Below are 56,389 nucleotides of genomic sequence, written 5' to 3'. Positions count from 1 at the left end.
CCGCCGCCGCGGTGCGGGCCGACATCGTCGAACGGCACGTCCAGCCGGCGCTCGACGCCGGTTCGGTGGTCGTGATGGAACGCTTCGTCGACTCGCCGCTGGCGCACCTGTCCGCCGTCGCGGGCCTCGACAGCAGCGAGCTCGAAGGCCTCGCCGACTGGGCGACCGGACGGCTGCGCCCGGACCTGACCGTCCTGCTCGACGCCGCTCCGCCCGGGGCGCCGCGCGACAAGGCGGCCACGATGAACGACCAGTGGCGGGTGCAGCACCTGCTCGTCGAAATGGCCGCGGCGGACCCGGATCGCTACGTCGTGATCGACGCCGACGGCACCGACACCGAGGTCGCCGAGCGGATCCGCACCGCACTGCGCGCCGTCTTCGTCGGCCGCCTGTCCGCACTGGCCCCGACGACCGAGAAGCCGGTCACGCTGCCGCTCGACGTCGAAGACCCCCTGACCGTCGAAACCCTCGAGACGTCGGAAGAGTCTCGCGTGGAGGCGAAGTGACGACGACCGAACGCATCGGCGTCTGGAACCACGTGGTCGGCCAGGAGGCCGCGGTCGAAACCCTGATGGCGGCCGCGTCCGCCGCGGCGAAGATCGTCGCCGGGGAACCGGCGCCGCCCGGCGCGATGACCCACGCCTGGCTGATCACCGGCCCGGCCGGGTCCGGCCGCTCGGTGGCCGCGCGGACGTTCGCCGCGGGCCTGCAGTGCAGCACCGGCACGGGTTGTGACGCCTGCGCCGGCTGCCACACGACGATGGCGGGCACCCACGCCGACGTCCGGCTCGTGGTGCCGGAAGGCCTGTCGATCTCGGTCGCCGAGATGCGCGCGCTGGTGCAGGCCGCGGCGCGCCGTCCGACCACCGGCAGCTGGCAGGTCGTGATCATCGAGGACGCGGACAGGCTCACCGAAGGCGCGTCGAACGCGCTGCTGAAGGCCGTCGAGGAACCGCCGGACCGCACGGTGTTCCTGCTCTGCGCGCCTTCGGACCACCCCGACGACGTCTCCGTGACGATCCGCTCGCGCTGCCGCCTGGTGACGCTGCGGACGCCGCCGGCGGAGGCGATCGCCGACGTGCTCGTGCGCCGTGACCACGTCGACCCGGAGCGGGCGCAGTGGGCCGCGTCGGTGTGCGGCGGCCACGTCGGCCGCGCGCGCCGGCTCGCCACCGACGAGGCCGCGCGCCAGCGGCGGGCCACGGTCCTGCGGATCCCACTCGGCCTGCGCCGGCCCAGCGACGTCTTCACGTGCGCCGACCAGCTGATCAGCGCGGCCGAGGCCGACGCGGGCGAGGCGAGCAAGGGCCGCGACGAGGACGAGCGCAACGAGCTGCGCACCGCGATGGGCGGCGACGGCATCGGCAAGGGCGTCGCCGGCGCCAAGCGGGCCGCCGAAGCCGCGGTGAAGCAGCTGGAGAAGAAGCAGAAGTCCCGCGCCACCCGCACCCAGCGCGACACGCTCGACCTCGCGCTGATCGACCTCCTGGGCTTCTACCGCGACGTCCTGGTGACGACCACCCGCTCCGGCGCGACGCTCAACCACCCCGACCAGGCCGACCAGATCGCCGAAGCGGCCTCGTCGTGGACCCCGGAGTCGACGTTGCGCCGCCTGGAAGCGGTGCTCGAATGCCGCGAGGCGATCGACCTGAACGTGAAGCCCCGCATCGCCGTCGAAGCGATGGTCACAACCCTGCGCCAGGGCTGAGGTCCGCCCGAAAGGACATTGTTCCGGCCAGGCGATCCGGTGACGCTGGATCCGTTGCGGTTTCCGCGCGGAAGGACCGGAAAATGCCTCACCGGAATGGTGATATCGAGGTCAAGGTCAGCCAGCAGATCCTTTGGGTGGGCGGTGAGGCGTACCCGCTGCGCAACATCGCGCGGGCGCGGGTGGTGCGGCTGACGATCCGGCGCGGGGCCGCGTTCGGCCGGTTCCTGGGTTTCGCGCTGCTGTGGCTGGTCCTCGGGTTGGGTGCCACCGTCGCGTTGCGTGCGGCGCGGAGCCAGGGAGTGCACCTGGACAAGAGCCTGGGCGACGTCGTGCTCGTCGTGATGGCGGTGCTGATCGCGATCGGCGCGCTCCGGCTGCTCTACCTCCTGCTGCGCCCGGCGCTTTTCGCGTTGGTGATCGAAACGGCGGGCAATCCGCACACCGCGTTGATCACCACCGACGAAGCCATCGTCGACCGGATCGTCCGGGAAATCATGGCGGCGATCAACAATCCGGCCGCGCGGTTCAGGTACACGGTCAACAACATCCACAACGGCGACAAGTACGGCGGCGATCGGGTCCAGGTGAGCGGGTCCGGCATCGGCAAGATCGTGCATTGACGGAGAGGGGACCGGGCGATGAGCGGTACCTACCACTACGGCGATTCCTACGGCGGTGACCGGGTCGAGGTCAGCGGGTCCGGCATCGGCAAGATCGTGCAGCACGGGCCAGTCGACCAGCAGGCGGCGTTCCGGGACCTGCTCGAAGCCGTCCAGGCGTTGCGCGCGCAGGTGTCCGATCCCGACCGCCAGGTGATCGACGAGTCGCTGGCCACCCTCCAGGCGCCGCGGCCGGAGCCGGCCAAGCTGCGTCGTGCCCTCGGCGCCGTCTCGGGTGTCGCGCTGATGGTCGGCCAGGTGGGCGCGCCGGTCGCCGAAGCGGTGCGCAAGGTCATGACCGCCCTCGGCGTGTGACGCACGAAAAACCCGCCAGGAGCCGGAGCTCCTGGCGGGTTCTCTCACCGCCCCGGGGCGGTCTCGGTCACTCGCGCGGGCGAGGTGACGGCTTGAACGGCTTCTGCTCGACCGCCACGGCCAGCGGACGACGGCGCGTGCCCGGCATCGCGGCCACCATGACCACGCCCAGCAGCAACATCGCGGTGCCCGACCAGAACAGCGGCACCGTGTCGTACGCGCCGCCGGTGTAGGCGAGGTTCTTCACCGGGCCCTTGGGCGCTTCGCCGCCCGCAGGAGGCGGCGTCGCCGTCGTTCCGCACACGACGCCGTCGGTCGGCGCGTAGGCCCGCGCGATCTGCTCGCCGAGCGACAGCTGGGCCAGCGAGGACGGCAGGTTCTTCTGCTGGTCGGCCGGAAGCAGGCTCTTGAGCTTGGTCGTCGGCAGCAGCTGCAGGTCGAACATCCGCGCCGACGCGCCGAGCTGGAAGCCCTTGAACGGCGTGGTCATCGCGGCGCTCTTCTGGTCGAGCCCGGCGATGCTCAGCCGCAGCACGCCCAGGTCGAGCACGGTGCCCGCGGTGTTGCCGACCTGCTGGACGCCCTTGGTGAGCGTCGAAACCAGGCCGCCGACCACCGGGATGTCGTTGAGCTGCCCGAACTGGTCGCTCAGCCCGGCCAGCGGCAGCCCGATCGGGATGTCCTTGGTCGGGTGCGCGGCGTCGAGCGTGTACAGCACCTTGCCGCCGGCCTCGATGGTCAGCACTGGCGCGGTGTACTCCACTTTGGACGTCTTCGCGTCGCCGGTGGAGGTCACCTTCAGCGTCGGCTGGCTGGCCACCTTGAGGCTCAGCGCCAGCGGGGTGCCCTTGAGGATCTCGATGTCCGCGCCCTGCACCGTCGACGTCGACTGCACGGCCTTGTTCTTCGAGCCGGGGATGTCGACGAGCTTCACCTGCGACCGCGACGAGAGCGTGTTCGGCAGGCTCAGCAGCGCGCCGGTGCCGTTCGCCGCGGTCTGGCCGCCGCCCTGCAGCAGGCCGCCGAGGCTCTGCAGGCCCTTGGTCAGGTCGAAGCCCTTCGCCAGCGTCGACGGGTCGAGCGCCAGCTTGTCGAGGCCGAGGTTCGGCAGCGACGGCACGACGTTCAACAGCGACAGGCTGGCAACGGACGTGCTGGCGTCGGCGATGGTGTCGACGCACGGGCCGAGCGTCGGGCTCCAGCGCGCGTGCGCGGTCCCGTTCAGCAGCCCGACGTTCAGCAGCGGGTTGGACGGCGCGTTCAGGCCACCGCTGATCTGCTGCGGGTTGTCCGGCAGCGCGGTCTGCACAACGCTGCCCGGCGTCTGCGGCGCGTTCCCGCCGACCGACAGCCCGAACGGCGACGCCTGCGCGACCGCCTTCTCGTAGCTGAGGTAGGCGTCGGAGTTCGCGGACGCGCTGGACAGGCCCATCCCGGCCTCGAGCGCCGACTGCTTCGGCAGGGTGTCCCCGAACCCGGGCAGGATCGTGCTCGTCGGCACGGAGTTGGGCAGCAGGCGCACGATCCCGAGCGCGGTGCCGGCGTCCCCGACGGCCTGCCCCAGCGGCTGCGGCCCGATCGGCGCCGAGATGGGCGCCTGCCCGGAACTCGCCGGCTGCGGAATCGGCGTCGTCGGATAGGTCGGGTCGGCCATCGCCGGCGCCGCGCTGAGCAGGAGCAACGCCGCGGCCGCCGGCAGGGCCGCCGAACGGGGCAGTCTTCGCCGCATGTGCCAGTGCCTCCAGGTAGGTCGACCGTGGTGTGAGATCGACGTCATAGGGCCCTAACGACGGTGCCCCGGGAAAGTAACGCTGACAGCCTCCGCTACACTGGTCCCCGTCGCCAGCGCGAGCCGGAGACATGCCGCCTTAGCTCAGTCGGCCAGAGCGATTCACTCGTAATGAATAGGTCAGGGGTTCGATTCCCCTAGGCGGCTCGACAAGGTTTGGAAGGCTCATGCCCACAAGGGTGTGGGCCTTTTTCCTTGTCTCGCCCATCTTGTGGGGCTTCGCCCCACACCCCGCCCGGAGGGCTTCGCCCCCGGCCCCCTTGCCGTGGTCGCCTTCGTGGGTGGGTTCGGCTTGGCGAGATTTTTCTGGGGAACCACCCGGGTGGGTCAAGTTTTGGGGTGGGTGGGTGGCGAAGGCCCCCGCTTTGTGGGCGGGGGCCTTCGGGTGAGCAGGGGGTTACTTCGGCGGGGTGACCTTGACGACGGTGGCCTTGGCTTCGCCTCGGGGGGTGCGGTAGGTGATCGCGTCGCCGGCCTTGGCGCCTACCAGGGCCAGGCCCAGGGGGCTGTCCGACGTGATCGCGTCCGAGTCTTCGCCCGGGACGGTCACCACCTGGAACGTCTCTTCGTCGCCGTCCGAGAAGCGGAGGGTGACCGTTGTGCCGTCCGGGAGCTGGGCGTTGCCGTAGCCGCCGTGTTCCATCTTCGCGGCCAGGTCGGCGATCTGGCGGTCGAGCCGCGCCGCGGCCTCCGCGCGGTCGATCACGTCCGCCTGGTCCGCCGCGTCGCCCGTGCGCTCCTGCTCGCCGGGTTGCGGCGCGAGAGCTTCCCGTTGAGCGCGCAAGTTCGCGATTTCCTTCTCCAGCTGGCTGCGCGCAGCCGGGCTGAGCCCCTTGTCCCCTGAGATCACCATGCCGCGCATTGTCCGCTGCGCGGACCGGGGTGGCCAATCCGGTTTTTCACCCGAAGGCCCCTCACAGGACGTCTGCCCTAGGATTCGGGGCTGACGTCCGGAAAGAAGGTAACGAGAATCACCGTGAGCGCAGTCCCCGGTCGCAGTGACCGGCTCTCTCCCAACCAGCTGGCCAAGCAGGAGCAGATCGTCGAGGCGGCCCGCGTCGTCCTGGCGCGCGACGGGCTCGCGGGGTGCACCGTCCGGGCCATCGCGGACGCCGGTCCGCTCACCAAGAGCGCGATCCACTACTACTTCGCCGACATCGACGTCCTCATCGACCGCGCGATGGCCGCGCACATCACCGCGTTCGCCTCCGGCCTGCGCGACGTCGCCGCGGCCTACGACGACCCTCGCGAACGGCTGTTCGCCGTCGTCGAGGAGTACCTGAGCGTGTTCGCCGCGAACCCGAACGCCGCGTTCCTGTGGTTCGAGTACTGGATCGCGGCCGGCCGGGCGCAGCACCCGCAGGCCATCGACGTGATGCTCACGTCGCTCACCGAGCTGCTCGCCGAGCTGCTGGCGCCGCTGGACGTCGACGACCCCCGGGCGCGCGCCCGGGCGCTGCTGTCGTACCTGCTCGGCACGGTCGTCCAGCAGCGGGTGCGGCCGCGCCCGTTCGCCACCCTGCGCGGCGACATCGAGGCGCTCTGCTTCGCCAACTACGGCTAGGCACGCCGCTGGTCTTAGGGTGCGGACATGCCTCTGTTCTCGTTCGAAGGGCTCAGCCCGCAGGTCCACCCGGACGCCTGGATCGCGCCCACCGCCACGCTCATCGGCGACGTCGTCGTCGAGAAGGACGCCTCCGTCTGGTTCGGCGCGGTGATCCGGGCCGACTTCGGCCGGATCATCATCCGGGAGGGCGCCAACATCCAGGACAACTCGGTGATCCACGTCAACGACGGCGTCTGCGAAGTCGGCAAGAACGTCACTGTGGGCCACCAGTGCCTGGTGCACGACTGCACCATCGGGGAGCAGGCGCTGATCGGCAACGGCTCGACCGTGCTCGACAAGGCGAAGATCGGCGCGCGGGCGCTGGTCGCGGCCGGCGCGACGGTCACGCCCGCCACCGAGGTGCCCGAGGAGGTCATCGCGATGGGCAGCCCGGCGAAGAAGTTCGTGCCGCTGACCGACTCGGCGCGGATGTGGGTCGAGCACAATGCCGCGATCTACCAGGAGCTGGCCCGCCGTCACCGTGCCGGGACCAAGCCGATCGATGGAGTTTGACTCTCCAGTAACTGGAGACTCTAGCTTCGGGCCATGGCTCCGAAGAAACGCACTCACCAGGCGACCCTCGAACTCGCGGCGGGCAACGCCCCGGTCGTCGACCTCGGCAAGATGCTGGGGCAGACCGGGGTCAACCTCGTCGAGATCAAGAAGGCCTACGACGCGGCGACCGCGAGCCAGCGCGGCGACATCGTCCCGGTCGTGGTCTCGGTGTTCGAGGACCGCTCCTTCACGCTCCGGCTCAAGACGCCGCCGACGGCCTTCCTGATCAAGAAGGCGCTGGGGGACAAGGGATCTTCGCGGCCGGGGCACGAGGTCGCCGGCAAGATCACGACGCAGCAGCTGCGGGAGATCGCCGAACGCAAGCTGCCGGACCTGAACACCTCGGACGTCGAGATGGCGATGCGCACGATCGCCGGCACCGCCCGGTCGATGGGTGTCGTGGTCGTCGACTGACATGCGCAAGCACGCGATCATGCCGCCGTTCCGGGCGCTGGACCCCGAGCTCGGGGTGGCGGAACGGTTGCTGCGCCAGGGAAACCCCGAGCTGAGCGGCATCGTCGCGCTGCTCCCGGACGAGCGTGCCGCCGCACGCCGCCTCAACGCCGTGCTGGCCGGGGCGGGTGCGCGGCCGCGGCTCGTCGGCGCCGGTTCGGCGTGGCGCATCGTGTACGTGACGTCCAGTCCGGAGACGGGCGAGCTGGCGACGGCCGCGGCGGGCCTGGCCGAGCTGGTCACCGTCGGCGGCTGGCGCCGGGTCAAACGGTGCTCGACCTGCGCCCGGCCGTTCTGCGACCGCACCTCCGGCTGCACGCGCCGGTGGTGCTCCGAACACCGCCGGGCCTCGAGCGGGGTGCACTAGTCTGGTCCGCGCAGCAGCGACTGGCGCCATCGAGGTGGAGCACCACCGGGAAGCGACGACGAGGCCGGCACCGCGCGCCTGGGTGAAGGCCACTCCAGAGCCGGAGTACGCCCATGACTCACCAGCCGGAACTGAACGCGCTCGCCACCGCCGATCCCGCGATCGCCGGGCTCGTCGAGGACGAAGCGAAGCGCCAGCACGACAAGATCCGCTTGATCGCGTCGGAGAACTACGTCTCGCAGGCCGTGCTCGAAGCCACCGGGACCGTGCTCACCAACAAGTACTCCGAGGGGTACGCGGGCAAGCGGTACTACGAGGGCCAGCAGTTCATCGACCAGATCGAGCAGCTCGCCATCGACCGTGCGAAGGCCGTCTTCGGCGCGGACCACGCGAACGTCCAGCCGTACTCCGGGTCCCCGGCGAACCTGGCCGTGTACCTTGCTTTCGCGAAGCCCGGTGACACCGTGCTCGGCATGGCGCTGCCGGACGGCGGCCACCTGACGCACGGCTGGAGCGTCTCCGCGACCGGCAAGTGGTTCACGCCGGTGCGCTACGGCGTGCGCAAGGAGACCGGCCGCGTCGACCTCGACCAGGTCCGCGACCTGGCCCGCGAGCACCGGCCGAAGCTGATCTTCGCCGGGGGCACGGCGATCCCGCGCACCATCGACTTCCCGGCGTTCGCCGAGATCGCCGCCGAGGTGGATGCGGTGCTCGTCGCCGACATCGCGCACATCGCCGGGCTCGTCGCCGGTGGCGCGCACCCGTCGCCGGTCGGGCACGCGCAGGTCATCACCACGACGACGCACAAGACGTTGCGCGGCCCGCGTGGCGCGATGATCCTTTCCGACGCCGAGCACGCGAAAGCCGTCGACAAGGCGGTGTTCCCCGGCCTGCAGGGCGGTCCGCACAACCACACGACGGCGGCCATCGCGGTCGCCCTCGGCGAGGCGCAGCAGCCGTCGTTCAGCGACTACGCGCACACCATCGTCGCCAACGCTCGCGCGCTGGCCGACGCGTTGCTGGCTCGCGGTTACGACCTCGTGTCCGGTGGCACGGACAACCACCTGCTGCTGATCGACCTGACGAACAAGGCCGTCGCGGGCAAGCCGGCCGCGCAGGCGCTGGACCGCGCGGGCATCGAGCTGAACTACAACACGGTGCCGTTCGACCCGCGCAAGCCGTTCGACCCGTCGGGCATCCGGCTCGGCACGTCCGCGATCACCACGCGCGGCCTCCGGCCGGAGCACCAGGTGCAGGTCGCGGACTGGATCGACCGCACGGTCACCGCGGCCGCCGCGGAGAACGAGTCCTCCCTGGACACGATCGCCGCGGAGATCCGCGAGTTCCTGGCGCCGTTCCCGATCCCGGGTTACTCCGCCTGACGCTCAAGTCCGTGAAGGCCTCCGTACCTGCTCTTATGGCCGGTAAGGAGGCCTTCACGGCTTTTGGGCCAGGGTGGTCAGGGCGAGCGGGTGCAGGGTGGGGGTGGCGGCCAGGAAGCTGGGGGAGGTCGGGGTCCACGGGGTGCCGTCGGTGGTGGTGACCACCGCGCCGGCCTCGCGGGCGATCAGGGCCGCGCCGACGAGGTTCGTCGCGTCGCGGCCGTACTGCCAGAAGAAGTCGAGCCGGCCGGCGGCGACGTCGGCGACCTGCCACGACGTCGGGCCGAGGTTCCGGACCGCGGCGACCTCGTCGAGGACCGCCGTGAGCGACCGGCCCGCGGCCGCCGAGACGCCGGGCTGGCGCGTGACGAACGGTGGCTGGCTGGTCGCCGCGACCGCCGCGTCGAGGGAAGTCTTGCGCGACGGCGAAATCGGCGTCCCGTTGCGCCACGCGCCCCCGCCGCGCGTCGCCGAGTAGGTCTCGCCGAGCCACGGCGAGTGCAGCACCGCCAGCTCCGCCTCGCCGTCGCGCAGCAGCGTCACGGTGACGCAGTACTGCGGCAGGCCCTGGACGAGCTGGACGGCGCCGTCGAGCGCGTCGACGACCCAGACCTCGCCGCCGGGGACGTCCTCGAACTCGTCCACCCAGCCCGCGTCCGGCCGGATTTCGGCGAGCGCCGCGCGCAGGCTGGCGGCCAGCGGGTCGTCGATCGCCGAGAACGTCGTGGCGAGTTCGCCGAGCGACGCGGGCGGCCGCTCCGGCGCGCGAACGCCGGTGGCCAGGGTTTCCACGATGTCGATCACTGATTTCAGCATGCTTCCAGGGTTACGCTCGGTCGGCGAAGAGCGCTCGTGCCCAGCGGATCGGACTGCGATCGCTAACGTCTGGATGACGGTCCCGCCTGGGCGGCTCGACGACGTCGGGCGCGTGCTGGCGCGGCACCCGATGGTCCACGGGACCCTCGCCGCGACCGGCGTGACCAACCTGATGACCGCCGTCTGGTGGTTGCGCAGGCCGTCAGCGGGTGGGAGACCAGGGTCACAGGATATTTGATTGCACCATACAAGCTTCCGGGGAATAGTTGGCCAAGGCAAGTAGTTGACAGCTACAAGCAACTACGACGAAGGCTCAGTCCGAGGGAGACCACCATGAGCGACACCACCACGGCGGAAGGAGCAGCCGCTACGAAAGGCCGGCTATCGCACCGTCAGATCCTGACCATCCTGTCCGGGCTGATGCTCGGCATGTTCCTCGCCGCGCTCGACCAGACGATCGTTTCGTCGTCGATGCGCACCATCGCCGACGAGCTCCACGGCCTGTCGCTGCAGGCCTGGGCCACCACGGCGTACCTCATCACCGCGACGCTTTCCACGCCGCTCTACGGCAAGCTGTCCGACCTCTACGGCCGCAAGCCCATGTACCTGACGGCGATCTCGCTGTTCCTGGTCGGCTCGCTGGCCAGCGGCATGGCGACGTCGATGTACGAGCTGGCCGCGTTCCGCGCGTTCCAGGGCCTCGGTGCCGGTGGCCTGATGTCCCTGGCGCTGGCGATCATCACCGACATCACCGCGCCGCGTGAGCGCAGCAAGTACCAGGGTTACTTCATGGCGGTGTTCGGCATCTCGAGCGTCGCGGGCCCCGTCGTCGGCGGCTTCTTCGCCGGTATCGACTCCTTCGCCGGCATCACCGGCTGGCGCTGGGTGTTCCTGGTCAACGTCCCGATCGCGCTCGCCGCGCTGGTCGTCGTCAGCAAGGTCCTCAATCTCCCGCACACCCGCGTCGAGCAGAAGGTCGACTACTGGGGCGCCGTGACGCTGGCCGTCGGGCTGGTGCCGCTGCTGATCGTCGCCGAGCAGGGCCGCGAGTGGGGCTGGGGTTCGGCCGGCTCGATCGCGATGTACGCGATCGGCGCGCTGGGTGTCGCCGCCTTCGTCTGGCAGGAACGCCGCATGGGTGACGCCGCGCTGCTGCCGCTGCGGCTGTTCAAGCGCCCGGTGTTCCGGATGGCCACGCTGGTCACCGTCGTGCAGGGCGCCGGGATGTTCGGCGCGATGATGTCGCTGCCGCTGTACCTGCAGATCGTCAAGGGCGCGACGCCGACCCAGGCCGGCCTGCAGATGCTCCCGCTGACGCTCGGCATCATGATCGCCAGCCTGACCAGTGGCCGCCTGATCTCGAAGACCGGGCGCTACAAGATGTTCGCGGTGGCCGGGATCGGCCTGATGGCGGCGGCGCTGTTCGCGCTGTCGACGATCACCGCCGACACCTCGCTGTCCTTCGTCATGGTGATCGCCTTCGTGATCGGCCTCGGCCTCGGCGCCTCGATGCAGACGCTGGTGCTGGCCGCGACCAACGACGTCCGCCCGCAGGACATCGGCGTCGCCACCTCGGCGGCGACGTTCTTCCGGCAGATCGGCGGCACGGCGGGCACCGCGGTGTTCCTGTCGATCCTGTTCGGCACGGTCGGTGACAAGATCGCGAACGCCGTCCGCTCGGCGATCGCCACCCCGGCCTACACGGCGGCGCTGGCCCAGCACCCGGAGTTCGCGCAGCAGCTGAAGAGCGGCCTGGACGTCAACGACACGTCGTTCCTGTCCTCGCTCGACCCGGTGCTGGCCCGCCCGATCCTGCAGGGCTTCGCCGAGTCGATGAGCACGGTGTTCCTGGTCGGCGGGATCGTGCTGACCGTCGGGTTCGCCCTGGTCTGGTTCCTCAAGGAGAAGCCGCTGTCGGACAAGTCCGCGATGGAGCAGCGCGCGGAGGCCGAGGACGCTCCCGCCCTCGCCCTGGCGCACTGACCCGCTGAAACACGAAGAGGCCCCTCGGGTTCCGAGGGGCCTCTTTCGCGGGTGCCGTCAGTGGTCGGCGCCGCCGTTGGCCTTCTCCTTGGCCAGGCGGTCGGTCTCCCGCTCGTACGAACGGCCGATCTCGGCCTCGGCCTCGGTGCGGCCGACCCAGGACGAGCCTTCGACGCTCTTGCCGGGCTCGAGGTCCTTGTACACCTCGAAGAAGTGCTGGATCTCGAGGCGGTGGAACTCGTTCATGTGGTGGATGTCGCGCAGGTGCTCCAGGCGCGGGTCGTTCGACGGAACGGCGATGACCTTGTCGTCCGGGCCCTTCTCGTCGGTCATCCGGAACATGCCGATCGCGCGGCAGCGGATCAGGCAACCCGGGAAGGTGGGCTCCTGCACGAGCACCATCACGTCCAGGGGGTCGCCGTCCTGGCCGAGGGTGTCGTCGATGAAGCCGTAGTCGGCCGGGTACTGCGTGGCCGTGAACAGGGTCCGGTCCAGCTTGATGCGACCGGTCTTGTGGTCGACCTCGTACTTGTTGCGCTCCCCTTTGGGGATTTCGATCGTGACGTCGAACTCCACGGCGTCCCTCACTGCTTCTTTTTGTAGATACGGCATGCCCGCGCTACGCAGGCGGCAACCTCAAGGGCTGTCTTGACGTCTCCTAGTGTGGACTACGCCCTGCCTCGCGGTCGCATCGATGTCGGCTGCTCGGCATGTGAGCTTGGCCCCTTCCGGGGCAGGTGAGAAGGAGTGGTGGGTGCCGGAAAACGACCAGCCGATGTGGCCTTCGTCGGACGAAGACCGCTCGTCGTCGGGCGCGGGCAAGACCACTCCGATGTCGCTGCCCGACAGCCCGCCGGAGTCCGCCGAACGGGTGAGCGTGCCGAAGGTCACAGGCAGTGAAGCGCCGAAGGGCTCGTGGTTCGCGCCGAACGTGCCGCCCGAGCCGGTGCCGGGGTTGAACGCGCCGGCCGAGCCCGCCGAGCCGCCGGCGCCGCCCGCGGTCAAGCAGGACCTCGCCGACCGTCTCGGCGGGACGCCGAAGCCGAAGCTGCCGAAGCAGACGCCGAAGCCGGCCGAGCCCACCGAGCCCGCGGCCGACGACCTGAAGGCGGACCCGGAGAGCACCCGGCAGATCGACGTCAAGCAGCTCGAGAAGCAGGAGCAAGCCGAGCCCGCCGAGCCGAAGTGGGACCCCGAGAGCACCCGGCAGATCGACGTCAAGCAGCTCGACCTCAAGAAGCCGGAGCCGGCGCCGGTGGTGCCGGTCGAGCGCAACGTCTGGCCCGGCGGGTCCAAGGAGGCCAAGGAGGCGCAGCCGGGCGAGGCGAAGGGGACGGAAGAGCCGCAGCAGCCCTGGCGCGAGGAGTTGCAGCACTGGCGCGACGAGCAGCAGCGCCGCGATGACCAGCAGCGGGCCGACGCACAGCAGCAGCAGCGCCCTCCGTCGGACGCGCCCTGGGCGCAGCGCATCGACCTGCGGGAACACCGCGGCGACCGGCCGGCCGAGCCCGGTGAACGCCGTCCCGGTCTGCCGCCGGAGCCGCCGCGCGGGATCGTCCCGTCGGCGTCGGCGGGGTCGCTCGCGCGGCCGATGCGGATCGAGCCGGACGGGCGGCAGTTCGACGCCGAGGCGACCGTCGGGATCGAACGGCCCACCCAGTTCCCCGCCGCCTTCCAGCAGCAGCCCCAGCCCCGGAACGAACCGCAGGCCGAGCCCCCGGCTCCCGAGCCGCCCGCGGCCGAACCGGCCACCGCCGCGGAGCCGCCGAAGAAGAAGGGCAAGCGCAAGCTGATCCTCATCGGCGCGCTCGTGCTGGTGGTGCTCGCCGGGCTCGGCGTCGCCGCCGCGATGCCGAAGGTGTCCAACCGGCTCGCCCTGCCCTGGGCCCCGAACGCCCCGAAGGGCGACAGCCCCGACCCCGCCGCGGCCACCCGCGCGCTGCAGGGGCCGAACACGTCCGGGACGGCGCCGAGCGCGAACGGCGTCAAGTCCGCGCTGGCCAGCGCGGCCGGCAACAGCGCCCTCGGCCAGCTCACCGGCAGCGTCGTCGACCCGGTCAGCGGCACCGAGCTGTGGAACCGCAACGCGACGACGCCGGTGACCCCCGCGTCGACGACAAAGGTGCTCACCTCCGCCGCCGCGCTGCTGTCGCTGGACCCGAACACCCGGCTGTCGACGAAGATCGTCCAGGGGGCCGATCCGGGCACCGTGATCCTGGTCGGCGGTGGCGACCCCACCCTCACCGCGCTGCCGCTGGGCACCGAGTCGCCGCTGTACCCGGGCGCCGCGCACGTCGACGACCTCGTCGCGCAGGTGAAGAAGTCCCACCCGGGCGTCAAGAAGGTGCAGGTCGACCTGAGCCTGTTCAAGGGCGCGACGACCGCGCCGGGCTGGGCCGCGGGCGACGCGCCGTCGACGTTCGCCACCCAGATCTCCTCGGTGATGGCGGACTCCGGCCGGATGGACGCGAAGAACAACAACTCCCAGCGCATCGCCAACGCGGGCAGCGCGCTCGCCGGGACGATCGCGTCGAAGCTCAGCGCCTCGGCCGGTGGCCAGGCGACCGCGCCCAAGGGCGCGAAGGTGCTCGCCGAGGTCAAGTCCGCGCCGCTGACCGAGCTGGTGTCCGACACCATGGAGCTGTCGGACGACGTCCTCGCCGAGGCCCTCGCCCGGCAGGTGGCCCTGGCCAACGGGCAGGAAGCGAGCTTCGCCGGCGGTGCGGCGGCGACCATCAAGGTGCTCAAGGACCACGGCTTCGACGTCTCGGGCACCGAGCTGAGCGACGGCAGCGGCATCACCACGCTGAACCGGATCCCGGCGAAGCTGCTGACCCAGCTGATGGCGGCCGCGGCGGCGCCCGAGGGCAAGAACCCGAACACCGCCAAGCTGCGCGCGATGCTGGCCGGGCTGCCGGTGGCCGGCGGCTCCGGCACGCTCGCCGACAAGCGGTTCGACAAGCCCGGCTCGCAGGCCGGCCGCGGCTGGGTGCGGGCCAAGACCGGCACGCTCACCGGCGTCAACACCCTCGCCGGGGTGGTCCTCGACCAGGACGGCCGGGTGCTGGTGTTCGCGTTCATGTCCAACGGCTCGGACACCGACGCCGGCCGGGACGCCCTCGACGTCCTCGCGACGGGCCTGCGCAAGTGCGGCTGCGGCTGATCGCTGTACTGCGCCGATGGGTACCGATCCGACCACAGTCACGGCCGAATGGCTTGGTCTCGACGGTTGTTCGCGCGGGGCCGACCTGCTTCAGGCCGGATCAGTACCTCTCCGTGTGCGAAGCGTGCGGAAGTCGTGGCCGGAAACGTGCTCCGGGCAGGTAGCGTCGAAAGGGTGAGTCAGGAAACCGAGACCCGGCCCATGGTCGACTGGTCGCTCGCCGCGCAGACCGGGGCGCTGCTCGTGCGCGGCGGCCCGCAGGTGCCGCGCGACGAGGCCGAGGCGGCCGTCACCGACCTGCGCGAACTGACCATGGAAGCCGAGGGCCACGTCCGGGAGCTGACCGGACTCGGGCTCGACCTGCCGCTGCTGCCCGGCGAGGTCGTCGACCGCCCGGGCTGGGTGCGCTCCGCCGCCGCGGGCCTGGACGCGCTCACCGGGCGCGCGCTGCCGCAGCAGGGCGGTCCGTTCGGGCCGATACTGGCCGGCGGGGCCGGCGTCCAGACCGGCCTGGTGCTCGCGTTCCTCGCCAGCCGCGTGCTGGGCCAGTACGACCCGTTCGGTGGTCCCGAGCGCGCGGGCCAGCTGCTGCTGGTCGCGCCGAACGTCGTCGCCGCGGAACGCGCGATGAAGGTGCCCGGCCACGACTTCCGGCTCTGGGTCTGCCTGCACGAGTGCACCCACCGCCTCCAGTTCACCGCGGTCACCTGGCTGCGCGACTACTTCGCCGACGAGGTCGAGCGGCTCGTCTCCGGCCTGGCCGGCGGCAGCTCCGACAGCCTCGCGGACCTCGTCGGACGGCTGCCCGAGGCGATCAAGCAGGGCCCGAAGCTGAACCTCGCCGAGCTGCTCCAGTCGCCGAAGGAACGCGCGGTGTTCGACCGGCTGCTCGCCCTGTCGACGCTGCTGGAGGGCCACGCCGACTACGTGATGGACGCCGTCGGGCCGCAGGTCGTGCCGAGCGTCGACACCATCCGCGCGCGGTTCACCGCCCGGCGCAAGGGCGGCGGCGTCTTCGACCGGCTGCTGCGCGCGCTGCTCGGCGTCGACGCGAAGATCCGTCAGTACGAAGAAGGCGCGAAGTTCACGAAGCACGTCGTGGACGCCGTCGGCATGGAGGGTTTCAACGCCGTCTGGCGCTCGCCGAACACCCTGCCGTCGCGCGCCGAGATCGCCGATCCGGCCGCGTGGGTCCGGCGCCTGCACGGGTGAGCGGGCCGGCGGTCGCGGCCGTCCGGCGCGCCGTCCGCGAGTTCCTGGCGGCGATCGAGGCGCCCGCCGAGCTGTGCGTCGCCGTCTCCGGCGGCGCCGACTCCCTCGCGCTGGCCGAGGCCACGGCGTACGTCGGGCACCATCGCGGCCACCGCGTCCGCGCCTTGGTCGTCGACCACGGGCTGCAGGACGGCTCGGCGAAGATCGCAGCGGACGCGGCCGCGGCGGCGAAGGCGCTGGGTGCCGACGAAGCCGAGGTGCGCCGGGTCGACGTCACCGGTCCCGGCGGCCCGGAAGCGGCCGCGCGCAAGGCCCGCTACGGCGCCCTCGCCGGCCACGACCTCGTGCTGCTCGGCCACACCCTCGACGACCAGGCCGAGACCGTCCTGCTCGGGCTGGGCCGCGGGTCCGGCCCGCGCAGCCTCGCCGGGATGCGCCCGCACGACCCGCCGTGGGGCCGTCCGCTGCTGGCGGTGCCCCGCGCGACGACCCGGGCGGCCTGCGCGGAGCTCGGCGTCGAGCCCTGGGAGGACCCGCACAACGCCGAAGCCCGCTTCACCAGGGTCCGGCTTCGGACCGAGGTGCTGCCGCTGCTGGAGGACGTTCTCAACGGCGGGGTCGCGGCCGCACTCGCCCGCACGGCCGCGCAGCTGCGTGAGGACAGCGAGGCGTTGGACACATCGGCGGACAGGATCTTCACCCGTGCGGGCGGAGTCGAAGGTCTGGATGTCGCAGTCCTCGAGAGCGAGCCCGCGGCCCTGCGGCGGCGGGTTCTCCGCAGGTGGCTGCTGGCGTCGGGGGTGCGCGAGCTCACCGACGCGCACCTCCGGGCGGTCGACGCGCTCGTCGCCCGGTGGCGTGGTCAGGGCGGTGTCTGGTTACCGGGCAACTTGGAAGCCCGGCGGTGCCGTGGCAGGCTCTGCGTCATCTCCCAACCCACCACCCGAGGGGACTGACCCGTGTACGAGGGCGAAATCGCCTCCGTGCTCGTCACCGAGCAGCAGATCCAGGACAAGATCACGGAGCTGTCGGCGCAGATCGCCGCCGACTATCCGGCCAACGGGCAGGGTGAACTCCTGCTGGTGGGTGTCCTGAAGGGCGCGGTCATGTTCATGACCGACTTCGCCCGCGCGCTGCCGCTGCCGACGCAGCTGGAATTCATGGCCGTCTCCTCCTACGGCTCGTCGACGTCGTCGTCCGGCGTCGTGCGGATCCTCAAGGACCTCGACCGCGACATCGCGGGCCGGGACGTGCTGATCGTCGAGGACATCGTCGACTCCGGCCTGACCCTGTCGTGGCTGCTGAAGAACCTGGCCAGCCGCAACCCCGCGTCGCTCGAGGTGGTCTCGCTGCTGCGCAAGCCGGACGCGGTCAAGGTCGACGTCCCGGTGAAGTACATCGGCTTCGACATCCCGAACGAGTTCGTCGTCGGCTACGGCCTGGACTACGCCGAGCGCTACCGGGACCTGCCCTACATCGGGACGCTGGACCCGAAGGTCTACACGTCCTAGTTCACCTACCGTTCACCGCAACGACCGGATTTGCGGAACCCCGGCATCGCGGATTGCGTCATAGGCTCTGATCACGTGCGTTAACCTATGCGAAGACCTATTCGTGCCCGCGGAGATCCGGGTCGGGGGAACGGGAGAGAGTTGCAGATGGCCAACAGCAGCACTGCCGACGCGAACGCCTTCAAGGCCGCGGCCGCGGCGGGTCAGGTCGGCATCGACCCCGACGCCGCCCAGGCCGTGCTGAACAAGATCCGCACCGGTAAAGACGCGGTCGAGGCCCTGCTCAGTGGTGCGGGCACGCTCGCCCAGCCGCCGAAGCTCGGGGACAACCCGGTCGGCAACGCGATGGCGGCGAAGTTCGTCCAGCGCGCGGACGGCGGCGGCGACTCGTACTCCGCGGCCCTGCAGAACCTGCTCGACCAGTACTCCGCCGCCGAGGAGGGCATCGTCACGGCGATGTCCCGGTACCACGAGATCGACCAGGCCGCGGCCGACCCGTTCCGCAACGCCTGAGCCCAGAGGGGGACTCGAAATCATGGCTCCGAACCACAGCGACCAGCCGTCGACCACCACTCCCGGCTCCACCACGCCCGGCTCCACCGACCCGGGCTCGCTCGTCCCGCTCGGCGACAACTCGGCCTCGCAGAACATCGTCGACAACGCCCGCGGCAGCGCCGGCGGCTTCGACATGGGCAGCGACCGCGCGATCGCGAACCCGCCGAACTGGAACGCGCAGGCCAGCCAGGAGCTCTACAACGGCGCGGTCAACAACAACGACCCCGGCACGGCCGAGGCGACCGGGCACGCCTGGTCGCACCACGGCAGTGAGCTGAAGGCGGCCTCCGACCACCTGTACAACGCGATCTCCGAGCTGGGCAACGCCTGGGTCGGCCGCGGTGCCGCGGGTGCGCAGGGCGCGCTGGTGGCCATCGCCAACTCCGGCTCGCAGGCCTCCGAGGCCGCGAACACGATGTCGGACCGGCTCGCCCGGCAGGCCTCGGCGGCCGCCGAGGTCAAGAAGATGCCGGCCCCGAAGGACTTCGACCCGAAGCAGGCCATGGCGGCGGCGCTGGCCGGCGGCCCGGCGGCGCTGCTCGCCGACCAGAAGGCGCAGTCGGACGCGGCCAACGACGTCAAGGCGCAGCAGGTCGCGTTCTTCAACGCCTACACCAAGTCGATGAGCGAGGTCGACAGCTCGACCCCGAGCTTCGGCCCGGAGTCGCTCGGCATGCAGCCGACGGGGTCGCACAACTCGATCTCGTTCAACGCGGTCAGCGCCGTCGGCAACGCCGGCCCGGTCCAGGGCCTGGGCGGCGGCGCGGGCAACGCGATCTTCGCCTCGAACGGCGCGGGCTTCGGCGGCCACGGCGGCGTGTTCGACGCGCAGCACGCGGCGTTCGGCCCGAACTCGGGTCACGGCGCCGCGGCGGGCTTCGCCGGCCACGAAGCGGCGGCCGCGGTCGGCGGCGACGGCTCCGCGGGTCCCGGGGGCGCCGGCGGCACCGCGGGAACCACCCCGGGCGGCACCGCGACGGGCGCTGGCACCGTGCCCGGCGGCGGCCACACCGGTGGCGGCAGCAGCAGCAACCCGCTCAGCAAGATCGGCATGGGCCTCGGCATCGGCGGCGCCGCCGGCGGTCTCGGCGCCCTGGCTTCCCGCGCGCTGGGCAAGGGCAACCGGTCCGGCGCCAAGTCGCAGAACGAGACGAGCCTCGCCTCGGCGGACGGCCAGGCGCAGAGCGCCGCGTCGGCCCAGGCGCCGCAGCAGGGTCTCGTGTCGTCCGCGGGCACCATCGGCGGCCAGACCCCGCCGCCGCCCGGCATGGGTGGCATGGGCGGCGGGATGGCTCCGCACGGTGCCCAGGGAGAGCAGGACGAGGAGCACACGCACGCGTCGTTCCTCATCGAAGCCGACCCGGACGCCGCCTTCGGCGCCAACGAGGCGACCCCGCCGCCGGTCATCGGCGCGTGGTCCGAGGACGACGAGAACCGCTGATCCTCACGGGCCGGGCGCGCCCAGCGCGTCCGGCCCGCTCTTTCTCTTGAGTCTGTTTTCTGGGGGGTGGCTCGATGCCGAACGCTGAGCTGCTGACCCCGGCCGAGGTGGACTTCCTGTGGGAGTCGGCCGGGCTGGGTGAGCTGCCGTACCCGCTGCGCGTCCGGTCGCACGGCGAAACCGAGGACGAGCGGTCTTTCCTGCGTCAGCGGACGCTGGAGGGGCTTGCGGCCCGGGGGCTGGCGGACGGCCGTGGCCGCCCCGAACCGCACGTCGAGGACTACTTCGGGCTCCTGGCGACGCCGGAACTGAGCCTGGACGCCGTCCAGCTGATCGCCCCGGACGCCGAGCCGCTGCTCGCGATCGCCGGCGTGCTGGGCGGACAGGGCCTGCTGGCCGTCCAGGACACCCGCGGCCTGCACCTGCAGCCGTGCCCGGTCGACGGCCTGGCCAGCGCGATCGTCTCGCTGCTGCCCGGCGCCCCGCGCGGCAGCGAGAAGTCGATCACGGTGCCACTGGACCAGCTGGTCGGCGCGCACGGCGTCGACTTCCTGCAGCGCCGCGCCACCGGCGACGACCGCACCAGCGCCGACGACGACCGCAAGGCCCTCGCCCGCCTGCACGCCCAGCCGCGCCTGCGCGGCGGCCAGATCGCCGCGAACGCCCGCACCCGCATGGGCGCCCGGACCCGCACGCCGGTGCTGAGCTGGTTCGACACGGAATCGGGCCGCTACTTCACCCAGGCGAGCCAGGGCCGCGACGGCCGCGACTGGATCACGATCGCCCCCGCGGACGCGGCGACGCTGCGGCACCGGCTGGGCGAGATGCTCGCGGGAGCCTCGACGACCAGCACGGTCTGACACCCGGCCTGATTCGCCGCTCGGGCTTGGCTCGCGCACGCGCGGGCAACGGCACCTGATTTCGGGCACCGGGAGGCCTTTGACCGGCTCCGATCAGGTGGGAGCCGCTTCCAGGTCCCGCTCCACCGGCCCGCCGGAGCCGCCAGGTCGTCGTGCGAATCCCCTCGCCATGGCCCGCACCCTGTGTGCTGTCCGCCCGCGAGTGGCTGATTCCGGACACCGCGAACACCCGCCCCACACCGTCTCTGCCAAGATCGGCCCCGGGTTCTCCGAGCGTGCCCAACCGGCTACCGGGAACGATCCCGTTCTGTCGGTGGTGCGGGCTACGCTGAGCAAGAGTCCGATCCGGGAGAGTAGTGATGCAAGAGTTCTTCTCGCCGCTGGCGTTCGACTTCCTGTGGGAGTCGGCGCGGGTCGGTGAGCTGCCGTACCCGCTGCAGATCCGGTCGCACGGCGCGACCGAGGACGAGCGGGTCTCGCTGCGCCACCGCACCGACGTCGAGCTGAAGGCGCGCGGCATCCGCGAGCCGCGGGGCAGGCTGGCGCCCCCGATCGAGGACGCGCTGGAGCTGCTGGCCTTCGCGCCCCTGACCATCGACGCGCTGCACATCCCGCAGTTCGAGGTGCCGACCGTCGGGGTGCTGGCGGCGGCCGACGACACCAAGGGCGTGCTCGCGGTGCAGGACGCCGACGGCATCTGGCTGCGGGACATCCCGAAGGACGGGCTGGTCTCGGCCGTCGTCGGGGTGCTGCCCGGCGGGACCCGCGGCACCGAGGCCTCGGTCACGCTCCCGCTGGACGAGGCCCTGCACACCGCCCCGATCCGGGTGCCGGTGTCGCTTCCGTCGGCGCCCGGCGAGCAGGAGACCAAGGGCAAGCGCCGGACGTCGCTCAGCGAGCGCACGCCGGCCGACCCGCGCGAGGGTTACGCCCGGCTCGCGGGCCAGCCCCGGCTGCGCGGCGGTCAGCTGGCAGCGAACAGCCGGTCCCACGTCGGGGCCAAGCAGCGGTCCCGGGTGCTGGCCTGGTTCGACACCGCCACCGGGCGGTACCTCAGCCTCTCCCGCGCAGGTACGGACGGTCGGGAGTGGGTCACCGTGGCCCCCGCGGACCCGGCGACTTTGCGGACCCGGCTGGGCGAGATGGTGAGCAGTGTGTCGGACGGCACGCGATAGCGTGACAAGGGTGCGGGCCGAACGGGAACCTGGACGCGGTATCACCCGTTGACCTGCGAGAGGCTCACAGGGGATGAACGCGGCAGCGGACGGTACCCTGTTGGGACGGGTGTCCAGGCACCACGGGTTGTCAAGATCGTGATGGCGGGTATCACAGGAGCCGCCCAACCAGGGAGGGTCGAGGCCACCAGGGCCGAGTCGTATGAACCGGAAGAGCGTGCTCAGGAACCCACTGCTGTGGATCGTCGCGGGGTTGCTGGCGTTGTTCGCGTACAACACGATCTTCGACAGTGATCGTGGGTACACCCAGGCACCCATCTCGGTGGCGAACTCCCAGATCACCACGAACAACGTCAAGGAAGCCAGCCTCGAGGACAAGGAACAGCAGCTCAAGCTGCTGCTGAACAAGTCCATCGACGTCGACGGCCAGCAGGTCACCCAGATCATTTCGCAGTACCCGGCCGACGCCACCCGCCCGATCTACGACTCGTTGATCGCGGCGAAGAACGGCGGCCAGCCGATCAAGTTCACCACCAAGGTCACGCAGCAGGGCGTGCTGACCCAGATCCTCATCTTCGCCATCCCGCTGGCCCTCGTGCTGGGCCTGCTGATGTGGATGATGAACAACGCGCAGGGCGGCGGCAACCGCGTCCTCAACTTCGGCAAGTCCAAGGCCAAGCAGCTGAACAAGGACATGCCCAAGACGACCTTCGGGGACGTCGCGGGTGCCGACGAGGCGGTCGAAGAGCTCTACGAGATCAAGGACTTCCTGCAGAACCCGGCGCGATATCAGGCGCTCGGCGCGAAGATCCCGAAGGGCGTCCTGCTCTACGGGCCGCCCGGTACCGGCAAGACGCTGCTCGCGCGAGCTGTCGCGGGTGAAGCGGGCGTGCCGTTCTACACGATCTCCGGCTCGGACTTCGTCGAGATGTTCGTCGGTGTCGGTGCCTCGCGTGTCCGTGACCTGTTCGAACAGGCCAAGCAGAACGCGCCGTGCATCATCTTCGTGGACGAGATCGACGCGGTCGGCCGCCAGCGCGGCGCCGGCCTCGGCGGCGGCCACGACGAGCGCGAGCAGACGCTGAACCAGCTGCTCGTCGAGATGGACGGCTTCGACGCCCGCGGCGGGATCATCCTGATCGCGGCGACCAACCGGCCCGACATCCTCGACCCCGCGCTGCTGCGCCCGGGCCGCTTCGACCGGCAGATCCCGGTCTCGGCGCCCGACCTGCGCGGCCGCAAGGCGATCCTCGAGGTGCACTCCAAGGGCAAGCCGATCGCCCAGGGCACCGACCTCACCAGCCTGGCCAAGCGGACCGTCGGCATGTCCGGCGCCGACCTGGCGAACGTGCTGAACGAGGCCGCGCTGCTCACCGCCCGCAAGAACGGGCACGTGATCAGCGAGGTCGAGCTGGAGGAGTCCGTCGACCGCGTCGTCGGCGGCCCCGCCCGCAAGAGCCGGATCATCTCCGAGAAGGAGAAGAAGATCACGGCCTACCACGAGGGCGGGCACGCGCTCGCCGCGTGGGCGATGCCGGACATCGAACCGGTCTACAAGCTGACCATCCTGCCGCGCGGCCGCACGGGCGGGCACGCGCTGCTCGTCCCGGAGGACGACAAGGACCTGATGACCCGCTCCGAGATGATCGGGCGGCTGGTCTTCGCGATGGGTGGCCGCACGGCGGAGGAGCTCGTCTTCCACGAGCCCACCACCGGCGCGTCCTCGGACATCGAGCAGGCGACGAAGATCGCCCGCGCGATGGTCACCGAGTACGGCATGAGCGCCCGCCTGGGCGCGGTCAAGTACGGCCAGGAGCAGGGCGACCCGTTCCTGGGCCGCTCGGCCGGCCGTCAGGCGGACTACTCGCTCGAGGTGGCGCACGAGATCGACGAGGAGGTGCGCAAGCTCATCGAGACCGCGCACACCGAGGCGTGGCACGTGCTCAACACCTACCGTGACGTGCTCGACGAGCTGGTCATCGAACTCCTCGAGAAGGAGACGCTGACCCGCAAGGACCTCGAGCGGATCTTCGCGACGGTCGAGAAGCGCCCGCACATCACCGTGTTCAACGAGTTCGGTGAGCGGACGCCGTCCGACAAGCCGCCCATCAAGACCCCGGGCGAGCTGGCGATCGAGCGCGGCGAGCCGTGGCCCCCGCCGGAGAAGGAGAAGCCGGTCCTCAAGCCGGAGCCGACCCCGGTCGGCACCGCGCAGGGTGGCGGCGACCTGCCCGGCGGGCCGCCGTACCCGAACTCGGCGCCGGACCCGAACGCCAACCCGTACGCCCCGCCGCCCCCGGGCGCCTACCCGAACGGCGGCCGTCCCTACGGCGGCTCGAACGGTGGCCCGAACGGCACGTCGCACTGGCCGCAGACCTACGGCGCCCAGCCCGGCGGCGGTTACCAGGGCGGCCCGGCAGGCCAGAGCGGCCCGCCGAACTACGGCGCCCCTCCGGGCTGGACCCCCGCGACCTCCCCCGGCGGTCAGCCGGGTCAGTCGTGGCGCCCCGGTGGCGAAGAACGCACTCGCGAGCACGGCTGGTTCGCCGATCAAGCGGGCAGCCAGCAGAGCGAGGGAGAGCGTCGTGACGTGGATGGACCAGAAAAGCCCCAGTGACGCCGTCCGCCCGGTCTTCGACCAAGACCGGGCGGAGAAGGCGATCCACGAGCTTTTGCTGGCCTGCGGCGAAAACCCGGACCGGGACGGCCTGAAGGACACCCCGGCCCGGGTCGCTCGCGCGTACAAGGAGATGTTCGCCGGCCTGTATACCGAGCCGGACTCGGTACTGGACAAGACCTTCGACGAGTCCCACGAAGAGCTGGTCCTGGTCACGGACATCCCGATGTACAGCCAGTGCGTGCCCAGCAAGCAGACCGTGAACGTCGTCGGTGGCCGCAAGCCGGCCGCCGACGTGCGGGTGGGCGACAAGCTGTGGACGCTCGTCGGCGGCAACGTCGAGGAGACCGAGGTCACCGAGATCAGCTCGCACCAGACGCGTGAGCTGGTCGAGGTGAAGACGTCGGCCGGCAAGTTCCTCGTCACCCCCGACCACCCCTTGGCGACGCCCGAGGGTTGGAAGGAAGCCAAGGACGTCGAAGGCTCGTTCATCGAGTGGACCCACGCGAAGAAGCTCTGCCGGGATCGCTGGCGCCCGAGCCTCGGGTACGACTTCGGTTACGTCGTCGGGACCGTCTGCGCCGACGGAACGGTCGCCGACCGGTACGTCTCGCTCGTGGTGAACGACCGGGACTACGCGAAGAAGTTCGCCGAGTCCCTGCACCGTGCCTTCGGGATCGACGCGAAGGTCGAACCGACCTCCCGGCCGTCGGGCTACCTGGGGCGTGACCTTCCCGGCTTCCGGGTGCGGGTCGTGTCCTCGTTCCTCGCGGACCTGATGCGGCAGTACGTGGGCGGCGACGCCCACCACCAGCGGCAGCGGTTCCCGATGGTGGTCCTCAACGACTTGTCGACCTTCAACGGCTTCCTCGACGGCTACGTCGACGGGGACGGGCACCGGAGCAAGTACTCCGCCGGCCGGATCATCGCGAGCGCTAACACGCCGTTCCTGGAGGACCTGGCCACCGTGATCGGTGCCCGGTTCACCGCGAACACCGGCGGGACCGCGTCGCGGTTGTACGTCGCCGACAGCTGGTTCCGGAAGCACGGTTTCCCGCAGGACGACTACGCGACCGACCTGATCGAGTCGGAGTACGTGCAGGTCGAGTCGGTGACACCGGTGAGCGCGACCGGCGCCAAGCCCTACACCGTTTACAGTTTCAAATGCGACCCGCATCCGACGTTTTTGATTGCGGGACATTTAACTCACAACTGTGAACACCATTTAGTGCCCTTCCACGGGGTCGCGCACGTCGGGTACATCCCCAACGCGGGAGGCAAGGTCACCGGGCTCTCCAAGCTCGCCCGGCTCGTCGACCTCTACGCCAAGCGACCCCAGGTCCAGGAACGGCTGACCTCCCAGGTCGCCGACGCCCTGGTTCGCAAGCTCGAGCCTCGCGGCGTGATCGTCGTGATCGAGGCCGAGCACCTTTGCATGGCCATGCGGGGGATCCGTAAGCCTGGCGCCCGGACGACCACCTCGGCCGTGCGGGGACTGCTCAAGACCTCGGCCTCGTCACGGGCGGAGGCGCTCGACCTCATCAAGGCGCGTCGGTGACCGGAAACCTGCCCGCGCCCGGGCGGTGCGTCGTGGTGGGCGTGCTGAACGTGACGCCGGATTCCTTTTCGGACGGTGGCCGTTACCTCGACGTCGACCAGGCGCTGGAGCACGCGCGGGCCATGTGGGCTCGGGGGGCCGACCTGATCGACGTCGGCGGGGAGTCGACGCGGCCCGGGGCGCTGCGGGTGGACGCCGAGACCGAACTGGCTCGGGTTCTCCCCGTGATCCGGACGCTTGCCGGTGAGGGGGTGGCGTTGTCCGTCGACACCACGCGCGCCGCTGTGGCCGCCGCGGCGCTCGAGGCCGGGGCGCACGTGGTCAACGACGTCTCCGGCGGATTGGCCGATCCGGACATGGCGCGGGTCGCGGCCGAGTCCGGGGCGCCGTGGGTGCTGATGCACTGGCGCGGGCACAGCGAGGACATGCAGGCCCTCGCGAAGTACGAAGACGTCGTCGCCGACGTCCGGTCCGAGCTGCTGGCCCGGGTGGACGACGCGCTCGCGGCCGGGGTGGCCGAGAGCGCGATCGTGCTGGATCCCGGGCTCGGGTTCGCGAAGAACGCCGAGCACGACTGGGCGTTGCTGCGCGGGCTGGACTCGGTGCTGTCCCTCGGGTTCCCGGTGCTCGTCGGCGCCTCGCGCAAGCGGTTCCTCGGCCGGCTGCTGTCCGAAAAGGACGGTACGCCGCGGCCACCGGACGGCCGGGAGGACGCGACCGCGGCCATCTCGGCGCTCGCCGCGGCCGCCGGGGCGTGGGGCGTGCGGGTGCACGAGGTCGGGGCGTCGCTGGACGCCGTCACCGTGGCCGCGGCGTGGTGGAAGGGTTCGCCGGATGTCTGACCGGATCACGTTGACCGGCCTGCGGGTGTTCGGGCACCACGGCGTGTTCGAGCACGAGAAGCGCGACGGCCAGGAGTTCGTCGTCGACATCACGGTGTGGCTCGACCTCGGGCCGGCCGCCGCGTCGGACGACCTGACCAAGACCCTGCACTACGGCGAGCTGGCCGAGCTGGCCGCCGGGATCGTCGCGGGCGAGCCGTACGACCTGATCGAGAAGGTCGCCGGCACGATCGCCGACGCGGTCGTCCGGGACGAACGCCTGGCCGCGGTCGAGGTGACCGTGCACAAGCCGTCGGCGCCGATCCCGCTGACCTTCGACGACGTGGCCGTCACGGTCCGGCGCGAGCGATGAGCCGCGCCGTCCTGTCCCTCGGGTCCAACCTCGGCGACCGGCTCGGCTTCCTGAAGCTGGCGCTGGACGCCGTCCGGCCCGCGCTGGTCGCGGTGTCGAGCGTCTACGAGACCAAGGCGTGGGGTGTCGAGGACCAGCCTGACTTCCTCAACGCCGTCTGCGTCGTCGACGACCCGGACCGCGACCACTGGGCCTGGCTGCGCACCGGGCAAGCCGCCGAGCAGGCGGCCGGGCGGGTGCGGGAGCTGCGCTGGGGGCCGCGGACGCTGGACGTCGACGTCGTCACGGTCGACGGCGTCACCTCCGCCGACCCGGAGCTGCTGCTGCCGCACCCGGGCACGCCGGACCGGGCGAGCGTGCTGGTCCCGTGGCTGGAGATCGAGCCGGACGCTGTCCTGCCCGGTCACGGCCCGGTCGCCGCGCTGCTGGCCGCGCGCCCCGCGTCGGACGTCGACACGGTCCGGCGTACCGACCTCACGCTGAGCTGAACAAGTCAAGCCCCGGCGGCAGCTCGTCGCCGAGTTGCCGTCCAGGGGCGGTCAGCCGCGCAAAGCCGCGATCATGAACTGCACCGCCGGCTGGGCCGTCGGGACCGGCGGCCAGCCGTTGATGGTCGCGAGCAACTGCCAGTAGCGCTCGGCCCGCGGGTCGCCGCTCGTGGCGAACCGGTCCGCCATCTCGGTGCGGAACCCGGCCGACGCCGGGTCCTGGTCCGGACGGGCGGTGGCCGTCGCGATCTCGGCCGCAAGCGTTTGCCCTGCCTCCGACGTGGGCGAATCGCCTGCCTCCAGTGCCGCTTCGGCGCGGGAAACCCAGCCCGGCCAGTTCTGCTGCCAGGCGTCGGCGGGCGGGTGGAACTCGCCGTCGGCGATCTGCCGGGCCTGGGTTTCGCTCATCGTGCGGATCAGGGTCCGGAACGACGGGTCCTGGATCAGCTCGGCGAACTCGATCCACGCTTCCAGCTGCTCCGGCGACGGGTCGTCCGGCAGCTCGGGCTTGCCGGCGCGCATCCGCTCGTAGAACTGCGGATCGATCTCGAGCCCGGCGACCATCTCGTCCCAGAACTCGTCGACCAGCCGCTTGCGCTCCTCGTCGGACATCGACGCGAGACGGTTCATCAGTTTCACTTCCTCCAGCTCGGAATCCCGTTTGGCCACCGCGCGCAGCACCGCCCGGCGCAGCCGGAGCCGCCGGATCTGCTCGTCGAGCGCCTCGACGTGCCGGTTCGCCAGCTCGCCCACGGTCGAGGACCGGGTCAGGGCGGCGGAGACGTCGGCGAGGCCGAGGCCGAGCTCGCGCAGGGTGCGGACCAGCTCGAGCCGGGCCATGGCCGTGGCGTCGTAGAGCCGGTAGCCGGCGTCCGTACGGTCGGTCGGGGGCAGCAGGCCCTCGTCCGAGTAGAACCGGATGGTCTTGACCGGCAGGCCCGTGCGCCGGGCCAGCTCGCCGATGGTGAAGGTCGCGGTGGTACCCACAAGACGCATCTTGAACTCTCCAGTCGCTGGAGAGTCAAGGATTCCACGGTACGGTTGGGTCATGCACTTCACCCGGCCTCGCGACCTGGTGGTGGCCGGGGTACTCGGCCTGTTCCTCGGCTACCTCCTCTTCCAGGTCGCCTACGGCTCGCTGCCCCAGCTGCCGACGCTCGCGGGCGTCACGTTCGCCGTGCTCGCCGTGATCGAGGTCGTGCTCGCGTTCGTCATTCGCTCTCGGATCAAGGGCGGCCGGGTCGTTGCCGCTATCGGGATCGCCCGATCGGTGGCCTTGGCCAAAGCTTCGTCACTCGCTGGCGCGTTCATGACCGGCGCTTGGCTGGCGGCGCTCGTCTACCTTTTTCCCCGGCGTGACGAACTCGTCGCCGCGGTGCTCGACACCCGGGCCGCGGTGGTCGGCGTGGTTTCCGCGGCACTGCTGGTAGCAGGGGGTTTGTGGCTCGAACACTGCTGCCGGACGCCGCGCGACCAAGATCGGGAACGGACCCGCGGGGTGACCGGTTAGCGCTGGATTCCCACCGCTCGCTGGACCGAGTAGGTCTCGTTCGGATTACGAGCAGGTACGGTGTCAGTCATGACCGGCGTGGGTGACGACTCGCGCGGCCGCCTTCTGGGTAGGCCGTGGCTTGTTGTCGGATTCGTCCTCGCCATCGGAGCCACCCTCGCACTGGTGCTCAGCAACGATCTCAAGTACCTCAGACTCGGGATCGTTGCGGCCCTCTGGGCTGCCCTGATCGGCGCGTTCCTCGCCGTGAAGTACCGCAAGCACGCGGCACAGAGCGAGGACGCGGTCTCCGAGGCGCAGGCTGTGTACGAGTTGGAGCTGGAACGCGAGATCGCGGCCCGGCGCGAGTACGAACTGGAGGTGGAGGCGGAGAACCGCACGGCGGCCGACTCCCGTGGCCGCGAGGAGCTGGAGGCGCTGCGCGCCGAAGTCTCCGCGCTGCGCGACAGCCTCCAGTCGCTGTTCGGCGGTGAGGTGCTGCTCGAACGCGTCGCGCTGACCGCGCAGGCGACCCGCATGCGCAAGCTCTCCGACGACAACCGGATGATCCCCGACGGCGCGCCGAAGAAGAAGCCGGCTCAGCTGATGGCCGCGAAGAAGCCGGTGAGCGAGGGCGGCGAACGGCCGACCGAGCTGATCGACCGCGTGCTCGACGAGCGCCGCCGCAAGGCGTCCAACGGCAAGCCCGCGAACGGCAAGGGCTTCGGTGGCAAGGGCAAGGGGTTCGGCGGCAAGCCGGCCAACGGCGCCAACGGCCCGAAGGCGCCCGCCAACGTCAACGTGCAGAGCACCCAGCAGATCGCCCGGCCGAAGCCGCTGAGCGAACGCCGTCCGCCCGTGCCCGAGGTCGACCCGGCGCTGAACGCCGCGCAGCGTGAGCTGAAGGCCGCCGAGCTGCGCGCCGAGGCGGCCCGCCGCCAGGCCGAGTCGCAGCCGATGCGGCTGCCGGAGCCCGCCGAGGTCGCGAAGCAGCCCGAGCGCCGTCCCGAGGTCCCCGCCGAGCCGACCCGCCGCGACGTGCCGCGGGCCGCCGACCCCAAGACCGAGATCCGCCGTCCGGAGCCGCCGACGCAGATCCGGCGCCCTGAGCCGCCGCCCGCGCGCCGCGCGGAGATGTCGCGCGGGGAGATGCGCCCCGCCGAGATGTCGCGTCCCGACATCCCGCGGGTGGAGATGTCGCGCCCGGACATTCCCCGGGTCGAGATGTCACGCCCTGATCTGCCGCGTGTGGAGCGTCAGCGCCCGGCTGAGATGTCGCGTCCGGACCTGCCGCGCGTGGAGCGTCAGCGGCCCGCTGAGATGTCGCGTTCGGACCTGCCGCGTGTGGAGCGGCCGCGGCCCGGGGAGGTGTCCCGTTCGGACATCCCTCGTGTCGAGCGTCAGCGGCCGGCCGAGATGTCGCGTTCGGACCTGCCGCGTGTCGAGCGGCCCAGGCCCGGGGAGATGTCCCGTTCGGACATCCCGCGCGTCGAGATGTCGCGTCCCGACATCCCGCGGGTCGAGATGTCCCGGTCGGACCTGCCGCGCGTCCCCGGCCCGAACGGCGCGCGGAAGGCCCCCGAGCCGCCCGCACGTCCGCCCCAGGGCCGTCCGGCGGCCAGCGTGCCGCCGCCGAAGCCGTCCGAGATGTCGCGTTCGGACATCCGGCCGGTCGAGCGCCCGGTGGCCGACCTGAGCGCGGCGTTCCAGAACCGGGACGACTTCGCCGAGCGGCAGCGGCCCAACCGGCCGAAGCCGCCGGAGCCCAAGCCCGCCGACCGGAAGCCGCCGATGCCGCGAGACGTCACGGGGTCGCGCACCAACCTCCCGGTCGTCCCGTCGACGGCGCCGGTGCCGCAGTCGGGTCCTCCGTCGCGCACGAACCTGCCGCCCGTCGTCCCGCCGACCACGCCGGTCCCGGCGGCCGACGGCCGCCGTCCGTCGCGGCTGGAGCAGTTCTCGCGGGCCGACATGTCGCCGATCCTCGACGAGCCGGCGTCCCGGCACGGTTCGCACCGCGCTCCCGCGGAGGCGGCCCAGGCCGAGGCGCAGCCGGTGAACCCGACGCTGCCGGAGTCGGTGCGCAACTTCCAGGGCCGCCCCGGTGGCGGCCGCCGCCGGAAGCCGGACGACTCGCAGGTGATGCCCGCCGTGCCCCCACCGCCGCCCGAGCCCGCGGGTGGCCGCCGTCGCCGTCCGGACGGCGAGCCGCCGGCCTGGGAAGGCATGGTCGCCGAGCGGGCGTCCCTGTCGCGGCGCAACATGACGCCGGTGGACCCGGCCGACGTCGAGCACAACGGCAACGGCCACAACGGGCACGGTGCGAACGGGCAGAACGGCAACGGGAACGGCCCGGCCCCGCGCAACGGCCGCCGTGGCGAGACGCCGGGCAGCGGGTCCCACAACACCGGCCGGTCGGTCAGCGAGCTGCTGGCGGCGAACGGCGGAACCGGTTCGACCCCGCGCCGCAGGCGGCGCGCCGAGGACTGAGGCTTGGCCGCGGCGCTCACCCGGGGTTCGCATTCCGGTCCGTGTCCGGTCTGCGTAGGGTGACCGGCTGTGAGCGGAACCCTCTCGCCCGCGACGGGACTCGATCGCGGACGGCGGCCTCGCCGGATCACCGTGCTGCTGCCGGTGCTCGGGCTGATCGTGGTCGCCCTGTGCGGCCTGTTCCTGTTCGGCTTGGCGACGGCGCGGGTCGGCCCGCTCGCCGTCACCATCGGCGTGCTGGCCGCACTCGTGCCGGTCGCCGGGGTGGTGGCCGGCTTCCTGTGGGTCGACCGCTGGGAGCCCGAGCCGGCGAAGTTCCTGCTGCTCGCCTTCGCCTGGGGCGCCTGCATCGCGACGATCACCGCGCTGCTCATCAACACCACGGCCGAGGCGGTCGGTGACGAGCTGCTCGGCAAGGGCAGTGGCAACACCGTCGCGGCGCTGGTGTCCGCGCCGGTCGTCGAGGAAGCCGCGAAGGCGCTCTTCGTCGTCCTCATCCTGTGGCGCCGCCGCAGCGAGTTCGACGGTGTCGTGGACGGCGTCGTCTACGCCGGGTTCAGCGCGGCCGGGTTCGCGTTCACCGAGAACATCTACTACTTCGGCCGTGCTTTTTACGACTACGGCTTCGGTGACGGGCACAGCCAGGGCGTCATCACGGCGTTCTTCCTGCGGGGGGTGCTCGCGCCGTTCACGCACCCGCTGTTCGCCGTGCTCACCGGCATCGGGATCGGCATCGCCGCGCGGACGACGACCAAGGCGTTGAAGATCATCGCGCCGATCGCCGGCTACCTCGCCGCGGTCTGCCTGCACGCGCTGTGGAACAGCGCCGCGCTGCTCGGCGGGTCGAAGTTCCTGACCGTGTACTTCCTGATCATGCTGCCGCTGTTCCTCGGTGTGGTCTACCTGGTGATCCTGCAGCGACGGCGGGAGCAGCGGATCATCGAGGCCGCCCTGCCGCACATGGCGTCGGCGCGCTGGATCGCGCCGTCGGAGGTCGAGCTGCTGGCGAGCCTGCCCGGCCGCCGCGCGTGGCGCCGCCAGGCGAAACGGCAGTCCGGCAAGCAGGCCGCCAAGGCCGTCGCCGTGTACCAGGCGAGCGTCACGGAGCTCGCGTTCCTGGACCGGCAGGAGATCCGCACCGAAGCCGACGAGCGGCGCCAGCAGGAGCTGCTGCGCACGCTCAAGTCCGCCAGGGCGGAAGCGACGCGTCTCGCCCAGCAAGCTCCGCACGGGTGACCCGGTCCGGGTGAAGCTGGTCACCCGGGTTCAACGGCGCGCGCTCAGCCGAGTTAGTCTCGCGCCGTCGTCCGGTACCCGGAGCGGGACTGGAACGAGAGCAGAGGGAGTCTGCGAACCATGAGCGTCCACAGGCGCACGCCATGATGAGGCCCGCCCGCCTCGCGGTCGGTGTCGTTTCCGCCGGCCGGGTGGGCAGCGTGCTCGGGGCCGCACTGGCCCGGGCGGGACACACCGTGGTCGCCGCGTCCGGGCTGTCCGCCTCGTCGCTGGCCCGTGCCGAACGCCTCCTCCCCGACGTGCCGCTGCTGCCGCCCGACGAAACCGTGCGCCGGGCGGACCTGGTGCTGCTCGCCATCCCCGACGACGCCCTGGCCGGCATGGTCCGCGGGCTCGTCGCCACGGGGTCGCTGCGGCCGGGCCAGATCGTCGTGCACACGTCCGGCGCGCAGGGCATCGACGTGCTGGCGCCCGCGGCCGAGGCCGGGGCGCTCCCGCTGGCGCTGCACCCGGTGATGACGTTCACCGGCCGCGAGGAGGACCTCGAGCGGCTGGCGGCGTGCAGCATCGGCGTCACCGCGGTGGAAGACGACGAGGCGGCCTGGAACGTCGGCGAGGCGCTGGCCGTCGAGATGGGCGCCGAGCCGGTGCGCATCCCCGACTCCGCGCGAGCGCTCTACCACGCTGCGTTGACCCACGGCGCGAACCACCTGATGACGCTGGTCGCCGACTGCGCGGAAGTCTTGCGTGAAGCCGGAATCGGGCAATCCGAACGGCTGGTCGCGCCACTGCTTTCGGCCGCGTTGGATAATGTGCTCCGACACGGCGACCGCGCGCTCACGGGCCCGGTCGCGCGTGGCGACGTCGGCACCGTCCGCAAGCACCTGGAGGTGCTGGCGGACCGCGCGCCGGACGTCGCGCCGGCCTACCGGGCGCTGGCCAAGCGCACGGCGGAGCGTTCCAGGGCCGCCGGGCTGCTGGACACCGCGGCCGCCAAAGAACTCACCGACCTCCTCGACGATCCCGCCGAAGGGCACCCAGACCAGTGACCACACCGAAATTCAGTCGCGGCACCCTGAACCAGTTCGCCTCACCCGAGCAGATGAGCCAGGTCAGCCGGGCCCTGCACGGCGTCGGCCGCAAGCTCGCGCTCGTGCCGACCATGGGCGCGCTGCACGCCGGGCACCGCGAGCTGATCCGCCGCGCGAAGCGGCTGCCGAACAACGTCGTGGCCACCTCGATCTTCGTCAACCCGCTGCAGTTCGGCGAAGGCGAGGACTTCGAGGCCTACCCGCGTCCGCTGGACGCCGACCTCGCCGTGCTGGGCGAGGACGGCGTCGAAATCGCCTTCACGCCCAGCGCCGACGCCCTCTACGGCGAGGGCGCCGTCGTCACCGTGCACCCCGGCCCGCTCGGCGACGAGCTCGAGGGCGTCGTCCGGCCCGGGCACTTCGCCGGGGTGCTGACCGTGGTGGCGAAGCTGTTCAACCTGCTCCGTCCGGACTACGCGCTCTTCGGCGAAAAGGACTACCAGCAACTGGTCCTGATCAAGCGGATGGTGCGCGACCTGAACATCGACACGCACGTGATCGGCGTGCCGACCGTGCGCGAGCGTGACGGGCTGGCCCTGTCGTCGCGCAACGTCTACTTGACGCCTGAGCAGCGTGAAGACGCGATCGTCCTGTCGGCCGCCCTCACCGCGGGGGCGTTCGTCGGCCGGGACGGGGCGGACGCGGTCCTCGAGACCGCGTGGAAGACCCTCGCCGCGCGTCCCGCGGTCGAGGTGGATTACCTGGAGTTGAGGGGAACCGACCTCGGGCCCGCGCCCGTCGATGGTGAAGCACGACTGTTGATCGCGGCCCGGGTGGGGAGTACCCGGCTGATCGACAACGTTCCGGTGTTGCTCGGTGCTTCGGTAGATCACCCGGCGCACCCGGAGCGGGACGCAGGGGAATAGGAGTCCACTATGTACCGGACCATGCTCAAGTCGAAGATCCACCGGGTCACCGTCACCCAGGCCGACCTGCACTACGTCGGCTCGGTCACCGTCGACGAGGACCTGATGGAGGCCGCGGACCTGCTGCCGGGGGAACAGGTGTCCATTGTGGACGTCACCAACGGGGCGCGGCTGGAGACCTACGTCATCAAGGGGGAACGCGGCAGCGGCGTGCTCGGCATCAACGGCGCCGCGGCGCACCTGGTGCACCCGGGTGACCTGGTCATCCTGATCTCCTACGGTCAGATGGAAACCGCCGAAGCCGCGACGTACGCACCGCGCGTGGTGTTCGTCGACGCGGACAACCGGATCGTCCACCGGCACGCCGATCCCGGCCAGGCGCCGGAGGGTTCCGGGCTGCTCAGCGGCACGGTGACCCTGCCGGAGGAGGAGACGGCGATCTTCCCGGTGGCCGAGACGGCGGACGCGCGCCGGCTCGACGCGCTGCTGCACGCGGAAAGCTGACCCGCTTGCTCCTCACCGTCGACGTCGGCAACACGAACATCGTGCTGGGCCTGTATTCCGGCACCGAGCTCGCGGGCGACTGGCGCATGCGCACCGACGCGCGGATCACCGCCGACGAGCTCGCGCTGACCGTCCGCGGGCTCCTCGGCCCGCACGCGGACGACGTCACGGGGATCAGTGCGTTGTCGACGGTGCCGGCGGTGCTGCGCGAGCTGCGGGTGATGCTTTCGCGCTACTACGCGAAGGTGCCGAAGATCGTCGTCGAGCCGGGGGTGCGCACGGGCGTGCCCCTGCTCGTCGACAACCCGAAGGAGGTGGGCGCGGACCGGCTGGCGAACACGCTGGCCGCGCACCACCTGCACAGCGGCACGGCGTGCGTCGTGGTCGACTTCGGCACGTCCACGAACGTCGACGCGATCTCGGCCCGCGGCGAGTTCCTGGGCGGCGCGTTCGCCCCGGGCATCGAGATCTCGGTGGACGCGCTGGCCGCGCGCGCGGCGGCGTTGCGCAAGGTCGAGCTGGTGCCGCCGCGCTCGGTGATCGGCAAGAACACGGTGGAGTGCCTGCAGTCGGGCATTCTCTACGGCTTCGCGGGCCAGGTCGACGGGCTGGTCCGCCGCATCGCCGCTGAGCTGTCCCCGGGCGGCCGGGACCCGGTGGCGGTGCTCGCCACCGGCGGCCTGGCGCCCCTGGTGATCGGCGAGTCGGAGACGATCACCGAGCACGTCCCGGACCTGACCCTGCTCGGCCTGCGCCTGGTCTACGAGCGCAACATCCGCGCCTGATCGGTGAGGCGCCGGCGTTCCAGGACGTACCCGAGCGCCGTCACGGCCAGCGCCGGGAACGCCACCACCGCCTGCGGGAACTTCGCCGTCCCCGGCGGGTCGACGGCCTTCGCGCCCGGGTAGGCCAGCGCCGAGATCTGCGTCAGCCAGTAGAGCGAGGCCAGCGTCGCGCCCGCGTCGAGCCCCTCCCGGGACGAGGGGGCCCGCCAGAGCTGCCACAGGCTCGTGACGCCGAGCGCGAGCCCCAGGCTCATCGTCTGGCCGTTGTGGAACTTCGCGTGCGGTGGCCAGGCCGGGTTCTTGACGTGGGTCTCGTTCCAGTCGGCTTTGTAGGGGCCGGCCGCGGTCAGCAGCGACGTCAGGGAGATCAGTGCCCGTCCCCATGATTTGGTAGCCATGGTTACAGTCTGGAACCTCCACTTTGCTGGAGGTCAAGCTAGCAGTTTCAGGCCGACGACCCCCGCGACGATCAGCCCCAGGCAGGCGATCCGGGTGGCCGACGCCGGATCACCGAGCACGACGACGCCGTAGACGGCGGTGCCGATGGTGCCGATGCCGACCCAGATCGCGTAACCGGTGCCGAGCGGGATTTCCCGCAGCGCGTAAGCCAGTCCGCTCATGCTCAGCACGAGGGCGATCAGGAACACCGCCGCGGGAACGGCGCGGGAGAACCCCTTGGACGCGCCGAGCGCGGCGGCCCAGACGGTTTCGAGGACTCCGGACAGGATCAGGACGAGCCAGGACATGGTCGGGCCTTTCGCAGTGTTGAGGTGCTCATCACTGCGCCGTCTTGTCCTGACCGGGTACGACGCGTTCGTCCGGGGCGTGCTCGCCGATTCCGACGTTAGCACGCGGCCATGACAGGAAATGTCCGCTTCAGCGCCGCCGGCTGCGGAACACCCACGTGATCAGCGGCAGGTCGAACTCGCCGGACGCCGTCGCCGGGTTCGTCTCCAGGAAGCGGCGGACCTGTGCGACGAGTGGTGCGGTCTCCGCCTCGTCCGACACGATCACGCGTGAATACGTCTGGAACGTTTCGACCAGGCTCTCCGCGGTCCGCCGGTGGGCGTGGCGGAAGCGGCTGCTTTCGAACGCCGTGAACGCCGCGTGCGTCGCCGGTTGCTGCTCGGTGTCGGTGTTCGGGCGGCGGCCGCCGATGCCGGCGGTCTCGGTGAACTCCGCCACCCACGGCACCGATTCGTCCTCGTAGTTCCACATCGGCACGAACACGCCGCCCGGGCGCAGCACGCGGGCCATTTCGGTCATCGCGAGGCCGGCGTCGAACCAGTGGAACGCCTGGCCGACGAAAACCGCGTCGACGCTCGCGTCGGGCAGCGGGATCTGTTCGGCGCGGCCCTCCAGCGCGGTCACGGACGGCAGCAGCCGGGACAGTTCCGCCAGCATTTCCGGGTCCGGTTCGACCGCGGTGACGTCGAGGCCGAGTTCGGCCAGGGTCACGGTGACCTTGCCGGTTCCCGCGGCGAGATCGAGCACGCGCCGGGGCGTGCCCTCCGCGCCGGCGAGCCCCCACTCGATCGCCTCCCGCGCGTAGTCGGGCCGGTGCTCGGCGTACGCGCCGGCACGTGCACCGAAGGAGGCGGCTTGGCGGGCTCGGATGTCGGCTGTGGGATCACTCACCAGCCCAGGCTAATGGACGGAAAAGAAAGGTAATCCGGTTGGCGTAGCGTCAAGCGAGGTTCGTACCCTATGGGCCATGACCGAAAACCCCGCTTCCACCAGCGACCCCGCCGAAGACGAACTGCCCGAGCAGATGCGGGTGCGCCGGGAGAAGCGCGACCGGATCATCGCCGAAGGCATCGATCCCTATCCGGTCGAGGTCCCGCGGACGCACTCGCTCGCCGAAGTCCGCGCGTCGCATTCCGGGCTGCCCGCCGACACCGCGACCGGTGATCTGGTCGGCGTCACCGGCCGGGTGATGTTCCTGCGCAATACGGGCAAACTGTGCTTTGCCAGCCTGCGCGAAGGTGACGGCACGGAACTGCAGGCGATGATCAGCCTGGCGAAGGTCGGCGAAGACGCGCTGGCGGCGTGGAAGTCCGACGTCGACCTCGGTGACCACGTCTTCGTGCACGGTGAGGTCATCACCTCCAAGCGCGGCGAGCTGTCCGTGATGGCCGACAGCTGGCGCATCACGTCGAAGTCGCTGCGCCCGCTCCCGGTGGCGCACAAGGAGCTCGCCGAGGAGACGCGGATCCGGCAGCGGTACGTCGACCTCATCCTGCGCCCGCGCGCGCGGGACGTCGTGCGCACGCGCGCCGGCGTCGTCCGGTCGCTGCGCGAGTCGTTCCACCAGCGCGGGTTCACCGAGGTCGAGACGCCGATGCTGCAGACGCTGCACGGCGGCGCGGCGGCGCGCCCGTTCGTGACGCATTCGAATGCGTTCGACCTGGAGCTCTTCCTGCGGATCGCGCCGGAGCTCTACCTCAAGCGCTGCGTCGTCGGCGGGATCGAGAAGGTTTTCGAGATCAACCGCAACTTCCGGAACGAGGGCAGCGACTCGTCGCACTCGCCGGAGTTCGCGATGCTCGAGTACTACGAGGCGTACGCCACGTACGACACCAATGCGGTGGTGACCCGGGAGCTGATCCAGGCGGCCGCGCGCGACGTCTTGGACACCGAAGTCGTCACCCTGCCCGACGGTTCGGAGTACGACCTCTCCGGCGAATGGACCACACTCGGAATGTACGAGTCGTTGTCCGATTCTCTCGGCGAAGAGGTGACGCCGGAGACACCGGCGGCCAAACTGCACGGATTTGCGCAGGCCAGGGGCCTGGAAGTGGATCCGAAGCTCACGCACGGCAAGCTGGTCGAGGAACTGTGGGAGCATCTCGTCGGAGATCAGCTGCACGCCCCGACGTTTGTGCGTGATTTTCCGCTGGAGACGTCGCCATTGACGAGGCAGCACCGCTCACGGCCCGGCGTGGCCGAGAAGTGGGACCTCTACGTGCGCGGTTTCGAACTCGCCACCGGTTACTCCGAGCTGGTCGATCCGGTCGTCGAACGGGAACGGCTCACCGAACAGTCCAGGCTGGCCGCGCAGGGCGATAGCGAAGCCATGCGGCTGGATGAAGATTTCCTCCGGGCACTTGAGTACGGAATGCCGCCGAGCGGCGGGGTCGGAATGGGGATCGACCGGCTGCTGATGGCGCTGACCGGTCTCGGTATCCGGGAGACGATCCTCTTCCCGCTCACGCGACCCGAATAACCCGGCCGTGTGAGTTGTCTACGGTTATCTCAATGAGATTTGCGCTGTCACCCGGAAGCGGGTACTAATGTACAGACAAAGTCTTCTGTGCGGGGCTCGCCCCGTAACCAGATCATTGAGTTAAGCCCCCGCAGGAGGAAACAGATGGCACAGAAGGTGCTCGTCTCGCTGGTCGACGACCTCGACGGCAGTGAGGCGGAAGAGACCGTCGAGTTCGGTTTGGACGGCATCAGCTACCAGATCGACCTCTCCTCGGATAACGCCGAAGAGCTTCGCGACGCGCTCGCCCAGTATGTCGAGCACGCCCGCCGTGCCGGTGGTCGCAAGCGCGCTTCCGTGCGTCCGGTCGCGGGTGGCAAGGGCTCCGCTCGCCCGGCCGCCGTCGACCGTGAGCAGAACCAGGCCATTCGCTCCTGGGCGCGCAAGAACGGGTACGCCGTTTCGGACCGGGGCCGGATCCCGTCCGAGGTCGTCGAGGCGTACCACAAGAAGAACTGACGCGGGGTTTGCGGACCGAGGCCGCCGGGCGAATTCGCCCGGCGGCTTTCTTCATGTCCGATGGCTGTCCGGTTCCGGCCCGGGGCCGGTACGGGCCGTTCGGGCGTACTCGCCGGGCGACTGGCCGGTCACGGTCCGAAAATCGCGGATGAAGTGTGACTGGTCGCTATAGCCCAGCCGAACCGCCAGTCCGGCGTAATCCACTGGTCCTTCGGTGGTGATCCGGTACGCCGCGTCGTTGAGGCGGTATATCCGGATCGCCCACTTGGGCGGGCAGCCGACGTGTTCGGCGAACAGCCGCTGCACCGAGCGAGTGGTTAGTCCAGTATCCGCGCACAGCTGCGCCACCCGGGTAATTCCGGGATCACGTGCGATTGATTCGACCGCCGCCACGGCCTCTCGGGCGGCCGGCCGGAGTACCACCGCATTTGCCAACAGCAAGTTGTCGATCGCACCGACCATTTGCGCGTCGCCGGCCGCGGTCCGCACCGATTCCGCAGCTTCGCGGGCCTTTGCGCCGAAAACATCGGCGAGCGGGACAGCGCGGTCGGCGATGTCACGCACCGGGCCGCCGAGGAACGCGCGGAAGGACCCGGGCCGGAATCGCACGCCGAGGCCCTGCACCCGGCCCGCCAAGACGTGGGAAAACACTTCACGTGCCGGTCCGTAGACGCCGGAAGCGGTCGGGAAGAACGTCGCGTGTACCGCGAGGTTCGGCAGTACCCGCTGCTCGTACGGCGGTTTGCCGCGCCGGTCCCAGTGCAGCACCCAATGGTAGTCGACGAATTCGGCGAGTTCGGGCGCCGGCGGGTGCCGGGTGAGGGTGAACATCGCGCCGGCGGCCGCCTCGGCCACGATGCCCCGCGGGATCCGGTGTTCCGCCACGGGTCAACGGTAACTGTCGCGTTCTTTCAAGACGGCGTCGTGGCCAGGTCGTTTTGATCTCGGACATGACTGCCGAGTTGATGCGCCCCGCCGCGGCCGAGTTCCTGCGCGCCGGGCTCGCCGTGGACGACCTGAGCGCTGCCACGCCGTGTGACGGCTACGACGTCCGCGGGCTGCTGAACCACCTTCTGTACTGGGGCCCGTGGCTGATCGCCGCGGGACGGCGCGAGGAGGCACCGTCGCCGGGCGCCGGCGAGGCGGACGCGGCCCTGGTGACGGCCGACTGGGCGGCGGCGCTGGAGAAGCAGACGGAGACGCTGGTGGAGGTGTTCGCGGCGCCATCGGCGTGGACGGGCGTGACGAAGCTGGGCACGGCCGAGCTGCCGTCCGCGGTGGTGGGCGCAATGGTCCTGGGCGAGTTCGTCCTGCACGGCTGGGATCTGGCCACGGCGACCGGCCGATCGCTGCACTGCGCGCCTGCCGCGGCCACGGCGGTGTGGGAGTCGGCGGTGGCGATGGGCGACCAGGCGCGGTCGATGGGCGTCTACGGGCCGGAGGTACCGGTTCCGGCCGACGCGGCACCGCTGGACCGCGCGCTGGGGGCCGCGGGCCGCGACCCGTCCTGGCGTCGCTGAGCGCTAGCGGGCGCAGGCGCGGGGGCAGCCGTCGCACTCGGGCTCGGCCGGTAGCATGTACGAGAAGCAGCAGCTCTCGCGGCGGCGGGTCCACTCGCGGGTTCCGTCGGCCCCCTCCACCAAGCGCAGCGTCGAGGCCGACGTCAACGGTGGGTAGACGGCGTCGAGGACCAGGGCCGCGTCCGCGACGCCCGCGCCTTCGGCCTCCGGGGTGCCGCTCTGGCGGCCCGCCCACCAGAGCGCGTTCTCGAGCGCGTCCGTCGCCGCGGCCCAGAGGGTGCGGCGGCCGAGCCGGGTGGCCGGGGTGTACGCCTGGACGAACCGGGCGGCGTGGGCCAGGTAGCGGGCCCGCAGGACCGCGGCGAGGGCCCGCTCGTCACGGACGACCGTCGCCTCCGGGCGGGCCGAGCCCGGGTCCGTCGGGAGGCAGTGGAAGCCGTCGCCGAGCACGGCCAGCGCGTCCGGGTAGGGCTGGCCGGCGCCGATGCGGAAGGCCAGGTCCGCGGGCCGGAGCGCGGGCACCCGCCGTTCGTGGTGCAGCAGCTGCGCGCCGACCTGGGCCGGGACGTGCAGGTACCACGCGATCAGGTACGCGTCGGCGGTCCGGGGCGGCGCCTCGCCGTACTCGCGCCGCAACCACCCGGTCAGGCGCGTGCGCCAGTCGTCGAAGACGGCCGGGCCGGCCAGTGCCGTCGAACAGCGGATCCAGTCCGCCGGGACGTCCCGCCGCAGGTCGAGCCGCCGCAGGGACGGCGCGAGACCGTCCGCTGTCTCGCGGGTGCCCGGGTGCGTCAACGGCCCTCCTTAGGTCTGCCTAACCTAACAGGGATCCGCCGATCGGGTGGCTGTCGCCCCGGTCACTCCCAGGTTGCGGACCTGTTCGCGGTGAGCGGACACCGCGTGGTGCGCGGAATCCGCGCGGTCGCTCGCACGTTGGGGTTGACGTAAAGGTGCAGGGCAACCCGATGATGGGAAGCATCCGGAGCGAGCCACGTCCGGGTGCGAAAAAGACCGCGAACAGCCGTAGTGGTACGCCAGCGCGACCAGTTGGCTACTAGAGTGGTCTCACGGTGCTGAATCCATCGCGGTGAAAGCACGATGGATAACGGGCCGCCGGCGCAGCAGTCGAGGGAGTGCACATGTTTGAGAGGTTCACCGACCGCGCGAGGCGGGTGGTCGTTCTGGCTCAAGAAGAAGCCAGGATGCTCAACCACAACTACATCGGCACCGAGCACATCCTCCTGGGTCTGATCCACGAGGGTGAGGGTGTCGCCGCCAAGGCGCTGGAGTCGCTGGGCATCGCCCTGGAGGGCGTGCGCCAGCAGGTCGAAGAGATCATCGGCCAGGGCCAGCAGGCGCCGAGCGGGCACATCCCGTTCACGCCGCGGGCGAAGAAGGTGCTGGAGCTGTCGCTGCGCGAAGCGCTGCAGCTCGGCCACAACTACATCGGCACCGAGCACATCCTGCTCGGCCTGATCCGCGAGGGCGAAGGCGTCGCCGCGCAGGTCCTGGTCAAGCTGGGAGCGGACCTCAACCGGGTCCGCCAGCAGGTGCTGCAGCTGCTCTCGGGCTACCAGGGCAAGGAGTCCACCGAAACCGGTTCCGGCGGCCGTGGTGAGGGCACCCCGTCGTCGTCGCTGGTGCTGGACCAGTTCGGCCGCAACATGACCGTGCTCGCCCGCGAGGGCAAGCTCGACCCGGTCATCGGGCGCGGCAAGGAGATCGAGCGGGTCATGCAGGTCCTGTCCCGCCGGACCAAGAACAACCCGGTGCTCATCGGCGAGCCCGGCGTCGGCAAGACCGCCGTCGTCGAGGGCCTGGCCCAGAGCATCGTCAAGGGCGAGGTGCCCGAGACGCTCAAGGACAAGCAGCTCTACACGCTGGACCTGGGCTCCCTGGTCGCCGGCTCCCGCTACCGCGGTGACTTCGAAGAGCGCCTGAAGAAGGTGCTCAAGGAGATCAAGACCCGCGGCGACATCATCCTGTTCATCGACGAGCTGCACACGCTGGTCGGGGCGGGTGCCGCCGAGGGCGCGATCGACGCGGCTTCGATCCTGAAGCCGATGCTCGCCCGCGGTGAGCTGCAGACGATCGGCGCGACCACCCTCGAGGAGTATCGCAAGTACATCGAGAAGGACGCCGCCCTCGAGCGCCGGTTCCAGCCGATCCAGGTCGGCGAGCCGTCGCTGGAGCACACCATCGAGATCCTCAAGGGCCTGCGTGACCGGTACGAGGCGCACCACCGCGTCTCGATCACCGACTCGGCGCTGGTCGCCGCCGCGACCCTGGCGGACCGGTACATCAACGACCGGTTCCTCCCGGACAAGGCGATCGACCTGATCGACGAGGCCGGCGCCCGGATGCGCATCCGCCGGATGACCGCGCCGCCGGACCTGCGCGAGTTCGACGAGAAGATCGCGAACGTCCGTCGCGACAAGGAGTCCGCGATCGACGCGCAGGACTTCGAGCGGGCCGCCCGCCTGCGTGACGAGGAGAAGACCCTCCTCGGCCAGAAGGGTGAGCGGGAGAAGCAGTGGAAGGACGGCGACCTCGACGTCGTCGCCGAGGTCGACGACGAGCAGATCGCGGAGGTGCTGGCCAACTGGACCGGCATCCCGGTGTTCAAGCTGACCGAGGAGGAGACCACCCGGCTGCTGCGCATGGAGGAGGAACTCCACAAGCGCATCATCGGCCAGGAGGACGCGGTCAAGGCCGTCTCCCAGGCGATTCGCCGTACGCGTGCGGGCCTGAAGGACCCGAAGCGCCCGTCGGGCTCGTTCATCTTCGCCGGCCCGTCCGGTGTCGGTAAGACCGAGCTGTCCAAGGCGCTGGCGTCCTTCCTGTTCGGCGAGGACGACGCGCTCATCCAGATCGACATGGGTGAGTTCCACGACCGCTACACCGCTTCGCGGCTCTTCGGTGCCCCTCCGGGCTACGTCGGCTACGAAGAGGGTGGCCAGCTGACCGAGAAGGTGCGGCGCAAGCCGTTCTCGGTGGTCCTCTTCGACGAGATCGAGAAGGCGCACCAGGAGATCTACAACACGCTCCTGCAGGTGCTGGAGGACGGCCGCCTGACCGACGGTCAGGGCCGCACGGTCGACTTCAAGAACACGGTGCTCATCTTCACGTCCAACCTGGGCACGTCGGACATCTCGAAGTCCGTCTCGCTCGGCTTCTCCGGTGGCAACGACTCCGGCACGAAGTACGAGAAGATGAAGCAAAAGGTCAACGAGGAAATGAAGAAGCATTTCCGCCCGGAGTTCCTGAACCGGATCGATGACATCATCGTGTTCCACCAGCTGACCAAGGAACAGATCATCATGATGGTCGATCTGATGATCGGCCGCGTGGAGAAGCAGCTCAAGGCCAAGGACATGGAGCTGGAGCTGACCGAGAAGGCGAAGTCCCTCCTCGCGAAGCGCGGCTTCGACCCCGTGCTCGGTGCCCGGCCGCTGCGCCGCACCATCCAGCGCGAGATCGAGGACCAGCTGTCGGAGAAGATCCTCTTCGGCGAGGTCGAGGCCGGCCAGATCATCCTGGTCGACGTCGAAGGCTGGAGCGGCAACCCGGAGGACAAGGACGACCAGGCGCGCTTCACCTTCCGCGGTGAGCGCAAGCCGTCCTCGGTCCCGGACGCCCCGCCGGTCAGCATCGGCGCCGGCCACGAAGAAAACGGCGGCGAAGCCGAAGGCGAGTGACCTGGATCCGATGATCCGGTAGTACGTCGGAAGGGCGGTTCTCCGAGAGGGGAGCCGCCCTTCCCGCGTGTCAAGGCCCGGCTCGGCGCGTGAGACGATGCCCGGGGGCCTTGGGAGGGGAGTCCGCGTGGACGTGCTGTCGATCGACTTCGGGACTTCCAGCACGGTCGGGGTGCTCTCGGCGTTCGGGCGGGGGCCGCGGGCCGTCGAGGTCGATGGGGCCGTCACCATGTCCTCCGCCGTCTACCTCAACGATGACGGCCTGCTCATCGTCGGGCGGGACGCCGAACGTGGTGCGCGCCTTGATCCCGGCCGGTTCGAGGCGAATCCCAAGCGGCGGGTCGACGAGGGCAGCCTGCAGCTCGGCACCACCACGGTGCCGGTCACCGATGCCTTCGCCGCCGTCCTGCGGCGGATGGGTGAGGAAGCCGAGCGGCAGCTGGGACGACCGCCCGGCCAGACGCGGATCTCGCACCCCGGCGGCTGGGGCGCGACGCGGCTGGAGATCCTGCGGGCCGCCGCCGTCCAAGCCCGGCTCGCCGACGTCCGGCTGATTCCCGAACCGGTGGCCGCCGCCGCTCATTACGGGAGCCTCGGCAACCGCAACACCGGGCCGATCGGGGTGTACGACCTCGGGGCCGGCACCTTCGACTGCGCCGTCGTCGGCATGAACGCGCAGGGCTTCGCGGTGCTCGCCGAAGACGGCCTGTCCGACCTCGGCAGCCTCGACATCGACCAGGCGCTGCTCGTGCACATCGGCCGTTCGGTGTCGCACGCCGATCCCGCGCAGTGGCAACGCCTCCTGCGCCCGCAGACGACCGCCGACCGCCGCCTGCGCCGGGCGCTGCTCCAGGACGTCCGTGACGCCAAGGAAAGCCTCTCCCGCCACCCGCAGACCGACGTGCCGATGCCCGAGCCGTTCGGGGACGTTCTCGTCAGCCGCGACGAACTCGAGGCGCTCGTGCGGCCGAGCCTGCTGCGCAGCGCCGAACTCCTCGGCGCGACCATCCACCGCGCCGGGCTGACCCCGGCCCAGCTCGCCGGCATCCACCTCGTCGGCGGGCCCAGCCGGATGCCGTTGCTGGCCGCGCTCCTCGGCCGCCAGCTCGGCGTCGTCCCGACCACGCAGGAGCAGCCCGAGACGGCCGTGGCGTTCGGGCTGCAGCACGTTCCGCTCGGCCCCACCGACCCGAACCCGACCGTGCCCGCGTCCGCACCGGTCCGTCCACTTGCGACACCGCCGCTCCTGCAACCCTGGCAGCGAACGGCCTTCCGCCCGCCGAAACCCTGACCGGCCGGCTCGAACCGGACGCCGGCCGACGCCCGGCGCACCGCCGAACGGGGGAATGTCGTACGTGCGCCCATGATCCGGCGCTCCTACCAGCATGAGTACGACGACAAAGCCCCGGGCGCCGAGCGTGCGCCGGCAGCTGCGCGAGGCGGAACGCTTCTCCTGGACCGGGTTCGGCGTCACGGTCGCCGCGTCCCTGCTCGGCACGCTCGTCCCGGCCGCCATCGGTGCGGGGCCGGAAGCGACGCTGGTTTCGACGCTGGTGGTGACGGTACTGGCCGCGGGCGGGTTCACCGCCAAGGACGGCGCGGCCCGCGGCATCAAGGCGATCGCGATCGTGCTGCTGGCGGCGGGCGCGCTCGTCCTGACGGTCACCGGGGTGACCGTGTTCGACCTCGCCCGCGGCAAGGCCACGACGTTCCCCGTGGTGCCGGAGGCGCAGCCGCGGGTGCTCGTGCCGGAGTCGGTCGCGTGCGGCACGGCGCTCGTGCACACGACGGCGAGCTGCGCGGTGGCGGTCCGCAGCGTCGGTGCGAGCCCGGTGCGGGTCACCGGCGTCGACGTGGACGGCACGGACTTCGCCGTGGACGCGAGCGGCTGCCTGGGTCAGGACGTGGTGCCGGGCCGGCGGTGCACGCTGGTCGTGAGGTTCACGCCGTCCGGGAGCGGGGAGCGGGTGGCGGATCTGACGGTCCGCCACAACGTCCCGGGCCCGTCGGCGTTCGTGGAGCTCACCGGGCACGGCGGCTAGGCAGGAACCGGATCCCGGCCAGCCACGGCCACGGCGTCTGCACCAGCGCGGAAACCACCGCCAGCAACAGGATCCGGTAGTCACCGAGCACGCCGGTCACGTTGTAGACGACCAGCAGCGGCACCAGGGCGACGAACGCGGACAGGACGGCCGGCCGTTGCGGCCAGATCCGCGCCACCATCAGCGTGAGCAGGGTGAGCAGCGCCGAGCCGCCGAGGGCCGCCCAGACGACGAGCAGGCCGAGCCCGGCGTCGTTGACCGTCGCGCACATGCCTTCGACGGCGTCGGCGCACATCGTGTCGTAGCGGTGGCCGGCCCACACCCAGAGCACGCCCGTGCCCGCGCCGCCGGCGAGGGCGGCGAGGACCACCGCGAGCACCGCCCGCGGGTCCGCCTGGGGTCTCAGTGCTCCACGCCCGCACTGACGACGATGTCCTCGGTGAGCTTCGACGCCGTGTCCGCCAGGGCTTCCAGCGCGTCGGCGATGCGGTCGACACCCAGCGAGGGCGCGGCCCGGCCCGACGCCGCGACCTGCTCGGGGCTGAACGGCACGTGCACGAAACCGCCGCGCACGCCCGGGAAGTCCGTGGCCAGCAGGTGCATCAAGCCGTAGAAGACCTGGTTGCACACGTACGTCCCGGCCGTGTGGGACACCGACGCCGGGACGCCCGCCGCGCGGATCGCCTCCACGCACGCCTTCACCGGGAGCGACGTGAAGTACGCCGCCGGGCCGTCTTCGACGACCGGGACGTCGATCGGCTGCGCACCCGCGTTGTCCGGGATGCGGGCGTCGACCAGGTTGATCGCGACGCGCTCCGGCGTCACCTCGGCGCGCCCGCCCGCCTGGCCGACGCACACCACGAGCGACGGCCGATGCTCGGCAATCGCCCGCCGGAGCGCGGGCAGCGACGCCGCGAACTCGCACGGCAGCTCGACCGCGGCGACGTCGTCCCGCCGCGCCCCGAGCGCCGACACCGCCTGCCACGACGGATTGACCGTCTCACCGCCGAACGGCGCGAACCCCGTCATCAGCACCCTGGTCATGCCAACCCCTCCCCAACGCCGTGAAGGCCACCTTGAGGGACTCTAGTTCCCCCAAGGTGGCCTTCACGGACTTTTGCCTCAGGCGGCGGGCTTGAGGCCGCCCGGGTAGAGGTACTGGTCGGCCGGCTTGCCGGTGCCGTACACCCACGCGTCGAAGAAGCCCTTGAGGTTCTGGTGCGCGACGCTTTCGGTGTAGCGCTGGAAGTCCTGCATGCTCGCGTTGCCGCCCCGGTGCAGCGACGGCCAGGTCTTCAGCACCCGGTCGAACGCGCTCTGGCCGATGTAGTTGCGCAGCGCGTGCAGCATGACCGGGCCCTTCGAGTACACGTAGGTGAACTCGTTGCCGGGGCCCATGTCGTACAGCTTGCCGTTCCAGAAGCCGGTCGACGCCTTCTTGACGTCGTCCGCGTACTGCTTGTTCAGGTCGACGCCCTCCTTGGCCTCGTCCCAGAGCCACGTGGCGTAGGAGGCGAAGCACTCGTTCATGCAGACGTCGCGCCAGTGGTCGACGGCCACCGAGTCGCCGTACCACTGGTGGGCGTTCTCGTGGACGATCGTCGGGACCGTGCCGGCCCAGCCCGCGGAGTAGATCGGCCGGCTCATCGTCTCGAGCGAGAAGCCGATCTGCTCGTTGAGGAAGATGCCGCCCGCGGCGTCGATCGGGTACTTGCCGAACTTCGACTCGAGGAAGTCGAGGATCTCCGGCAGCCGCGCCTCGGCCTGCTTCGTCGAGTCGGGCACGCCCGGGGCGAACGCGCTGACGATCGGCGTCCCGTCCTTGCGCTTCTGCTTGTCGAAGGTCCACTTGTCGATCGCGACCGTCGTCATGTACGGCACGATCGGCGTCTCTTCGGCCCAGACGTGCGTGGTGCCGCCGGGCGCCTTGAACGTCCCGCGCTCACGGCCGTTGGCGATCACGCCCCACTCGTCGGGCACGGTGATCGCGAGGTGGAACGTGGCCTTGTCGAGCGGGGTGTCGTTGACCGGGTACCAGGTGGTCGCCGACTTCGGCTCGCCGGCGACGAACGCGCCGCCCGCCTGGGCGTACTGCCAGCCGTTGTTGCCCAGCGACGGGTCTTCGATGGGCGCGGGCACGCCGTGGTAGGCGATCTTGACCTCGAAGTTCTGACCGCGCCGCAGCGACCGCGACGGCGTGATCGTCAGCTCGTGGTCGCCACTGCGGCTGAACTTCGCGTCGCGACCGTCGATCCGGACGGTGTCGACGGTCAGGCCGCGCAGGTCCAGGTTGAACGAGCTGAGGGCCTGCGTCGCCCGCGCGGTGATGTCCTGCAGCCCGGTGAGCTGGTGCGACGTCGTGTCGTAGGTGACCTTCAGGTTGTAGTCGGCGACGTCGTAGCCGCCGTTGCCGTCCTGGGGGTAGTAGCTGTCGCCGGCGCCGTCGCTGCCCGGCTTCGCGCCGCCCCAGTCGTTCCCGGCGGCGGCGACTCCCGAGCTCAAGCAGAGGCCGGTGAGCAGCGCGACCGCGAGCACGACCGGTTTCTGTCCCCTCATGAACGCTCCTGTCCGGTTGGGTGGACGTGAACCCGCAAGGTATCGCCACCGGTGCATGGTTGTGCGGTACGAAGTCGCATTTGTCCGGAAAATCAGCACTTACGTCGGTGTCGCTCCGGACGTCCGTCCCCGCCTCTCAGCGAAGGTCTGGAAAGCTGGGTGCATGCGCGTTGCGCTGCTCGGCCCGCTGCGCGCGGCGGAAGATGACGGCACGCCGATCGACATCGGCGGAGCCCGCCTCCGCATGCTCTTGGCCCGGCTCGCGCTGGACGCGGGGCGGGCCGTCCCGGCCGACGCGCTGATCGACGGCCTCTGGGGTGCCGACCCGCCCGCCGACGCGGCCAACGCCCTCCAGTCGCTGGTCTCGCGGCTGCGTAAAGCGCTGCCGGTGGCGGTGGAGTCCGGCCCCGGCGGCTACCGCCTCGCGGTGGCCCGGGAGGACGTCGACGCCGAGCGGTTCGAACGGCTCGCCGCCGAAGGCCGCCGCGAGCTCGCCGCCGGCCGGGACGCCTTCGCCGCCGAGCTGCTCGCCGAGGCCCTCGCGCTGTGGCAGGGGGCCGCGCTCGCCGACGTCCTCGACGCGCCGTTCGCGCAGGCACCCGCCCGTCGGCTCACCGACCTGCGCGCGGAAGCGGCCGAAGACCGGTTCGAAGCGCTGATCCGGCTGGGTGAGCACGCCGCCGTCCTGCCCGACCTGGCCGCCGCGGCCGACGCCGACCCACTGCGGGAGCGGCTGGCCGGGCTGCGGATCCGTGCGCTCTGCGCCGCCGGGCGCCAGTCCGAGGCGCTGGCCGTCTACTCCGGCCTGCGCCGGACGCTGGCCGACCAGCTGGGGGTCGACCCGTCCGCCGAGCTGCAGGAGATCCAGCTGGCCGCGTTGCGGGGCGAGTTCGCGCCGCCGTCCCCGGTGGCCGACCGGCTGCCGACGCGGCTGACGACGTTCGTCGGGCGCGAAGACGAGCTCAAGCTGCTGGCCGAGCTGCTCGGCGGGGCCCGGCTGGTCACCCTGACCGGCCCGGGCGGCGCGGGCAAGACCCGGCTGGCCACCGAAACGGCGTCCCGGCACCCGGCGCACCAGCAGGGCCGCGTCTGGTTCGCCGCGCTGGCCGGCGTCCGCAGCCCCGACGACGTCGAGGGCGCGCTGCTGAGCGCGCTGGAGGTCCGCGACCTCCGCAGCACCGAGACCGAGGTCCGCCGTCGTCAGGCGGAACCGCTCGAGCAGGCGATCGAGGTGCTCGGGGGCGCGGACGCGCTGCTGGTGCTGGACAACTGCGAGCACGTCGTCGACGCCGCCGCGCGGCTGGCGGACGAGCTGCTGCACCGCGCGCCGCGGCTGCGGATCCTGGCGACCAGCCGGGAACCGCTGGCGATCACCGGGGAGGCGCTCTGCCCGCTGGGGCCGCTGCCGGTACCCGCGGAACGCGCCGCGCCCGCCGAAGCCGCCGAGCTGGACTCGACGCGGCTGTTCCTCGACCGGGCGGCCGCGGTCCGCCCCGACTTCGTCCTCGACCGGTCCACTGTGGACCACGTCGGCGAGATCTGCCGCCGGCTCGACGGCATGCCGCTGGCCCTGGAGCTGGCCGCGGCGCGGCTGCGGTCGATGACCGTGGCCCAGATCGCCGGCCGGCTCGGCGACCGGTTCCGGCTGCTCACCTCGGGCAGCCGCACGGCGCTGCCGCGGCAGCGGACGCTGCGCGCGGTCGTCGAGTGGAGCTGGGACCTGCTGACCGACGCCGAGCGGGTGCTGGCCCGGCGGCTCTCGGTGTTCACCGGCGGTGCCGAGCTGGAGACGGTCGAGGCCGTCTGCGCGGACGAGTCGCTGCCCGCGGCCGACGTCCCGTACGTGCTCGGCAGCCTGGTCGAGAAGTCCATTGTGGACACGGTGGAGGGCGGCCTCGGCGAGCCGCGGTACCGGATGCTGGAGACGCTGCGGGCCTACGCGACCGAGCGCCTGGCCGAGTCGGGCGAGCTGGACGCGACGCGACGCGCGATGGCGACGTACTACGCCACGCTGGCGGCCCGGCTGGAGCCGGTGCTGCGCACCCGTGAGCAGCTGCCGGCGATCGACCGGTACGAGGCCGAGAACGCCAACATGATCACGGCGCTGCGCGGCGCGATCGAGATGTCCGATGTGGACAACGCGATCGGTCTGCTGGACGGGATGTTCTGGTACCTCACCATTCTCGGCCAGAGCGGCCGGTTCGGCGGGCTGGTCCGCGAGACGCTCGCCTTCGGCGACCGGCTGCCTCCCGTCGTCGCCGCGGCCTACCAGGCGATCCTGTACCTGATGGACATGGTCCCGATGCGCACCGACGACTCCGACACCCTGCCGGTGGTCGACGAATGCGTCCGCACCGGCGCGATGGACCGCTACGCCGGGCTTTCGGTGGCCCTGCCGATGCTGGCCTTCCTCGGCGGCAACCGCGATGTCGCGCTCCGCGAGGTGCGCCGGTCGGCGCGCAGCGCGGACGCGTGGACCCGCGCCGGCGGGCACTGGGTGGAGAGCTTCGTGCTCGACGACGCGGGGGACGTCGAGGGCGCGGACCGGGCGCGCGACCTGGCCTACGCCGGTTTCGTCGAGGTCGGCGACCGCTGGGGCATCGCGATGACGCTGAGCTTCAAGGCGTACGCGCTTTCCCAGGCGGGCGAGAGCGCGAAGGCCATCGAGACCTACCAGCAGGGCCTGGCGATGTCGATGGAGCTGCGGTCGCACGAGGACGCCGTCCAGCACTGGTGGCGGCTGGCCGTCGAACGGGCCCGCGCCGGCGACTTCGCGGGGGCCTGGCGCGAGCAGGAGGCCGCCGAGCGCTACGGCGCGGCCATCACGAACCCGCAGCAGAAGATCGTCCTGATGTTCGGCCGGCTGGAACTGCTGGTGCGCACGGGACGGCTGACCGAGGCCCGGGTGCAGCTCGACCGGGTCGGGGACCTGGCGCGGGACGCGGAGTTCCCCGGCGGGATGGGCGAGGAGTGGGTCAACGCGGCGGAGGCGCGCCTGCGCCTGGCCACCGGCCGTCACGGCGAAGCGGAACCCTTCGCCGTCGCGGTGATCCGGTCCACGTACCTGCGGGGCGACATGCCGGACCTGGCCGGGGCCGTGGAGCTGCTGGCCCTGATCCGGGCGAGGCAGGGGCGGCCCGAGGTCGCGGTCCGGGCGCTCGCCGCGTCCGCGGTCATCCGCGGCCGGCTCGACCTCGGCAGCCCCGAGCTCCGGGAGCTGCGGGCTTCGCTGAGCGAAACGTTGCCGGACTACGAAGAGCGGTACGAGCAGGCCAGGAAGGTGTCCAAAGAGGACACGATCACCTGGCTCCTGGCGGAGCTGGACGCGGTCAAGAGCTGAAGGGGACGCCCGCCCCCCGGCGAACGCCCCCTTCAGCTACGGCGTGGGTCACCCCCGTGCACCCGCGCCCTCAGACCCGCCGGCGGTAGGCCCAGGTGGCCAGCGGGAAGAACACGATGACCACGCCTGCCATCCAGGCCAGGGCCCCGGCCAGCGGACCGGCGACGGCACCGCCGTTCATCAGGCCGCGCAGCGCGTTGGCCATCAGGCTCACCGGGCTGATGTCGGCCCACGCCTTCAGCCAGCCCGGCATGGTGCTGGTGCTGACGAACACGTTGCTGCCGAACGTCAGCGGCATGATGAAGACGAACATCAGGGCCTGCGCCGCGCCCGGCGACTTCATGATCATGCCGACGAACACCGAGCCCCAGCAGAAGCAGAGCCCGAACGCCAGGCCCAGCAGGATCGCCAGGGCGAACTCGCCCGGGCCGGTGGAGATCCGGTAGCCCATGATCGTCGCGACGACCATCAGGACGGTCAGGCAGACCACGTACCGCACGATGTCCGCGAGCACCGCGCCGATCAGCGGGGCCGACCGGGCGATCGGCATGCTGCGGAACCGGTCGAACACCCCCTTGGTGATGTCGGTGTTGAGGTTCGTGCCGACCGTGAGGCAGGCCTGCAGGATGTTCATCACCATGATGCCCGGGACGACCATCTGCAGGTACGCGCTGGTCGAGCCGGACAGCGCGCCACCGAACAGGTAGACGAACATGACCAGGAAGATGATCGGCATCAGCGTGACGTCGGCCAGCTGCTCCGGGTTCTTGCGGATCTTCAGGACGCCGCGCCAGGCCAGCGAAAGCGCGTGCTGGAAGCCCTTGGCGGGGCTGATGTGCCGCGGCGGGGCCGGGCGGTCGAGTGCCAGGGTCGTCATGCCAGGCTCCCTTCGAGGTCGCGGGTGTCCTTCGTGGACTCTTCGGCGGCGTGCCCGGTCAGGGCGAGGAACACCTCGTCGAGGCTGGGCAGCCGCAGCGCCAGCTCGTCCGCGGTGATCCCGGCTTCGTCGAGCTTGCGGACCAAAGTGGACAGCAGCACCGGGTCGCTGACCGGCGCGGTGAGCAGCCCGGAGGCGTCGTCACGGGTCGGCCGGACGCCGGAGAGGTCGCCGAGGATCCGGTTGACGGCGTCCATGTCGGACAGCTGGGTCGGGCGCACCTGCAGCGTCTGGCCGCCGACGCGCCGCTTGAGCTCGTCGGCCCGGCCGTCGGCGACGACCCGGCCGTGGTCGAACACGGTGATCTTGTCGGCCAGCTGGTCGGCCTCTTCGAGGTACTGCGTGGTCAGCAGCACCGTCGCGCCGTCGGCGACGAGGTTGCGGACGACGTCCCAGACCTCGTTGCGGGCGTGCGGGTCGAGCCCGGTGGTCGGTTCGTCGAGGTAGAGCACCTCGGGCCGGCCGACGAGGCTGGCGGCCAGGTCGATCCGCCGCCGCATGCCGCCCGAGAACGTCCGGATCGCCCGCTTGGCCGCGCCGGTCAGCTCGAACCGCTCGATCAGCTCGGTGGCCCGCGTCCGGGCCTGGGACCGGGACAGGCCGTAGAGCCGGCCGATGAGCATCAGGTTCTCGATGCCGTTGAGGTCCTCGTCGACCGACGCGTACTGGCCGGTCAGCCCGATCAGGCTACGGACCCGGACCGGGTCGGCGACCACGTCGTAACCCCCGACCGTGGCTCTGCCGGAATCCGGTTTCATCAACGTCGCCAGAATGCGGATCGCGGTGGTCTTGCCCGCGCCGTTCGGCCCGAGGACCCCCACCACCTGGCCGTAAGGGACCTCGAGGTCCACCCCGTCCAGCGCCTTGGTCTCCCCGAAGTGCTTGACCAGGCCTTCAGCCTGGATCGCGTGCGACATGGCGTTCCTCCTTCGCAGTCGCTTACGGGAGCCACAGTGGACGCCTGGGCTGGCAGGCCGCGCACAGCGCGCTGGCAGCGGCTGTCCGGGGCTGGCAGGCGCTGGTGGAGATCTTGTGGAGGAGTTGTCGCCGCCCGGGCCGTCCGGCGCCGGCCTCGGCATACTCGGCACCATGGTGACAACGGAAGAGACGCGGGTGCGGCGGAAGAAACCGCTGGTCACGGCCCTGCTGGTGGTGCCAGTGGTGCCGCTGGCGGTCCTGGCCGCGCTGCGCCTGATCGGTTTCGACGGGGACTGGTACACCCTCGTCGTGCTGTCACTGACGCCGTACGCGGTCCTGTACGGCGTCCTGTTCGGCGGCCTGGCGCTGGCGTTCCGGCGCTGGTGGGTCGGCGGGGTCGCGCTGGTGCTGGCGGTCGCGCTGGCCGTGCTGGTCGTGCCGCGGGTTTCGGCGAGCGAGCAACGCGACGTGCACGGCAAGACGCTGCGCGTGCTCGCGTCGAACCTGCTCTACGGCCAGGCGGACCCGAAGGCCGTCGTCGACCTGGTGCGCACGCAGCGGATCGACGTCCTGAACCTGGTCGAGCTGACCCCGCGCGCGGTCGATGGCCTGACGGCGGCGGGGCTGTTCCAGACGCTGCCGTACCGCGTGCTGCACGCGGCGCCCGGCGCGTTCGGCTCGGGGATCGTGTCGCGGTTCCCCCTGACGGAGGTCAACCTGACGGGTGATTCCGCGGCCAAGCAGCCGGGCGCCCAGGTCGACCTCGGCGACGGCGTGGTGGCGGAGGTCGTCGCCGTCCACCCGATCTCCCCGGACGTCGACACCCCGCAGTGGGAGCGCGAGATCAAGGACCTGTCCCGCGCGGCGGGCGAGCACGGCCTGCGGATCCTCGCGGGCGACTTCAACGCGACCCTGGACCACGCGGCGTTCCGCACGGTGCTGTCCCGCGGCTACAACGACGCGGCCGAGCAGCGCGGCTCGGGGCTGAGCCCGACGTGGCCGTCGTCGATACCCTTGGTGACGATCGACCACGTCGTCGTCGACAACCGCGCCGCGGTCCGCGACTACCGGGTGTTCGACGTCCAGGGCAGCGACCACCACGCGGTGTTCGCCGAAGTGCAGCTGCCGTGAGCGTTACGGCCGTAGCTGTTCGAGCGTCTCCAGCGCACCGGCCGCGATCGAGACGCCGCGGTTGTGGCGGATCCGGGGTTCTCGCGGGTTGATGCGGATCAACGCGCCGGTCGCGGCGCTGGCGAGTTCGCTGTAGCGGCGGACCGTCGGGACCGCCTGGCCCGCGCCCAGTTCCACCACCACGAGGTCGCGCACCGTGCGGCGCCACGCGGTCAGCTCGTCCAGCTGCTCCTGGCTGCGGTCCGGGACCCACTCGTGGTCGCCGAACATCAGGATGTTGGGGCGCGCCAGGCCGCCGCAGCGCGGGCACGACGGCAGCGGCGGCACCGCGCGCATCGTCTCGGTGTCGACGGGCACGGAAACGTCGGCCGGCCAGATCTCGGTGGTGCAGCCGGACAGGCACTGGAGGTGGTGGATCGACCCGTGTGCTTCGGCGACGTGCTCGAAGCCCGCCTTCTGGAACTGGCCGTCCACATTGGACGTGAAGACGCGGGTGCCGCCCGGCGCTCGGATTTCGCGCAGCAGGCCGAAACCGCGGTGGGGCACCGTCTTCCGGTACAGGTCAAGGCGGTGGCCGTAGAAACCCCAGGCCAGCTCGGGATCTTCGGCGAAGTGGCGCGGGTCGGCGATTTCTTCGAACCGCAGGCCGAGC

The 56,389-nt window shown here is 71.2% G+C and carries 53 protein-coding genes, 1 tRNA gene, 2 pseudogenes and 1 riboswitch (2 of these 57 running past the window's edge); of the genes and pseudogenes, 40 read left to right on the top strand and 16 right to left on the bottom strand.

Going from position 1 to position 56,389, the window contains the following annotated elements; all coding sequences use genetic code 11:
* From VA596_RS06875 to VA596_RS06860, 4 genes are all read left to right on the top strand, one after another.
* A protein-coding gene (locus VA596_RS06875) for a bifunctional MFS transporter/dTMP kinase (protein WP_323324471.1) crosses the window boundary here: on the top strand, positions 1–506 show its 3' end. The gene continues 1,627 nt to the left of window position 1, outside the view; 506 of the gene's 2,133 nt are visible here — the last part of the coding sequence; its start codon lies off the left edge, out of view; it ends in the stop codon at positions 504–506.
* The gene (locus tag VA596_RS06870) at positions 503–1,708 is read left to right on the top strand and encodes a DNA polymerase III subunit delta' (RefSeq protein ID WP_323324470.1); all 1,206 of its coding nucleotides are present in this window, start codon (positions 503–505) and stop codon (positions 1,706–1,708) included. Before VA596_RS06875 ends, VA596_RS06870 begins: the two co-directional genes overlap by 4 nt.
* Positions 1,709–1,791: 83 nt before the next feature.
* Positions 1,792–2,331: a DUF6232 family protein gene (locus VA596_RS06865; RefSeq protein ID WP_323324469.1), complete on the top strand. Its 540-nt coding sequence runs from the start codon at positions 1,792–1,794 to the stop codon at positions 2,329–2,331.
* 18 nt (positions 2,332–2,349) lie between these two features.
* Positions 2,350–2,685: a hypothetical protein gene (locus tag VA596_RS06860; RefSeq protein WP_323324468.1), complete on the top strand. Its 336-nt coding sequence runs from the start codon at positions 2,350–2,352 to the stop codon at positions 2,683–2,685.
* A gap of 67 nt (positions 2,686–2,752) precedes the next feature.
* Here the strand turns inward: VA596_RS06860 and VA596_RS06855 are convergent, their stop codons facing one another.
* On the bottom strand, positions 2,753–4,414 hold the full coding sequence (locus VA596_RS06855) for a hypothetical protein (RefSeq protein WP_323324467.1): 1,662 nt from the start codon (positions 4,412–4,414) through the stop codon (positions 2,753–2,755).
* Positions 4,415–4,547: 133 nt separating this feature from the next.
* Here VA596_RS06855 and VA596_RS06850 point away from each other — a divergent pair.
* Positions 4,548–4,621 (top strand) — tRNA-Thr (locus VA596_RS06850).
* A gap of 250 nt (positions 4,622–4,871) precedes the next feature.
* Here VA596_RS06850 and VA596_RS06845 read toward each other — a convergent pair.
* A complete protein-coding gene (locus VA596_RS06845) occupies positions 4,872–5,327 on the bottom strand; it encodes a GreA/GreB family elongation factor (RefSeq protein ID WP_323324466.1) in 456 nt (151 codons plus the stop codon).
* Between the two features lie 123 nt (positions 5,328–5,450).
* Between VA596_RS06845 and VA596_RS06840 the strand changes: the two genes are divergently transcribed.
* The 5 genes from VA596_RS06840 to VA596_RS06820 all read left to right on the top strand — a co-directional run bounded on the left by VA596_RS06840 (position 5,451) and on the right by VA596_RS06820 (position 8,837).
* Positions 5,451–6,038 (top strand): TetR/AcrR family transcriptional regulator, encoded by a 588-nt coding sequence (locus VA596_RS06840; RefSeq protein ID WP_323324465.1) that lies wholly within the window; start codon positions 5,451–5,453, stop codon positions 6,036–6,038.
* Positions 6,039–6,065: 27 nt separating this feature from the next.
* On the top strand, positions 6,066–6,593 hold the full coding sequence (locus VA596_RS06835; protein WP_323324464.1) for a gamma carbonic anhydrase family protein: 528 nt from the start codon (positions 6,066–6,068) through the stop codon (positions 6,591–6,593).
* 33 nt (positions 6,594–6,626) lie between these two features.
* A complete protein-coding gene (locus VA596_RS06830) occupies positions 6,627–7,049 on the top strand; it encodes an uL11 family ribosomal protein (RefSeq protein ID WP_323324463.1) in 423 nt (140 codons plus the stop codon).
* Between the two features lies 1 nt (position 7,050).
* Complete coding sequence (locus tag VA596_RS06825; protein WP_323324462.1) at positions 7,051–7,455, top strand: CGNR zinc finger domain-containing protein; 405 nt, start codon at positions 7,051–7,053, stop codon at positions 7,453–7,455.
* A gap of 113 nt (positions 7,456–7,568) precedes the next feature.
* Positions 7,569–8,837 carry a serine hydroxymethyltransferase gene (locus VA596_RS06820; RefSeq protein ID WP_323324461.1) on the top strand — a complete coding sequence of 423 codons (1,269 nt, stop codon included), beginning with the start codon at positions 7,569–7,571 and terminating at the stop codon, positions 8,835–8,837.
* A gap of 54 nt (positions 8,838–8,891) precedes the next feature.
* Here the strand turns inward: VA596_RS06820 and VA596_RS06815 are convergent, their stop codons facing one another.
* Positions 8,892–9,653 (bottom strand): inositol monophosphatase family protein, encoded by a 762-nt coding sequence (locus VA596_RS06815; protein WP_323324460.1) that lies wholly within the window; start codon positions 9,651–9,653, stop codon positions 8,892–8,894.
* Between the two features lie 333 nt (positions 9,654–9,986).
* Between VA596_RS06815 and VA596_RS06810 the strand changes: the two genes are divergently transcribed.
* Complete coding sequence (locus VA596_RS06810; RefSeq protein ID WP_323324459.1) at positions 9,987–11,636, top strand: MDR family MFS transporter; 1,650 nt, start codon at positions 9,987–9,989, stop codon at positions 11,634–11,636.
* Positions 11,637–11,693: 57 nt separating this feature from the next.
* Here the strand turns inward: VA596_RS06810 and VA596_RS06805 are convergent, their stop codons facing one another.
* A complete protein-coding gene (locus VA596_RS06805) occupies positions 11,694–12,212 on the bottom strand; it encodes an inorganic diphosphatase (RefSeq protein ID WP_323325689.1) in 519 nt (172 codons plus the stop codon).
* Between the two features lie 178 nt (positions 12,213–12,390).
* Here VA596_RS06805 and dacB point away from each other — a divergent pair, with 178 nt between their 5' ends.
* From dacB to folK, 14 genes and pseudogenes are all read left to right on the top strand, one after another.
* The gene (dacB, locus tag VA596_RS06800; protein ID WP_323324458.1) at positions 12,391–14,799 is read left to right on the top strand and encodes a D-alanyl-D-alanine carboxypeptidase/D-alanyl-D-alanine endopeptidase; all 2,409 of its coding nucleotides are present in this window, start codon (positions 12,391–12,393) and stop codon (positions 14,797–14,799) included.
* Between the two features lie 201 nt (positions 14,800–15,000).
* On the top strand, positions 15,001–16,011 hold the full coding sequence (locus tag VA596_RS06795) for a zinc-dependent metalloprotease (RefSeq protein ID WP_323325687.1): 1,011 nt from the start codon (positions 15,001–15,003) through the stop codon (positions 16,009–16,011).
* Positions 16,008–16,967, top strand: a complete 960-nt coding sequence (gene tilS, locus VA596_RS06790; protein ID WP_323324457.1) for a tRNA lysidine(34) synthetase TilS — start codon at positions 16,008–16,010, stop codon at positions 16,965–16,967. The genes VA596_RS06795 and tilS overlap by 4 nt, the downstream gene beginning before the upstream one ends.
* Positions 16,968–16,970: 3 nt before the next feature.
* Positions 16,971–17,522, top strand: coding sequence for a hypoxanthine phosphoribosyltransferase (hpt, locus tag VA596_RS06785; RefSeq protein WP_323324456.1), 552 nt, complete (start codon positions 16,971–16,973; stop codon positions 17,520–17,522).
* A gap of 147 nt (positions 17,523–17,669) precedes the next feature.
* Entirely contained in the window at positions 17,670–18,035 is a 366-nt protein-coding gene (locus VA596_RS06780; RefSeq protein WP_323324455.1) for a hypothetical protein, read from the top strand.
* A gap of 22 nt (positions 18,036–18,057) precedes the next feature.
* Entirely contained in the window at positions 18,058–19,518 is a 1,461-nt protein-coding gene (locus VA596_RS06775; RefSeq protein WP_323324454.1) for a hypothetical protein, read from the top strand.
* A 74-nt stretch (positions 19,519–19,592) separates the two neighbouring features.
* Positions 19,593–20,378, top strand: a complete 786-nt coding sequence (locus VA596_RS06770; RefSeq protein WP_323324453.1) for an ESX secretion-associated protein EspG — start codon at positions 19,593–19,595, stop codon at positions 20,376–20,378.
* Positions 20,379–20,734: 356 nt separating this feature from the next.
* Positions 20,735–21,553 (top strand): ESX secretion-associated protein EspG, encoded by an 819-nt coding sequence (locus tag VA596_RS06765; RefSeq protein ID WP_323324452.1) that lies wholly within the window; start codon positions 20,735–20,737, stop codon positions 21,551–21,553.
* Between the two features lie 202 nt (positions 21,554–21,755).
* Positions 21,756–24,170, top strand: a complete 2,415-nt coding sequence (ftsH, locus tag VA596_RS06760; protein ID WP_323324451.1) for an ATP-dependent zinc metalloprotease FtsH — start codon at positions 21,756–21,758, stop codon at positions 24,168–24,170.
* Positions 24,148–24,411 (top strand): annotated as a pseudogene (locus VA596_RS06755) (GTP cyclohydrolase I); the annotation flags it as partial. The gene ftsH and the pseudogene VA596_RS06755, both read left to right, overlap by 23 nt.
* 972 nt (positions 24,412–25,383) lie before the next feature.
* Positions 25,384–25,728: pseudogene (gene folE / locus VA596_RS06750) on the top strand (GTP cyclohydrolase I); the annotation flags it as partial.
* Positions 25,725–26,570: a dihydropteroate synthase gene (gene folP, locus VA596_RS06745; RefSeq protein WP_458364003.1), complete on the top strand. Its 846-nt coding sequence runs from the start codon at positions 25,725–25,727 to the stop codon at positions 26,568–26,570. The pseudogene folE and the gene folP, both read left to right, overlap by 4 nt.
* The gene (folB, locus tag VA596_RS06740) at positions 26,563–26,922 is read left to right on the top strand and encodes a dihydroneopterin aldolase (RefSeq protein ID WP_323324450.1); all 360 of its coding nucleotides are present in this window, start codon (positions 26,563–26,565) and stop codon (positions 26,920–26,922) included. The genes folP and folB overlap by 8 nt, the downstream gene beginning before the upstream one ends.
* Complete coding sequence (folK, locus tag VA596_RS06735; RefSeq protein ID WP_323324449.1) at positions 26,919–27,410, top strand: 2-amino-4-hydroxy-6-hydroxymethyldihydropteridine diphosphokinase; 492 nt, start codon at positions 26,919–26,921, stop codon at positions 27,408–27,410. Before folB ends, folK begins: the two co-directional genes overlap by 4 nt.
* A gap of 51 nt (positions 27,411–27,461) precedes the next feature.
* Here the strand turns inward: folK and VA596_RS06730 are convergent, their stop codons facing one another.
* Positions 27,462–28,397: a helix-turn-helix domain-containing protein gene (locus tag VA596_RS06730; RefSeq protein ID WP_323325683.1), complete on the bottom strand. Its 936-nt coding sequence runs from the start codon at positions 28,395–28,397 to the stop codon at positions 27,462–27,464.
* Positions 28,398–28,458: 61 nt separating this feature from the next.
* On the opposite strand from VA596_RS06730, the gene VA596_RS06725 reads away from it, so the two are divergent.
* The 7 genes from VA596_RS06725 (at position 28,459) to VA596_RS06695 (ending at position 35,871) form a co-directional block, all read left to right on the top strand.
* Positions 28,459–28,920, top strand: coding sequence for a DUF3180 domain-containing protein (locus VA596_RS06725; protein ID WP_323324448.1), 462 nt, complete (start codon positions 28,459–28,461; stop codon positions 28,918–28,920).
* 165 nt (positions 28,921–29,085) lie between these two features.
* Positions 29,086–31,389: a DUF6779 domain-containing protein gene (locus tag VA596_RS06720; protein WP_323324447.1), complete on the top strand. Its 2,304-nt coding sequence runs from the start codon at positions 29,086–29,088 to the stop codon at positions 31,387–31,389.
* Positions 31,390–31,521: 132 nt separating this feature from the next.
* Entirely contained in the window at positions 31,522–32,625 is a 1,104-nt protein-coding gene (locus tag VA596_RS06715; protein WP_323325681.1) for a PrsW family intramembrane metalloprotease, read from the top strand.
* An 89-nt stretch (positions 32,626–32,714) separates the two neighbouring features.
* Positions 32,715–33,674 (top strand): Rossmann-like and DUF2520 domain-containing protein, encoded by a 960-nt coding sequence (locus VA596_RS06710; protein ID WP_410171868.1) that lies wholly within the window; start codon positions 32,715–32,717, stop codon positions 33,672–33,674.
* The gene (gene panC, locus VA596_RS06705; RefSeq protein ID WP_323324445.1) at positions 33,671–34,582 is read left to right on the top strand and encodes a pantoate--beta-alanine ligase; all 912 of its coding nucleotides are present in this window, start codon (positions 33,671–33,673) and stop codon (positions 34,580–34,582) included. The genes VA596_RS06710 and panC overlap by 4 nt, the downstream gene beginning before the upstream one ends.
* Positions 34,583–34,591: 9 nt before the next feature.
* Positions 34,592–35,086 carry an aspartate 1-decarboxylase gene (gene panD, locus VA596_RS06700; RefSeq protein ID WP_323324444.1) on the top strand — a complete coding sequence of 165 codons (495 nt, stop codon included), beginning with the start codon at positions 34,592–34,594 and terminating at the stop codon, positions 35,084–35,086.
* A gap of 5 nt (positions 35,087–35,091) precedes the next feature.
* Entirely contained in the window at positions 35,092–35,871 is a 780-nt protein-coding gene (locus tag VA596_RS06695; protein ID WP_323324443.1) for a type III pantothenate kinase, read from the top strand.
* On the opposite strand, the gene VA596_RS06690 is transcribed toward VA596_RS06695, so the two are convergent.
* The 3 genes from VA596_RS06690 to VA596_RS06680 form a co-directional block, all read right to left on the bottom strand.
* A complete protein-coding gene (locus VA596_RS06690) occupies positions 35,847–36,269 on the bottom strand; it encodes a DUF6640 family protein (protein ID WP_323324442.1) in 423 nt (140 codons plus the stop codon). The two genes, VA596_RS06695 and VA596_RS06690, sit on opposite strands and share 25 nt — an antisense overlap.
* 33 nt (positions 36,270–36,302) lie before the next feature.
* On the bottom strand, positions 36,303–36,617 hold the full coding sequence (locus VA596_RS06685) for a DMT family transporter (protein ID WP_323324441.1): 315 nt from the start codon (positions 36,615–36,617) through the stop codon (positions 36,303–36,305).
* A gap of 33 nt (positions 36,618–36,650) precedes the next feature.
* Positions 36,651–36,710: riboswitch (guanidine-III (ykkC-III) riboswitch) on the bottom strand.
* A 37-nt stretch (positions 36,711–36,747) separates the two neighbouring features.
* Positions 36,748–37,509 carry a class I SAM-dependent methyltransferase gene (locus VA596_RS06680; RefSeq protein WP_323324440.1) on the bottom strand — a complete coding sequence of 254 codons (762 nt, stop codon included), beginning with the start codon at positions 37,507–37,509 and terminating at the stop codon, positions 36,748–36,750.
* A gap of 76 nt (positions 37,510–37,585) precedes the next feature.
* Here VA596_RS06680 and lysS point away from each other — a divergent pair, with 76 nt between their 5' ends.
* Complete coding sequence (lysS, locus tag VA596_RS06675) at positions 37,586–39,097, top strand: lysine--tRNA ligase (protein ID WP_323324439.1); 1,512 nt, start codon at positions 37,586–37,588, stop codon at positions 39,095–39,097.
* A gap of 144 nt (positions 39,098–39,241) precedes the next feature.
* Entirely contained in the window at positions 39,242–39,595 is a 354-nt protein-coding gene (locus VA596_RS06670; protein ID WP_323324438.1) for a histone-like nucleoid-structuring protein Lsr2, read from the top strand.
* Positions 39,596–39,646: 51 nt separating this feature from the next.
* Here the strand turns inward: VA596_RS06670 and VA596_RS06665 are convergent, their stop codons facing one another.
* Positions 39,647–40,480 carry a helix-turn-helix domain-containing protein gene (locus VA596_RS06665; protein ID WP_323324437.1) on the bottom strand — a complete coding sequence of 278 codons (834 nt, stop codon included), beginning with the start codon at positions 40,478–40,480 and terminating at the stop codon, positions 39,647–39,649.
* 65 nt (positions 40,481–40,545) lie between these two features.
* On the opposite strand from VA596_RS06665, the gene VA596_RS06660 reads away from it, so the two are divergent.
* Positions 40,546–41,115 carry a TIGR03086 family metal-binding protein gene (locus tag VA596_RS06660; RefSeq protein ID WP_323324436.1) on the top strand — a complete coding sequence of 190 codons (570 nt, stop codon included), beginning with the start codon at positions 40,546–40,548 and terminating at the stop codon, positions 41,113–41,115.
* A gap of 3 nt (positions 41,116–41,118) precedes the next feature.
* On the opposite strand, the gene VA596_RS06655 is transcribed toward VA596_RS06660, so the two are convergent.
* Complete coding sequence (locus VA596_RS06655) at positions 41,119–41,910, bottom strand: (2Fe-2S)-binding protein (protein ID WP_323324435.1); 792 nt, start codon at positions 41,908–41,910, stop codon at positions 41,119–41,121.
* 344 nt (positions 41,911–42,254) lie between these two features.
* Here VA596_RS06655 and VA596_RS06650 point away from each other — a divergent pair, with 344 nt between their 5' ends.
* The 3 genes from VA596_RS06650 (at position 42,255) to VA596_RS06640 (ending at position 46,855) form a co-directional block, all read left to right on the top strand.
* Complete coding sequence (locus tag VA596_RS06650) at positions 42,255–44,813, top strand: ATP-dependent Clp protease ATP-binding subunit (RefSeq protein ID WP_323324434.1); 2,559 nt, start codon at positions 42,255–42,257, stop codon at positions 44,811–44,813.
* A 127-nt stretch (positions 44,814–44,940) separates the two neighbouring features.
* Positions 44,941–46,104, top strand: coding sequence for an Hsp70 family protein (locus tag VA596_RS06645; RefSeq protein WP_410171843.1), 1,164 nt, complete (start codon positions 44,941–44,943; stop codon positions 46,102–46,104).
* Between the two features lie 94 nt (positions 46,105–46,198).
* Complete coding sequence (locus VA596_RS06640) at positions 46,199–46,855, top strand: hypothetical protein (protein ID WP_323324433.1); 657 nt, start codon at positions 46,199–46,201, stop codon at positions 46,853–46,855.
* Here the strand turns inward: VA596_RS06640 and VA596_RS06635 are convergent.
* The 3 genes from VA596_RS06635 to VA596_RS06625 form a co-directional block, all read right to left on the bottom strand.
* The gene (locus tag VA596_RS06635; RefSeq protein WP_323324432.1) at positions 46,836–47,225 is read right to left on the bottom strand and encodes a hypothetical protein; all 390 of its coding nucleotides are present in this window, start codon (positions 47,223–47,225) and stop codon (positions 46,836–46,838) included. The genes VA596_RS06640 and VA596_RS06635 overlap by 20 nt on opposite strands.
* A gap of 32 nt (positions 47,226–47,257) precedes the next feature.
* Positions 47,258–47,899 (bottom strand): pyroglutamyl-peptidase I, encoded by a 642-nt coding sequence (gene pcp / locus VA596_RS06630; protein ID WP_323324431.1) that lies wholly within the window; start codon positions 47,897–47,899, stop codon positions 47,258–47,260.
* Positions 47,900–47,977: 78 nt separating this feature from the next.
* Complete coding sequence (locus VA596_RS06625) at positions 47,978–49,411, bottom strand: M1 family metallopeptidase (protein WP_323324430.1); 1,434 nt, start codon at positions 49,409–49,411, stop codon at positions 47,978–47,980.
* A gap of 163 nt (positions 49,412–49,574) precedes the next feature.
* Between VA596_RS06625 and VA596_RS06620 the strand changes: the two genes are divergently transcribed.
* On the top strand, positions 49,575–52,751 hold the full coding sequence (locus tag VA596_RS06620) for an ATP-binding protein (protein ID WP_323324429.1): 3,177 nt from the start codon (positions 49,575–49,577) through the stop codon (positions 52,749–52,751).
* A gap of 70 nt (positions 52,752–52,821) precedes the next feature.
* Here VA596_RS06620 and VA596_RS06615 read toward each other — a convergent pair whose 3' ends face one another.
* Together VA596_RS06615 and VA596_RS06610 are read right to left on the bottom strand one after the other, a co-directional pair.
* Positions 52,822–53,628 (bottom strand): ABC transporter permease, encoded by an 807-nt coding sequence (locus VA596_RS06615; protein WP_323324428.1) that lies wholly within the window; start codon positions 53,626–53,628, stop codon positions 52,822–52,824.
* Positions 53,625–54,605, bottom strand: coding sequence for an ATP-binding cassette domain-containing protein (locus tag VA596_RS06610; RefSeq protein WP_323324427.1), 981 nt, complete (start codon positions 54,603–54,605; stop codon positions 53,625–53,627). Before VA596_RS06610 ends, VA596_RS06615 begins: the two co-directional genes overlap by 4 nt.
* A 115-nt stretch (positions 54,606–54,720) precedes the next feature.
* Between VA596_RS06610 and VA596_RS06605 the strand changes: the two genes are divergently transcribed.
* Positions 54,721–55,737 (top strand): endonuclease/exonuclease/phosphatase family protein, encoded by a 1,017-nt coding sequence (locus VA596_RS06605; protein ID WP_323324426.1) that lies wholly within the window; start codon positions 54,721–54,723, stop codon positions 55,735–55,737.
* 3 nt (positions 55,738–55,740) lie between these two features.
* Here VA596_RS06605 and VA596_RS06600 read toward each other — a convergent pair whose 3' ends face one another.
* Positions 55,741–56,389, bottom strand: partial view of an SIR2 family NAD-dependent protein deacylase gene (locus VA596_RS06600; RefSeq protein ID WP_323324425.1) — the 3' portion only. 146 nt of this gene lie beyond the right edge of the window; only the last 649 of its 795 coding nucleotides appear in the window; its start codon lies off the right edge, out of view — the gene reads right to left on this strand; the stop codon is at positions 55,741–55,743.

It is taken from the genome of Amycolatopsis heterodermiae (genome assembly GCF_034929455.1).
In the GTDB taxonomy this organism is placed as follows: Bacteria; Actinomycetota; Actinomycetes; order Mycobacteriales; family Pseudonocardiaceae; genus Amycolatopsis; species Amycolatopsis heterodermiae.
This window is presented reverse-complemented; position numbering and strand designations above follow the sequence as displayed.

What these genes read in the sequence shown, in the direction of transcription:
- VA596_RS06865 (WP_323324469.1), top strand. Translation starts at nt 1,792, where the DNA reads ATGCCTCACCGGAATGGTGATATCGAGGTCAAGGTCAGCCAGCAGATC.
- VA596_RS06860 (WP_323324468.1), top strand. Translation starts at nt 2,350, where the DNA reads ATGAGCGGTACCTACCACTACGGCGATTCCTACGGCGGTGACCGGGTC.
- VA596_RS06855 (WP_323324467.1), bottom strand. Translation starts at nt 4,414, where the DNA reads ATGCGGCGAAGACTGCCCCGTTCGGCGGCCCTGCCGGCGGCCGCGGCG.
- VA596_RS06845 (WP_323324466.1), bottom strand. Translation starts at nt 5,327, where the DNA reads ATGGTGATCTCAGGGGACAAGGGGCTCAGCCCGGCTGCGCGCAGCCAG.
- VA596_RS06835 (WP_323324464.1), top strand. Translation starts at nt 6,066, where the DNA reads ATGCCTCTGTTCTCGTTCGAAGGGCTCAGCCCGCAGGTCCACCCGGAC.
- VA596_RS06830 (WP_323324463.1), top strand. Translation starts at nt 6,627, where the DNA reads ATGGCTCCGAAGAAACGCACTCACCAGGCGACCCTCGAACTCGCGGCG.
- VA596_RS06825 (WP_323324462.1), top strand. Translation starts at nt 7,051, where the DNA reads ATGCGCAAGCACGCGATCATGCCGCCGTTCCGGGCGCTGGACCCCGAG.
- VA596_RS06820 (WP_323324461.1), top strand. Translation starts at nt 7,569, where the DNA reads ATGACTCACCAGCCGGAACTGAACGCGCTCGCCACCGCCGATCCCGCG.
- VA596_RS06815 (WP_323324460.1), bottom strand. Translation starts at nt 9,653, where the DNA reads ATGCTGAAATCAGTGATCGACATCGTGGAAACCCTGGCCACCGGCGTT.
- VA596_RS06810 (WP_323324459.1), top strand. Translation starts at nt 9,987, where the DNA reads ATGAGCGACACCACCACGGCGGAAGGAGCAGCCGCTACGAAAGGCCGG.
- VA596_RS06795 (WP_323325687.1), top strand. Translation starts at nt 15,001, where the DNA reads ATGGTCGACTGGTCGCTCGCCGCGCAGACCGGGGCGCTGCTCGTGCGC.
- VA596_RS06780 (WP_323324455.1), top strand. Translation starts at nt 17,670, where the DNA reads ATGGCCAACAGCAGCACTGCCGACGCGAACGCCTTCAAGGCCGCGGCC.
- VA596_RS06775 (WP_323324454.1), top strand. Translation starts at nt 18,058, where the DNA reads ATGGCTCCGAACCACAGCGACCAGCCGTCGACCACCACTCCCGGCTCC.
- VA596_RS06770 (WP_323324453.1), top strand. Translation starts at nt 19,593, where the DNA reads ATGCCGAACGCTGAGCTGCTGACCCCGGCCGAGGTGGACTTCCTGTGG.
- ftsH (WP_323324451.1), top strand. Translation starts at nt 21,756, where the DNA reads ATGAACCGGAAGAGCGTGCTCAGGAACCCACTGCTGTGGATCGTCGCG.
- folB (WP_323324450.1), top strand. Translation starts at nt 26,563, where the DNA reads ATGTCTGACCGGATCACGTTGACCGGCCTGCGGGTGTTCGGGCACCAC.
- folK (WP_323324449.1), top strand. Translation starts at nt 26,919, where the DNA reads ATGAGCCGCGCCGTCCTGTCCCTCGGGTCCAACCTCGGCGACCGGCTC.
- VA596_RS06725 (WP_323324448.1), top strand. Translation starts at nt 28,459, where the DNA reads ATGCACTTCACCCGGCCTCGCGACCTGGTGGTGGCCGGGGTACTCGGC.
- panD (WP_323324444.1), top strand. Translation starts at nt 34,592, where the DNA reads ATGTACCGGACCATGCTCAAGTCGAAGATCCACCGGGTCACCGTCACC.
- VA596_RS06690 (WP_323324442.1), bottom strand. Translation starts at nt 36,269, where the DNA reads ATGGCTACCAAATCATGGGGACGGGCACTGATCTCCCTGACGTCGCTG.
- VA596_RS06685 (WP_323324441.1), bottom strand. Translation starts at nt 36,617, where the DNA reads ATGTCCTGGCTCGTCCTGATCCTGTCCGGAGTCCTCGAAACCGTCTGG.
- lysS (WP_323324439.1), top strand. Translation starts at nt 37,586, where the DNA reads ATGACCGAAAACCCCGCTTCCACCAGCGACCCCGCCGAAGACGAACTG.
- VA596_RS06670 (WP_323324438.1), top strand. Translation starts at nt 39,242, where the DNA reads ATGGCACAGAAGGTGCTCGTCTCGCTGGTCGACGACCTCGACGGCAGT.
- VA596_RS06660 (WP_323324436.1), top strand. Translation starts at nt 40,546, where the DNA reads ATGACTGCCGAGTTGATGCGCCCCGCCGCGGCCGAGTTCCTGCGCGCC.
- VA596_RS06650 (WP_323324434.1), top strand. Translation starts at nt 42,255, where the DNA reads ATGTTTGAGAGGTTCACCGACCGCGCGAGGCGGGTGGTCGTTCTGGCT.
- VA596_RS06640 (WP_323324433.1), top strand. Translation starts at nt 46,199, where the DNA reads ATGAGTACGACGACAAAGCCCCGGGCGCCGAGCGTGCGCCGGCAGCTG.
- pcp (WP_323324431.1), bottom strand. Translation starts at nt 47,899, where the DNA reads ATGACCAGGGTGCTGATGACGGGGTTCGCGCCGTTCGGCGGTGAGACG.
- VA596_RS06625 (WP_323324430.1), bottom strand. Translation starts at nt 49,411, where the DNA reads ATGAGGGGACAGAAACCGGTCGTGCTCGCGGTCGCGCTGCTCACCGGC.
- VA596_RS06620 (WP_323324429.1), top strand. Translation starts at nt 49,575, where the DNA reads ATGCGCGTTGCGCTGCTCGGCCCGCTGCGCGCGGCGGAAGATGACGGC.
- VA596_RS06615 (WP_323324428.1), bottom strand. Translation starts at nt 53,628, where the DNA reads ATGACGACCCTGGCACTCGACCGCCCGGCCCCGCCGCGGCACATCAGC.
- VA596_RS06610 (WP_323324427.1), bottom strand. Translation starts at nt 54,605, where the DNA reads ATGTCGCACGCGATCCAGGCTGAAGGCCTGGTCAAGCACTTCGGGGAG.